At 49.1% G+C, this 57,671-nt stretch carries 56 protein-coding genes and 1 pseudogene (1 of these 57 running past the window's edge); 20 read left to right on the top strand and 37 right to left on the bottom strand.

What is annotated here, in order from left to right:
- On the top strand, window positions 1–30 hold the 3' end of the coding sequence (locus tag ACYVHB_RS26480; RefSeq protein ID WP_461054865.1) for a DUF2490 domain-containing protein. Its footprint begins 771 nt before the window's first position; the window shows 30 of its 801 coding nt (coding positions 772–801); the start codon falls outside the window, past its left edge; the stop codon is at window positions 28–30.
- A gap of 118 nt (window positions 31–148) precedes the next feature.
- Here ACYVHB_RS26480 and ACYVHB_RS26475 read toward each other — a convergent pair whose 3' ends face one another.
- The 3 genes from ACYVHB_RS26475 to ACYVHB_RS26465 all read right to left on the bottom strand — a co-directional run bounded on the left by ACYVHB_RS26475 (window position 149) and on the right by ACYVHB_RS26465 (window position 2,817).
- Complete coding sequence (locus ACYVHB_RS26475) at window positions 149–868, bottom strand: YoaK family protein (RefSeq protein WP_461054863.1); 720 nt, start codon at window positions 866–868, stop codon at window positions 149–151.
- 133 nt (window positions 869–1,001) lie between these two features.
- Complete coding sequence (locus tag ACYVHB_RS26470) at window positions 1,002–2,177, bottom strand: oxalate decarboxylase family bicupin (protein ID WP_461054861.1); 1,176 nt, start codon at window positions 2,175–2,177, stop codon at window positions 1,002–1,004.
- Between the two features lie 409 nt (window positions 2,178–2,586).
- Window positions 2,587–2,817: a hypothetical protein gene (locus ACYVHB_RS26465; RefSeq protein ID WP_461054859.1), complete on the bottom strand. Its 231-nt coding sequence runs from the start codon at window positions 2,815–2,817 to the stop codon at window positions 2,587–2,589.
- A gap of 300 nt (window positions 2,818–3,117) precedes the next feature.
- Here ACYVHB_RS26465 and ACYVHB_RS26460 point away from each other — a divergent pair, with 300 nt between their 5' ends.
- Entirely contained in the window at window positions 3,118–3,414 is a 297-nt protein-coding gene (locus tag ACYVHB_RS26460; RefSeq protein ID WP_461054857.1) for a hypothetical protein, read from the top strand.
- A 135-nt stretch (window positions 3,415–3,549) separates the two neighbouring features.
- Here ACYVHB_RS26460 and ACYVHB_RS26455 read toward each other — a convergent pair whose 3' ends face one another.
- From ACYVHB_RS26455 to ACYVHB_RS26420, 8 genes are all read right to left on the bottom strand, one after another.
- On the bottom strand, window positions 3,550–4,194 hold the full coding sequence (locus ACYVHB_RS26455; protein ID WP_461054856.1) for a class I SAM-dependent methyltransferase: 645 nt from the start codon (window positions 4,192–4,194) through the stop codon (window positions 3,550–3,552).
- Window positions 4,195–4,322: 128 nt separating this feature from the next.
- Window positions 4,323–5,465 (bottom strand): SLAC1 anion channel family protein, encoded by a 1,143-nt coding sequence (locus ACYVHB_RS26450; protein WP_461054855.1) that lies wholly within the window; start codon window positions 5,463–5,465, stop codon window positions 4,323–4,325.
- On the bottom strand, window positions 5,437–5,874 hold the full coding sequence (locus ACYVHB_RS26445) for a nuclear transport factor 2 family protein (protein ID WP_461054853.1): 438 nt from the start codon (window positions 5,872–5,874) through the stop codon (window positions 5,437–5,439). The genes ACYVHB_RS26450 and ACYVHB_RS26445 overlap by 29 nt, the downstream gene beginning before the upstream one ends.
- A 114-nt stretch (window positions 5,875–5,988) precedes the next feature.
- A complete protein-coding gene (locus ACYVHB_RS26440; protein ID WP_461054851.1) occupies window positions 5,989–6,510 on the bottom strand; it encodes a cytochrome P460 family protein in 522 nt (173 codons plus the stop codon).
- Window positions 6,511–6,606: 96 nt separating this feature from the next.
- Entirely contained in the window at window positions 6,607–7,038 is a 432-nt protein-coding gene (locus ACYVHB_RS26435) for a DUF6130 family protein (RefSeq protein ID WP_461054849.1), read from the bottom strand.
- Between the two features lie 72 nt (window positions 7,039–7,110).
- The gene (locus tag ACYVHB_RS26430; protein WP_461054847.1) at window positions 7,111–7,551 is read right to left on the bottom strand and encodes a VOC family protein; all 441 of its coding nucleotides are present in this window, start codon (window positions 7,549–7,551) and stop codon (window positions 7,111–7,113) included.
- 57 nt (window positions 7,552–7,608) lie between these two features.
- Window positions 7,609–8,325, bottom strand: coding sequence for a zinc-binding dehydrogenase (locus tag ACYVHB_RS26425; RefSeq protein ID WP_461054845.1), 717 nt, complete (start codon window positions 8,323–8,325; stop codon window positions 7,609–7,611).
- A gap of 5 nt (window positions 8,326–8,330) precedes the next feature.
- Window positions 8,331–8,561 (bottom strand): hypothetical protein, encoded by a 231-nt coding sequence (locus ACYVHB_RS26420; RefSeq protein WP_461054844.1) that lies wholly within the window; start codon window positions 8,559–8,561, stop codon window positions 8,331–8,333.
- A 679-nt stretch (window positions 8,562–9,240) separates the two neighbouring features.
- On the opposite strand from ACYVHB_RS26420, the gene ACYVHB_RS26415 reads away from it, so the two are divergent.
- On the top strand, window positions 9,241–11,850 hold the full coding sequence (locus tag ACYVHB_RS26415) for a histidine kinase dimerization/phosphoacceptor domain -containing protein (protein ID WP_461054842.1): 2,610 nt from the start codon (window positions 9,241–9,243) through the stop codon (window positions 11,848–11,850).
- 202 nt (window positions 11,851–12,052) lie between these two features.
- Window positions 12,053–14,647: a tetratricopeptide repeat-containing sensor histidine kinase gene (locus ACYVHB_RS26410; RefSeq protein ID WP_461054840.1), complete on the top strand. Its 2,595-nt coding sequence runs from the start codon at window positions 12,053–12,055 to the stop codon at window positions 14,645–14,647.
- Between the two features lie 30 nt (window positions 14,648–14,677).
- On the opposite strand, the gene ACYVHB_RS26405 is transcribed toward ACYVHB_RS26410, so the two are convergent.
- The 13 genes from ACYVHB_RS26405 to ACYVHB_RS26345 all read right to left on the bottom strand — a co-directional run bounded on the left by ACYVHB_RS26405 (window position 14,678) and on the right by ACYVHB_RS26345 (window position 24,871).
- A complete protein-coding gene (locus ACYVHB_RS26405; protein ID WP_461054838.1) occupies window positions 14,678–14,977 on the bottom strand; it encodes a hypothetical protein in 300 nt (99 codons plus the stop codon).
- Between the two features lie 58 nt (window positions 14,978–15,035).
- Complete coding sequence (locus tag ACYVHB_RS26400; RefSeq protein ID WP_461054836.1) at window positions 15,036–15,887, bottom strand: SDR family oxidoreductase; 852 nt, start codon at window positions 15,885–15,887, stop codon at window positions 15,036–15,038.
- Window positions 15,888–15,951: 64 nt separating this feature from the next.
- A complete protein-coding gene (locus ACYVHB_RS26395; protein WP_461054834.1) occupies window positions 15,952–16,509 on the bottom strand; it encodes a YceI family protein in 558 nt (185 codons plus the stop codon).
- Window positions 16,510–16,573: 64 nt separating this feature from the next.
- The gene (locus tag ACYVHB_RS26390; protein WP_461054832.1) at window positions 16,574–17,047 is read right to left on the bottom strand and encodes a cupin domain-containing protein; all 474 of its coding nucleotides are present in this window, start codon (window positions 17,045–17,047) and stop codon (window positions 16,574–16,576) included.
- Window positions 17,048–17,089: 42 nt separating this feature from the next.
- Window positions 17,090–17,734 (bottom strand): superoxide dismutase, encoded by a 645-nt coding sequence (locus tag ACYVHB_RS26385; RefSeq protein ID WP_461054831.1) that lies wholly within the window; start codon window positions 17,732–17,734, stop codon window positions 17,090–17,092.
- Window positions 17,735–17,746: 12 nt separating this feature from the next.
- Window positions 17,747–18,142 carry a DUF302 domain-containing protein gene (locus ACYVHB_RS26380; RefSeq protein ID WP_461054829.1) on the bottom strand — a complete coding sequence of 132 codons (396 nt, stop codon included), beginning with the start codon at window positions 18,140–18,142 and terminating at the stop codon, window positions 17,747–17,749.
- Window positions 18,143–18,228: 86 nt separating this feature from the next.
- Complete coding sequence (locus ACYVHB_RS26375) at window positions 18,229–19,230, bottom strand: type I glyceraldehyde-3-phosphate dehydrogenase (protein ID WP_461054827.1); 1,002 nt, start codon at window positions 19,228–19,230, stop codon at window positions 18,229–18,231.
- Window positions 19,231–19,305: 75 nt separating this feature from the next.
- A complete protein-coding gene (locus ACYVHB_RS26370; protein ID WP_461054825.1) occupies window positions 19,306–20,103 on the bottom strand; it encodes an alpha/beta hydrolase in 798 nt (265 codons plus the stop codon).
- A gap of 570 nt (window positions 20,104–20,673) precedes the next feature.
- Entirely contained in the window at window positions 20,674–21,672 is a 999-nt protein-coding gene (locus ACYVHB_RS26365) for an alpha/beta hydrolase (RefSeq protein WP_461054824.1), read from the bottom strand.
- 78 nt (window positions 21,673–21,750) lie between these two features.
- A complete protein-coding gene (locus tag ACYVHB_RS26360; protein ID WP_461054823.1) occupies window positions 21,751–22,143 on the bottom strand; it encodes a DUF983 domain-containing protein in 393 nt (130 codons plus the stop codon).
- 199 nt (window positions 22,144–22,342) lie between these two features.
- Window positions 22,343–23,701: an FAD-dependent oxidoreductase gene (locus ACYVHB_RS26355; RefSeq protein ID WP_461054822.1), complete on the bottom strand. Its 1,359-nt coding sequence runs from the start codon at window positions 23,699–23,701 to the stop codon at window positions 22,343–22,345.
- A 67-nt stretch (window positions 23,702–23,768) separates the two neighbouring features.
- Window positions 23,769–24,341, bottom strand: coding sequence for a DsbA family protein (locus tag ACYVHB_RS26350; protein WP_461054821.1), 573 nt, complete (start codon window positions 24,339–24,341; stop codon window positions 23,769–23,771).
- 56 nt (window positions 24,342–24,397) lie between these two features.
- Window positions 24,398–24,871 carry a nuclear transport factor 2 family protein gene (locus tag ACYVHB_RS26345; protein WP_461054820.1) on the bottom strand — a complete coding sequence of 158 codons (474 nt, stop codon included), beginning with the start codon at window positions 24,869–24,871 and terminating at the stop codon, window positions 24,398–24,400.
- Between the two features lie 585 nt (window positions 24,872–25,456).
- On the opposite strand from ACYVHB_RS26345, the gene ACYVHB_RS26340 reads away from it, so the two are divergent.
- The 10 genes from ACYVHB_RS26340 to ACYVHB_RS26295 all read left to right on the top strand — a co-directional run bounded on the left by ACYVHB_RS26340 (window position 25,457) and on the right by ACYVHB_RS26295 (window position 35,104).
- The gene (locus ACYVHB_RS26340) at window positions 25,457–26,656 is read left to right on the top strand and encodes a hypothetical protein (protein ID WP_461054819.1); all 1,200 of its coding nucleotides are present in this window, start codon (window positions 25,457–25,459) and stop codon (window positions 26,654–26,656) included.
- Window positions 26,646–28,628 carry a sigma 54-interacting transcriptional regulator gene (locus tag ACYVHB_RS26335; protein ID WP_461054818.1) on the top strand — a complete coding sequence of 661 codons (1,983 nt, stop codon included), beginning with the start codon at window positions 26,646–26,648 and terminating at the stop codon, window positions 28,626–28,628. The genes ACYVHB_RS26340 and ACYVHB_RS26335 overlap by 11 nt, the downstream gene beginning before the upstream one ends.
- A gap of 279 nt (window positions 28,629–28,907) precedes the next feature.
- Window positions 28,908–29,204, top strand: a complete 297-nt coding sequence (locus ACYVHB_RS26330; protein ID WP_461054817.1) for a hypothetical protein — start codon at window positions 28,908–28,910, stop codon at window positions 29,202–29,204.
- A gap of 125 nt (window positions 29,205–29,329) precedes the next feature.
- A complete protein-coding gene (locus ACYVHB_RS26325) occupies window positions 29,330–29,953 on the top strand; it encodes a porin family protein (RefSeq protein ID WP_461054816.1) in 624 nt (207 codons plus the stop codon).
- 122 nt (window positions 29,954–30,075) lie between these two features.
- Window positions 30,076–30,585, top strand: a complete 510-nt coding sequence (locus ACYVHB_RS26320; protein WP_461054814.1) for an RNA polymerase sigma factor — start codon at window positions 30,076–30,078, stop codon at window positions 30,583–30,585.
- A gap of 32 nt (window positions 30,586–30,617) precedes the next feature.
- Window positions 30,618–32,471, top strand: a complete 1,854-nt coding sequence (locus ACYVHB_RS26315) for a monovalent cation:proton antiporter-2 (CPA2) family protein (protein WP_461054812.1) — start codon at window positions 30,618–30,620, stop codon at window positions 32,469–32,471.
- Window positions 32,468–32,941 carry a nuclear transport factor 2 family protein gene (locus ACYVHB_RS26310; protein ID WP_461054811.1) on the top strand — a complete coding sequence of 158 codons (474 nt, stop codon included), beginning with the start codon at window positions 32,468–32,470 and terminating at the stop codon, window positions 32,939–32,941. The genes ACYVHB_RS26315 and ACYVHB_RS26310 overlap by 4 nt, the downstream gene beginning before the upstream one ends.
- 52 nt (window positions 32,942–32,993) lie before the next feature.
- Window positions 32,994–33,578, top strand: a complete 585-nt coding sequence (locus tag ACYVHB_RS26305; protein ID WP_461054810.1) for a DsbA family protein — start codon at window positions 32,994–32,996, stop codon at window positions 33,576–33,578.
- A gap of 170 nt (window positions 33,579–33,748) precedes the next feature.
- On the top strand, window positions 33,749–34,363 hold the full coding sequence (locus ACYVHB_RS26300) for a sulfite oxidase-like oxidoreductase (RefSeq protein WP_461054809.1): 615 nt from the start codon (window positions 33,749–33,751) through the stop codon (window positions 34,361–34,363).
- Window positions 34,364–35,104, top strand: a complete 741-nt coding sequence (locus tag ACYVHB_RS26295) for a ferredoxin reductase (RefSeq protein ID WP_461054808.1) — start codon at window positions 34,364–34,366, stop codon at window positions 35,102–35,104.
- Window positions 35,105–35,314: 210 nt separating this feature from the next.
- On the opposite strand, the pseudogene ACYVHB_RS26290 reads toward ACYVHB_RS26295, so the two are convergent.
- From ACYVHB_RS26290 to ACYVHB_RS26270, 5 genes and pseudogenes are all read right to left on the bottom strand, one after another.
- Window positions 35,315–36,512, bottom strand: a pseudogene (locus ACYVHB_RS26290) (IS3 family transposase).
- 339 nt (window positions 36,513–36,851) lie between these two features.
- Window positions 36,852–37,859 carry a class I fructose-bisphosphate aldolase gene (locus tag ACYVHB_RS26285; protein WP_461054807.1) on the bottom strand — a complete coding sequence of 336 codons (1,008 nt, stop codon included), beginning with the start codon at window positions 37,857–37,859 and terminating at the stop codon, window positions 36,852–36,854.
- A 4-nt stretch (window positions 37,860–37,863) separates the two neighbouring features.
- Window positions 37,864–40,269 carry a phosphoketolase family protein gene (locus ACYVHB_RS26280; RefSeq protein WP_461054806.1) on the bottom strand — a complete coding sequence of 802 codons (2,406 nt, stop codon included), beginning with the start codon at window positions 40,267–40,269 and terminating at the stop codon, window positions 37,864–37,866.
- Window positions 40,270–40,330: 61 nt separating this feature from the next.
- The gene (locus tag ACYVHB_RS26275; protein ID WP_461054805.1) at window positions 40,331–41,533 is read right to left on the bottom strand and encodes an acetate/propionate family kinase; all 1,203 of its coding nucleotides are present in this window, start codon (window positions 41,531–41,533) and stop codon (window positions 40,331–40,333) included.
- Complete coding sequence (locus ACYVHB_RS26270) at window positions 41,530–42,183, bottom strand: HAD family hydrolase (protein WP_461054804.1); 654 nt, start codon at window positions 42,181–42,183, stop codon at window positions 41,530–41,532. The genes ACYVHB_RS26275 and ACYVHB_RS26270 overlap by 4 nt, the downstream gene beginning before the upstream one ends.
- A 751-nt stretch (window positions 42,184–42,934) precedes the next feature.
- On the opposite strand from ACYVHB_RS26270, the gene ACYVHB_RS26265 reads away from it, so the two are divergent.
- From ACYVHB_RS26265 to ACYVHB_RS26250, 4 genes are all read left to right on the top strand, one after another.
- Complete coding sequence (locus ACYVHB_RS26265) at window positions 42,935–43,489, top strand: hypothetical protein (protein WP_461054803.1); 555 nt, start codon at window positions 42,935–42,937, stop codon at window positions 43,487–43,489.
- Window positions 43,486–43,959, top strand: a complete 474-nt coding sequence (locus ACYVHB_RS26260) for a DUF4136 domain-containing protein (RefSeq protein ID WP_461054801.1) — start codon at window positions 43,486–43,488, stop codon at window positions 43,957–43,959. Before ACYVHB_RS26265 ends, ACYVHB_RS26260 begins: the two co-directional genes overlap by 4 nt.
- A gap of 496 nt (window positions 43,960–44,455) precedes the next feature.
- Window positions 44,456–45,064 (top strand): DUF4136 domain-containing protein, encoded by a 609-nt coding sequence (locus tag ACYVHB_RS26255; protein WP_461054800.1) that lies wholly within the window; start codon window positions 44,456–44,458, stop codon window positions 45,062–45,064.
- A 136-nt stretch (window positions 45,065–45,200) separates the two neighbouring features.
- The gene (locus tag ACYVHB_RS26250) at window positions 45,201–45,347 is read left to right on the top strand and encodes a hypothetical protein (protein ID WP_461054799.1); all 147 of its coding nucleotides are present in this window, start codon (window positions 45,201–45,203) and stop codon (window positions 45,345–45,347) included.
- 1,698 nt (window positions 45,348–47,045) lie between these two features.
- On the opposite strand, the gene ACYVHB_RS26245 is transcribed toward ACYVHB_RS26250, so the two are convergent.
- Together ACYVHB_RS26245 and ACYVHB_RS26240 are read right to left on the bottom strand one after the other, a co-directional pair.
- Complete coding sequence (locus ACYVHB_RS26245) at window positions 47,046–47,921, bottom strand: hypothetical protein (RefSeq protein ID WP_461054798.1); 876 nt, start codon at window positions 47,919–47,921, stop codon at window positions 47,046–47,048.
- An 828-nt stretch (window positions 47,922–48,749) separates the two neighbouring features.
- Window positions 48,750–49,541 (bottom strand): hypothetical protein, encoded by a 792-nt coding sequence (locus ACYVHB_RS26240; protein WP_461054797.1) that lies wholly within the window; start codon window positions 49,539–49,541, stop codon window positions 48,750–48,752.
- 1,124 nt (window positions 49,542–50,665) lie between these two features.
- Here ACYVHB_RS26240 and ACYVHB_RS26235 point away from each other — a divergent pair.
- A complete protein-coding gene (locus ACYVHB_RS26235; protein ID WP_461054796.1) occupies window positions 50,666–51,646 on the top strand; it encodes a RepB family plasmid replication initiator protein in 981 nt (326 codons plus the stop codon).
- A gap of 206 nt (window positions 51,647–51,852) precedes the next feature.
- Here the strand turns inward: ACYVHB_RS26235 and ACYVHB_RS26230 are convergent, their stop codons facing one another.
- The 3 genes from ACYVHB_RS26230 to ACYVHB_RS26220 all read right to left on the bottom strand — a co-directional run bounded on the left by ACYVHB_RS26230 (window position 51,853) and on the right by ACYVHB_RS26220 (window position 53,861).
- Window positions 51,853–52,104 (bottom strand): hypothetical protein, encoded by a 252-nt coding sequence (locus ACYVHB_RS26230; RefSeq protein ID WP_461054795.1) that lies wholly within the window; start codon window positions 52,102–52,104, stop codon window positions 51,853–51,855.
- Window positions 52,105–52,114: 10 nt separating this feature from the next.
- Window positions 52,115–52,756, bottom strand: a complete 642-nt coding sequence (locus ACYVHB_RS26225; protein ID WP_461054794.1) for an AAA family ATPase — start codon at window positions 52,754–52,756, stop codon at window positions 52,115–52,117.
- 412 nt (window positions 52,757–53,168) lie between these two features.
- On the bottom strand, window positions 53,169–53,861 hold the full coding sequence (locus tag ACYVHB_RS26220) for a recombinase family protein (RefSeq protein ID WP_461054793.1): 693 nt from the start codon (window positions 53,859–53,861) through the stop codon (window positions 53,169–53,171).
- Between the two features lie 187 nt (window positions 53,862–54,048).
- Between ACYVHB_RS26220 and ACYVHB_RS26215 the strand changes: the two genes are divergently transcribed.
- A complete protein-coding gene (locus tag ACYVHB_RS26215) occupies window positions 54,049–54,291 on the top strand; it encodes a hypothetical protein (protein ID WP_461054792.1) in 243 nt (80 codons plus the stop codon).
- A 1,102-nt stretch (window positions 54,292–55,393) separates the two neighbouring features.
- Here ACYVHB_RS26215 and ACYVHB_RS26210 read toward each other — a convergent pair.
- From ACYVHB_RS26210 to ACYVHB_RS26200, 3 genes are all read right to left on the bottom strand, one after another.
- The gene (locus tag ACYVHB_RS26210) at window positions 55,394–55,669 is read right to left on the bottom strand and encodes a hypothetical protein (RefSeq protein WP_461054791.1); all 276 of its coding nucleotides are present in this window, start codon (window positions 55,667–55,669) and stop codon (window positions 55,394–55,396) included.
- 135 nt (window positions 55,670–55,804) lie between these two features.
- Window positions 55,805–56,968, bottom strand: a complete 1,164-nt coding sequence (locus ACYVHB_RS26205; protein ID WP_461054790.1) for a response regulator — start codon at window positions 56,966–56,968, stop codon at window positions 55,805–55,807.
- A partial coding sequence (locus tag ACYVHB_RS26200) for a sensor histidine kinase (RefSeq protein WP_461054789.1) occupies window positions 56,965–57,671 on the bottom strand: 707 nt, incomplete at its 5' end. The genes ACYVHB_RS26205 and ACYVHB_RS26200, both read right to left, overlap by 4 nt.

The following is a 57,671-nucleotide window of genomic DNA, read 5'->3' as shown; positions in this document are numbered from 1 at the left end:
AGCATTGATTTTACCAAAAGGAACAAATAACACGGTCAGACTTTACCAGACATGTAAGCCGCCTGCCACGCAAAAAATCTTTGGTGTGGCAGGCGGTTTACTAACGGTTGTGTATATACGTAACAAATATTTAGGTTTGTTGTCTCTACTAGGTCGATACCGTTCCGGCGCTGGCAGATCGTTGGGCAACAACGGCCATCCACAAAACCAGGCTAACGGGTAAGATCGTAGCCGCTGCCCCTATCTGGGCAAATAACAAGGCGCCAGCGCCGGTACCGACTATAAAGCCGAGCAGCGCCACGCCGTACCGATTTACCTGATGTGCCAGGACCTGTTGCTGGGCCTGCGGTTGAGGACGCCGGACAAAGGGAGGAACGGCTACCAAGTAATCAATCAGGTCAATGGAAAACTGGGTTAGGTTGATCGTCATAGTCGTCGTTGACACATAGGCTGGAAATCTTAAACGTAAGGCTGAGCTTTGAACGGCCATGGCCAGTACGCCGGCAGAAGCGATGAAAAACATGTCCACTGCTCCCAGTGGGTGATGCTGGGTGCCCAGAAAATAGCTCAAACCGGTGAACAAAAGCAGTAACCCGGCCTCAACCATTAGCAATGCAGGAAAAACAGCTTTAGAAGCCTTTTGGAGCAACAGGCACAGCAGCGTGGCAAGGCTGCTACCCAGCAGGTAGATGGGTAGCATGAGCAGTCGATTAATGGTATTGGCATCATCGGCCTGGACTAAAGAAGCGCCCACCAGCACCAGATTACCGGTAATCTGCGCGATGAAAAGACCGGACAGGGTAATAAAGCCAACCGTATCGACGAAGCCGGTAACAAAAGCAAGCACAAAAGTCGTTTGGCGTTCCATGAGCGTATGGAGAATCAGGCTCCCGTCATTACGGGTTCGTAAACGATAAACAGCACAAAACAGCTTAACGGGCACTAATCTCGGTAAGTAGATCAAGCCCGTTTAGCCACAGAGGGGCTACCTCAGCCTACGATCAGCCCTTCACAATCACCGGCTTTTCTTTGCTCAGCTTGTCAGTGAAGGTATGATCGACGTTCAAGTGCGCCTGAACCAATTCCGGGGGCGTCAGCGCCAGCCACTGATTCAGGGAGATATCGGCGAAACGATCACTACGGAATACTTCCAGAAAACGTAAGGGCGTATCACCGGTGTTTTCCACGTAGTGACCCATGGCAAACGGTACGTAGCCCACATCACCCGCCTGATAGTCGAACGTACGGGCTTTATCGCCGGAGGTAAAAACGGTCATCCGACCTTGTCCTTCCAGGTAGTATTGCCACTCGTCGTTGTTGGGATGCCAGTGCATCTCGCGAAGACCGCCCGGCTCAACTTCTACCAAAGCCGCTGCAATGGTTTTTGAAACGGGAAAGATCGTTGAATCAACAATCTTCACCCGACCGCCTGTCACTTCCGTATATTTCTGCTGCGATAGATGGTAACTGAACCAGAGCGGGACTCGGCCGTTGGGACTGGTTATCTGATCAGCTAAAAGGCTTTCGGGAGGGGCCGGAGCCAGGAAGATATATTTTTCTTTAAGCGGTAAATTTTCCAGCGTTTCCACTGGAACACCGAAGTTTTTAGCCACTACGGATCGGGGTGTGCGGGTTAGCCATTCCGTCAGCAGGAACGTATTGTTCTCCGAGAATCCACCATCGTCAAAGACTAATAAGAACTCACACCCTTCAGGATAGGCCTGAATGGAATGGGGAATACCCGCCGGAAAATACCACAAGTCCCCTTCTTTGACATCATCTACGAAGTTACGGCTATCGGCGTCGACTGCAGTAACCCGGGCTCTACCACTGATCATAAAGGCCCATTCTGCCTGTTTGTGCCAGTGAAGCTCCCGTACGCCCGTGAGCTGCCCTGGATTAAGGCGCATATTCACGCCAGCAAGGGTTGTGGAAACAGGTAGTTCACGCTCGGTTACTTCCCTCGTCCAGCCTCCTTCTTCGAGCCGGTTATGGGCGTCGGAGAACGAGAAACGCAGGTTGTTCACGGTTCCTTTATCCGTGACAGGAGGGGCCAGAAGGTCAGGATTTTCCCGATCACGGCTGAGGTTACGAGGCCCAAAATCGGTACCTCCCCGATTCGTGTCCTGAGGCTGTGGTATTGCATCTACTGATGCACTTCCGTTGTCTGTTTTCATAATAGACCAGGTATAATTAAAAATAGGCAAGCAATGAAAAAAACATCGATGCAAACGGATGGGGCCATCCGTTTGAAGGTTCGACTAAGCGAGTCGGTAGCCCTTTGTCGAATGAGCATGCAATAGATAAACGACAGGGCCGAAGGTCACACCAAAAAGAAAAAACAGTCATCTTGTTGGGCGGCCGTCAGGCGTGCAGAAACAGGGCCGATTGTATGAAAAGAAAGCATACAATTTTCATACAGATAACCTGAGATCAATAGAACTAAACATAATGCTCCAACCCCTCATATTTTTTATATAAGTTCTAGGGTTAACAGGATGGCTATAATAAATGACGAGGGAAAAGCCGGGTCAGAATGATCCCAAGTTGAGGTTAGTTCCAGCATTACGTATAATTGAATACGGGCTACACCAGAACGGTTGCCGGAATTTCATGGTTGATGCCGAGAATGTCGCGGGCGTTCTCCACTTTGTCGACAGTTACATGGGCCACCAGCATGAACTTACCTGCTTTGAGTTTCGTCTTATGCTGCACAACACTATTTTTTGGAATCCCTAAGCTATACAGAGTGGCCCCCAGCGCAGTAAGCCCACCCACCACTACGGCTCCTTCGAGAGCCGCCACCAGCGAGGCCATCAATGGCCCGGCAATGACCACCGGCCCCTCCTAAATTTGCTTTTTTTGGAGTTTTGTCCATTACCTTGGACCCTCCGTAAAGTAATATCCGAAAATATAGGACTTGAAGAACCAATGAAAGCATCCTACCCAGATAGCTACTAGGTTGTCTTTATCGTATATGATTATAACGAATAATTCCTCTTTGGAGTTCTTGGCACCATCCGTCACGAAAGCGATTTGATAGTAACACGACCTTGCATTTATTTGATAAACTATCGACCGATCTCCTTTGCTTGCATAGTTAAAAGGAAAGCCTTAGTGCAGCAAATCAAAGCTGGGGCCACAACCGCTGATGCTGTCCAATTTATGACTGGAGTGGGTAAACTGTTGGTGACACATGATAAAATTGAAAGACTTGAAACGCTGCCTGTGATTACACCCGCGCAGAATACTCATATGAGTCAAGTGCTGGATTACATTGAGAAAAATACTGTTCACCTCGGTGAGGAGGCCCAACAGCAAGGGAAGGCTGTGGTCGAAGACGCCTGCATAGCCCTGAATGATTCGGAAAAAGGCGTCCGAAAACGATACCCAAAAGGCCGAGCAGAACGTTAGGTAAGAATTCGGCAAGGTGAAGACATCCATCAAGAGAATGAACTAAGATGTGCCTGGTGAACATACATCAGATGAAAAACGAAGATGTTTAAACTTTTCAAACTGGTCATAAGACAACTTTTTCTGTCATTCCGATTATAGCGGGACGGCCTGATCAGCTTTTTTTCGCCCGACAAATCGAATAACAGACCCCTCTCCATTGTGATAGACACCTTCCTTCAAGTTAATTATTTCTTCAGTCAACTCTAAAACATCGTAGTTTTTGAAATCTGATGTCAATTCATCCATTGAAAATAAACTCCCAATATCAGTCGGACCGCCAACTTTTTCGTTTTTACGTCTGTACGCAAGGTGGTTTTTGCTGAAGGATTCAAAAATGATTAGCCCCCCTTTACGTAAGTACTGGTTTAACAACTGATGATATGCAGATTTCAGCCTGGCGGGAAAGTGAGCATAAATTAATGCAATGGCGTCAAATTGCTCATTTTCATACCCTAATGCCGGGAGTTCGCCAACCTGATAGTCGATTCTGACATTATTTTCCAGGGCTAATTGTAACGCTTTACTCCGCCCCTGTGTACTGATATCGAATGCTGAAACTTTCCAACCAAGTTTAGCCGCAAATACCGCATTTCGTCCCTCTCCTTCGGCGGGGAAAAGTATTGTTCCAACGTCCATTTTCTGTAACTGTTCTTTCAGGAATTCATTCGGTTCGACTCCATAGGCATACTCTTGGTTGCTATACCTATTTTCCCACCTTTCAAGCCAAGGATCTTTCATGTTGTTCCGAATTAGACTTTGATTTACACCTAGACTGATGACATGTACAGTTCAGTCATTACTACGTTAACAGTCAAAAACGCGAACTGCATAAGGACAGCGAAAAGCTCAGATCAAACGCAAATACGTTACGACAGGTGCTTGGATATTAGCCCATAAAGAGTTCGAATTGCCATAAACCCGATTAAAAGTGTCAGACCAATCAGCAGAACAACCGCAATGCTACGGGTCAGTATTGTCGGTTTATAGATGGCGTATTCTAGAGCCGTTTTACATAACGCGGCAATGGGGAATCCCATACTCCACCAACTGAGCGTAAACGGTAGCCTGAAGTAGGTAACCCTAAGAACAATAACGGCAAACAGAAACAGAGCGAAATAGAAAAGTACCATGCTGAATAAGTCAATTCGGTTGGTTAACGTATGGTACCCCTGAAAGGCGAGGGAAAACGGTAAAGTTAGCATAAACAGAGAGGGCATCAATGACTGGTCAAGTCGGTTCTCAAATACGAGTCGTGAAAAAATGAGTGTCAAGAAAATGAGGGCCAGGACCATTCCTATTGAAAACCCCAACAACTTTAATTCTTCGGCGGCCCCAAACGTCATTGAGCCACCCGTTACAGCAATATTGAACGTACCTGCGCCCGAAATGAGCCAGGCTGGTGTTGCATTCAGGCGACTTTGTTGAATGGTAATTAGGTGATACGTTGTCAGGAACGAAATAGCGATCATGAGAATAGCACCTACCAGCCAAATCAACTCCGCCAGCTGGAGCGAATAGTGAATTACTGAATTGGCAAGTAACAGGATGCTAATGGAGATTGTACCGAAGAAGCTACTAACGACCGGATGCTTAAATTCGGCCATCACCTGTTTGGGGTAACGAAATGCCTTCAGACCATACCCGATGGATAACAGGATGAAAGCACTCCAGGCGGTTAGTCCCAGGAAATCTGCGATGCCGACATCAGTTCCAAACAGGCGGGCCGAAAGTCTCCAGTCAACCGTTAGCCCTGCCAAGCTTACTACCGAAGCAAACAGATTTACGGGCAAGCGAGATAAGAATCTGTCGGTTGACTTCTTACCGGCCGCATTTTCGGGTGTTGATTGCAATCCTATTGGATTAAGCGTTTTCATAATTTCAGTCCATTTAAGACGCGGTCGACGCGGTTCACCGTCCGGGATTTTATTCAGTAAATGAACCATCCGTCTTTTCTGCTCGTCTTTGGTCTGGGAGAAGCGTTTATTCGCCTGGCAGGCCAGGAGCCCCATCAGGAAACATACTTTTGGCAACCTGTACCATATCGAGAGCCTCACGAATCAATTTAATCTTGCCGTTTTCGGCCACAAGTCTTCCCATATAGGCTTGTTTATAAGGTAAGCCGGTTGCCATGACCGTAGCATCGACATCATATTCGCCAAACACCTGGTCGGGCGTGTCGATATGTATCCTGATATTCTGAAATACAAAACCAGCAAAGGTTTGGGGAAGGCTTTGAAGAAATTGGTACAAAATAGCTTTCCCGTGCCATTGCCAGGGCATACCTAAACTACCCAGATAAGGTAGCTCGATGGTGGCATCATCAGCGAATAAGTCAATAATCTTATCAGCATCGTTGATGTTTTTCAGGTAACTGAGTAGTAATTCTTTCGCAGTTCTCATCTCAATTTTCTGTTCCAATTCTTAAGTGATTCATTCCATTGTGCGGGTAATTGTACAGGCTTTGCGGCAGATCGGAACATTGCCCTAAGAAAGCAATGAACGCGGGCAAGGACTGCGTTACTGCTTCCCGTATTAACGTGCATACTGGGTAAAAACAAAATCGCGTCCCTGAACAGATTGGTGACAGGGGAAGCAGGTGGCGTGCACCGCTACGTTGACGGATTCGCCGTCGTTGAACTGTGCGAATCCCCACCCCCCGGTCAATGCGTATTTTTTTGAGTCCTTGATTATAAACTGATTATTCTTAGGGTGGCCGGCCACGAAGGATTGGCGACGGCCGAATACGTTGTTGTTTTCATCCGAGGAGACGTAATCCCAGGATAGCCGGGCTATGATGGCACCGTCCGGGAAAGGACGTGTTCCTTTCCTGTAAGCTTCCATAGCTATGTCATTGCCCAATATGGCACGCAAATCGTTTAGCGTACCTTCTTCGTGGGCCACCGAGATCAACCTCCAGTCGCGGTACCCATCAGGGATCTGAATGTTATAAATGGAATCGGTTTCTCCGGCACTGTGTCGGGGTGAAGGTGATACATTCGTATACTTGCCAGCCAGTAATAAAACGGCTGCCAGCAGTGTTGCGGCTATTTTCATACAGTTTTTCCTTTAAACAGGTGAAAAATAAATCTCCTGGTTTTCCGGCCATGCGGACGTTTACAGTCCCCGCCGGGGAAGACGCTCATTGCCACCCTATTTGTAGGGCGGAATGACAAAGTCGATGGTTTTGGCATCGATTACTTTATGGACAGGATCAGCCAGCTCAATCAGGATACGGTGCGGTCCCGCAGGCAGTCCTTTAATGGTTAGTGGTTCATTGCTGGCATCAAGCCAGTGCCATGCCGCATCATCAACCGTCACGTGCAGATGTCCGATACGGGGTGAAACATCCAGTGCCGCCGGGCCATATACCGGCACAATGTGCAGATTTTCGGTGCGGTACTGGACAACCACCCGACCCAAAGCTAAAGGTTCGGTCAGAGGATCATCTACAAACAGTCTGGCTGGCGGTTCTGAAGTTAGCGGTACTACGGGTGCCTGCCCGCGAACGTCCCGGACTGATAGTTGAGCCTCATTGGACGAAGTTGATCGAGCCTGAGCTGAATCGGTAGACGAAATGGCCATACGTGAAGCAATTAGTACCCAAAGGGCGGGTTGACCTGGACTTACGTTCTGTAAACCTGATAAACACCGGGCTTACACTTCTCTTTGGAAGATATTGATGAAGTTCCCGTCCATGTCCCGTATCATAGTCGAAGGCATACCATCTCCCGTCAGGTTCATTTCTTTCCAGACGAAGGTCACACCTTTCGCTTCCAATTCAATTGTGGCGTCATGAAGATCATTGACTTGCAACACCAACGACTTGTTGCCAATCGGCAGTAGGTGCGCCGGAGCATCGGCAAACAACTCTTTGATGCGAAAGCCATCCCGGACCCTCAGAATTTCCAGGCGGATGTTCGATTTTTGTAGAAAAGCAATTTCAGCGTCACCGAGTGCCGTAAAGATCTCCCGGCGCAGAACCTGAAAACCGAGTATATCCCCGTACCATTGAATGGCTTTTTCTACATCGGAGACCGTAAAAGCCAAGTTGTGCAGGCCAAGGCTCTGCAAGCCATTTTCTGAATCAGCAGCCATATTATCTTTATGTTAATCGTTACCAGCGCCCAGATGATTACTGGCGTTGACTTTTGATCAATTCATGACAATCACGATTCGTTTACCGGCTTTCCCTTCCTTGTTCCACACCTGGTGAATAGTTTCCAGGGGTTCGTTTTGGGTGTCTATCAATAGTTTTCCGTCGGCGGCCAGTTGAAACATTTCCGGCAAAACTTCCGTATCGAACTTTTTCAGTTCTTGCTGGGATAAACTTCCTATACCGGAGCCCAGTAAGTCGATGGCAGCGCTACGCAGCATGATCGAGGCTAAAGGGATGCTGCTTCCGGCGGCATCGCCTACGGTTACAATGCGTACTTTACGTGATCCACCCCCTACTAATGCTTTCAATACCAATTCCATTGGATATCCCCACAAATAATCCAGAACAAGGTCAATAGGGGTTTCGGCATGGCTCTCCCTCACATGTTTGATGAAGTGATCACCGGCTTGTTCCAGAGAGATAACAGTGGTTGCTCCAAACGACTTGAGCCTGTCCAAAACCGCTGGATTTCTACCGGTAACAATGATGTTAGCCGCTCCGTAGTGCCGGGCAACCTGAACCGCAACTTGTCCGGTTACGCCTGTTGCTCCGTTAATTAAAATCGTCATTCCCGGCTCCATCTTGCCCCGAAAATGCAAGGCCATTGCCGATCCAATGACGGCATTGAGTAAGGCCGCCGCCGTACTATAATCCAGTTTGTCGGGCAATACGGTGTATCTGGTCTTAGCGATTAACCCCTTCTGCGCCATCATCCCGGTCAGGCCTTATCATACACTCTGGTTCCGTTTTCCAACGTGCCCACGCCATCAATCCCCACAATAGCTGGAAGATTCGAATGGTTTGCCGGGTGTTTTCCCCCGGCTCTCAACCGATCTATGTTTTTAAGCGAAGCCGCTTCCATGAGCTGCTCTTCATCCTGAGGAACGGGGTCCTCAACATCCTCATAGTCGGGGGATGTTCCTAATTGATTCAATACGGCGGCTTTCATACTTGTTCCGGGCTGGTAAGGTCATTATCCATACTGCCAACTGGCAATTGCTGAAGCTGGGCTTTCCGCTGATCTTATTAAAAAGACTGGTAACAGTCTCTTTGTATATCACGGATTATTGGAGACTGATTGTAAACGTGATGTCAACTAATTCACGCGGCAACACCTCTCCTTCTGGTTGCACATCGAGTGAAGCCCAACCGTTCATCCAACCGGTTTTCTAAAAACGTGCCAAAGCAATAAAAGGAATTGCTGAGTGTAAAAACTGTGTCAATGCAGTCATAAAGCCTGCTATTTGTCCAATCTGGTTAGCGCGTTAGCCTATCGGCACTCCATTGAATTGGATTCTCCAACGTTTTTCTCCATCGTATTGGATATGCTATACAGGTTGCGGTATTGTTAGCTGGTTGAATCTCTAAGAAAGTTGATCCACGAATGAATACAGGGTAGGGATAAGACGCCTGTGATGAGCAATTCTTATTGAATTAAGCTTGCACGGATAAATAATTTAGTGCTTGGCATTGAAAATGGTTGCTTAGCTGGGTCATACATGACGAAGGCAGCTATTCGTTTGTGAATGAATTACTTACCTTTATACTAATGGATTCACTTACGGAAAAGGTCTTAAGTAATCCATTTACTTTTCCCTTTATAAAATGTCTACCCAGCCCCGCCTATTATGCGATACGCTTTCTCGATCTTGTTGGGGTTGCTGGTCGGAACCTTCCCGGCTTTGCTACTAAAAGGCCAAACCCTCACCGTGGTTCAGGCCGACAGTTTGCGGCTCCTCCTGCGAGCCAGCACAGCTGATACTAATCGGGTTGAGACACTGCTTGCGCTGAGCAGTCATTACCAGGGCCGGACGCTCAACTACCGCCATAACCTAGACACGGGTTTGGTACTGGCGAATCAGGCACAGGCCCTAAGCCAGCAGCTTCGTTATTACAAGGGCCAACAAGAAGCCCTCTTTCAACAAGGTAAAATCTACATCAAGCAGGAAAAGCTGAATAAAGTAAAGAAAATGCTCTCAAGCCTGAGTGGCGTAACTCATATCCGCTTGCTGTTGGAGTTGGGCAAGAACAAGCTCAGGCCTACCTACTCTCAGGAGGCCAATCTGGACAGTGCCCTGTTATATTTTAGTCAGGCCCTACGACTGAGCCAACGCATGGGAAGCCAGCGATGGCAGGAAGAAAGCCAAACGCTGACGGGGGTTGCCTATGTGTTTAAAGGCGATTGTGAGAGCAGTAAGGCTTGGTTCAGGCGAGTGATCGGGGCACGCCAGCGGGCAGGGGATCAGGCGGGCGAGTTGCGGGTCTGGCTGCGGTGGGCAGCGACTATATATACTCAACGGAAATGCTATGACGGGGTTGACTCACTGAGCCGGGCCTTCGCGTTGGCCCGTCATCTTGGCGACAAGCCTCGTGAAGCCCTTCTGTGGTTAATGGTTGGAACTAGACGTTCGATTGAAGGCAACCAAAGGCAGGCGGAGCAGGAAGGGTTGAAGGCCCTGGCCATTCAGAAAAGCATTGGCTATCCAGCCCTCAACCGGGCTTTCCACGAGCTGGTGGTTGAAAACGATTATCTGCAGCATGTATTTCTTTTCAACTTTTTAAACGCCAATGGTGTGTTAGCCCATATAGTAGAAACAACGCCTAATGCGACTAAAGAGGTATTCTACAAATTGGAAGTGATCAGGGACTTGGAGCGTAGTCGCCTGCGTGAAGACCTGGACTGGCCCTATTTCTGGCTGGGAAACAGCTACTATGAGCTAGGGCAGTATGCCAAGGGAGTAGCCTACTATCAACAGTCTTTAGCCGTGAGTCATTGGAAGGGAGAAGTGGCTGTTTACGCAGGAATGATCCGACGGATGGCCGAGTCGCTAACAAGAGAGGGCAAGACACACGAGGCCCTACAGTTGTTAATGAACTTTACCCGCCAACACCCTCCTCTAGATTACGCAGGTAAAATGAATATTGCAGCCGCCTTTGGGCAGTGTTATTCAGCCCTCAGGCAGTACAAACTGGCCGAAAAGTATTACCTGGAATCCGTTGCCTGGAATGATAAAACTGAAGGGACATTTATTGCCTGGTTGCAACTTAGTAAGTTTTACGTGGCTTCGGCTCAATACGCCAAAGCGGCTCCGTATCTCAGGCGACTAGTAGCCCATGCCGGAGTAGTACCGGCTGCTGAAAAATTGCAACTGATGCAGTTGCAGTTCAAAGTGGACTCCTCCCAGGCTAACTACCCCGCAGCCCTTAACCTCTACCAGCGCTACACGGCCCTGAAAGACTCGCTGCTCAACGAGACCACCAACAAACAGATGGCCGAACTCGATGTCCGCTACCAGACCCGCCAGAAAGAGCAGGCACTCAAACTCCGCCAGAAGGACATCACCCTGCTTCGTGCAGAAGGCAAAAACCAGCAAACGCAGCGTGATGCCCTCATTGGTGGCACCTTGTTACTAATCTCACTATTAGGGCTCAGTTTCAACCGCTACCGGCTTAAACAGCGCAGCAATTTGCTGCTGGAAATGCAAAAACAAGAACTACAAGCGCAACAGAAAGAGATTCACTACAAGAATAAACACCTCTCCCAATTGCTGGGGGAAAAGAATTCTCTTCTGGCCCAAAAGAATGACCTACTCCTGAAGCAGGAGAGGCTCCTGGAAGAAAAGGAAAGGCTCTTACGAGAGATTCACCACCGGGTCAAAAACAACCTCCAGATCGTGATGAGTTTGCTCAACTCCCAAGCCGCTGCGCTCCAGGACCCCACGGTCCTGTCGGCCATCAAGCAGAGCCTTCACCGGGTGCAGGCCATGGCCCTCATCCACCAGAAACTCTATCAGAGTGAAGGCATCGCTCGTATCGCCATGCCGGAGTACGTCGCTGAACTGGTGGCTTATCTGCGCGACTCGTATGACTTACCTCAACCCATCCGCTTTGCGCTGGAGGTGGAGCCTATCGACCTGGATGTCACCCAGGCGGTGCCCCTGGGGCTGATCATCAACGAGGCCATCACCAACGCCCTTAAGTACGCCTTTCCGGCTGGGCAAAGGGGAACGGTGCAGGTGGGCTTTTGTGAACTAAGTAGCGGGGAGTATGAACTAGTTATTACCGATGATGGGGTGGGCTTACCAGCTGACTACGACCCGGCCCAGAGCCGGTCGCTGGGTATGACGCTGATGTATGGCTTCAATGAACAACTGGGGGGCCAGCTCCAGATTCGCGGGCAAGCGGGGCTGAATATTCGGCTCCTCTTCCATGACGAAGTGTCTATGGTCAAATCCTGAGTAACTAAGTACATGTATCAGTTTATTTTGTGGCTTCGCAAGTTGTTAGTTAGCCTGGACTTCGTTGATACAGGCCACGTAACCCGTTGTTTTATAATTGTTTATTTTTTTACAATAGATAGCTGACATAGTTGTAACAGGAAGTCAGCCAGATGCTGCTCACCGTTTTGTTTCCTAAAACGAATATCTTATTCTGCCTACTATGCGATACGCTATTACGTTCTTAGTAGGGCTGTTGGCTGGCTGCTTTCTGGCTTTACCCTTACAGGCCCAGGCCCTCACCGTGGCGCAGGCCGACAGTTTGCGGCTCCTCCTGCGAGCCAGCAAAGCCGATACCAGCCGAATAGGGACACTGCTACGATTGAGTGATTATTACCAGTGCCGGACGCTCAACTACCGCCACAACCTGGACACCGCTCTTGTCTTAGCCAATCAAGCAGCGGGCCTAAGCCAACAACTACGCTATGAAAGGGGGCAACAAGAAGCCCTCTTTCAACAAGGTAAAATCTACATCAAGCAGGAAAAGCTGAATAAAGTAAAGAAAATACTCTCCAGCCTGAGTGGCGTAACTCATATCCGCTTGCTATTGGAGTTGGGCAAAAACAAGCTCAGGCCGACTTATTATCAGGAGGCTAATCTTGACAGTGCCCTGTGGTATTTTGGCAAAGCCGAGGGGCTCAGCCAGCGCCTGAAGAGCCAGTCCTGGCAACAGGAAAGCCAGATGCTAACCGGCGTTGCTTATTTGTTTAAAGGGGATTGCAAGAGCAGCGGGGCCTGGTTCAGGCGGGTGATCGATGCTCGCCAGCGGGCAGGTGATAAAGCGGGCGAACTGCGGGCCAGGCTACAATGGGCAACAGCTCAATATAGTCAATTTAAATACTGTGAAAACTCCGATACGCTGAGTCGGGCTTTCGCGTTGGCCCGCCAACTGAGCGACCGACCCCGTGAAGCCCTACTTCTATTGTTGGTTGGCTATAAAAACTTGTTAGAAGTCAATCCAAAACAGGTGGAGCGACTAGCGCTAAATGCCCTATCCATTCAAAAAGCCATTGGATACTCAGCCCTCAATCGAGCTCAACACGCCCTTTTGGAAGATAGCTATTATGTATCGCAGGTCCTAGTATCCAATTTATCTAATGCTTATTATTTATTAGGTGATGTAAGTGCCCAGACTAATCAGGCATACAAAGAATTATTTTATAATTTAGAAGCAGTCAAAGACATCGAGCGCAGTAGCCTGCGGAATGAATTAGACTGGCCGTATTTCTGCATCGGAAACATTTACTTCGAGTTAGGAGAATATGCCAAATGTTCAGCCTATTATCGGCAGTCCCTGGCCGTGAGTCAGCAGAAGGGCCGAGTGGTTGTCCACGTAGCGCTGATACGACGCTTGGCAGAGTCGCTGTTGAAAACAGGCCAAGCCAGAAAAGCGCTGAGCCTATTGGAAGACTTCATAAGCCAGCGCCTACCGCTCAGCTATGAGAATAAGGTGAGTATGGCCGTCGGCTTTGGGCAGTGTTATGCAGCCCTTGGTAAGTACGAACTGGCTGAGCAGTATTTTCTGGAGGCCGTTGCTTGGAGTAGGAAAGAGGGAGAAACCATGGAGCCCTACATCTGCCGGTACATCAGTGAGTTCTACGTAACCACCGCTCAATACGCTAAAGCCGCTCCTTACCTGAAAGGAATGGATGCGTATGTAGGACAGTTGCGATCTATAGAAACAATGCAACTGTACCTGCTGCGGTTTAGAGTGGATTCAGCCCAGGCTAATTACTCCTCAGCTCTCCGTTATTACCAGCGCTTCACGGCCCTGAAAGACTCGCTGCTCAACGAGACCACCAACAAACAGATGGCCGAACTCGATGTCCGTTACCAGATCCGCCAGAAAGAGCAGACACTCAAACTCCGCCAGAAGGACATCACCCTGCTCAGCCAGCAGAACAAAACCCAGCAAACTCAGCGCAACGCCCTCATTGGCGGTACCGCCTTACTATCCGCCCTGTTGGGGCTGAGCTACAACCGCTACCGGCTCAAACAACGCAGCAACCAGCTTCTTCAAGCCCAGAAGGTAGAGATTAATCAGAAAAATGAGTGGCTCTCCACACTTCTTACCGAAAAGGATTTTCTGCTGAGTCAGCAAACTCAGTTACTGGGTGACAAAGATCAGCTACTTAACGAAAAGGAGTTGCTGCTGAAGGAGATCCATCACCGGGTCAAAAACAATCTGCAAGTAGTCATGAGCCTGTTGAACTCCCAGACCGCTTCTCTGCACGACCCGACCGCTCTGTCAGCCATCCAGCAGAGCCAGCACCGGGTGCAGGCCATGGCCCTCATCCACCAGAAGCTCTATCAGACCGAAGGCGTGGCCCGCATCCCCATGGCCGATTACATTGCTGAACTGGTGGACTACCTCCATGAGTCATTTGATTTGCCTCAGCTCATTTTTTTTAACTTACAGGTGGAACCCATCGAGTTAGACGTCACCCAGGCAGTGCCTCTGGGGCTAATCATTAACGAAGCCATCACTAACGCCCTTAAGTACGCTTTTCCTGATGGTCGTCCGGGCCGGGTGCAGGTAGAGCTGCGGCAAGTGGAAGGGGCTGGCTATGAGTTGCGGATTGTCGATGATGGCGTGGGCCTGCCCGCCGACTTCGACCCGGCACAGAGCCGTTCGTTGGGACTTACCTTGATGCGGGGCTTCAGCGAACAACTGGGCGGGCAGCTACAGATTAGCGGTCAGTCGGGGTTGACTATCCGACTGCTATTTCGTGATGACGTTTATTCCGCCAACGCCTGATCCGTTTTGTTCGGGTGACTCAAGGGTTTATCACCTTCTTCTTAATTTGGCAAGAAGTTCGGAGGAAAAGGTATCGTCGGACGCGCCATAACCCGTGACCAGAATGCCTTTCACACCCGATTTAGATTGTATAGCGTACACGCTGGCTTCGTCGGCCGGGTCCGTTTCGCCCTCGTACCGATAGACATCCACAATGTCGAACTCATCGTAGCGAAACCGATCCGTAGGGAAAACCATGCTGTTTTCTTCCAACCGAAAATCTACGGTGTAGCCTTCCCGCCGTAATGCCTCAACAGCGGTTGACACGGTATCATAATGAAGCTGTCCCATAGCTTAGTGTTTTGGTTGATTTTATTTAGCAATCTGGATAGACATCACCCGTTTTGAATCAAAGGATATACTTGGCACGCCATTTAGCTTTGAAGTCTGCCCGTGCATTAATGAAAGCTACATCCGTTCCTTCGGCTATCGCATCCAGGGGAAACCGAAGCGGCCGGGTTCCGTCCGGCATGGAAATTAATTCGAGAATACCATCCGCTATGGTTTGAGGGTTCATATTGTGCGCCTGCATTTTACCGAATAACCCTGCACTTAACGTATTGAACATTTCGGTTGCAATGGGTTCGTATGCTTGGATAATTTCGGTTCTGTCGGCATTGTTTCCCGGTTTTACGGCCATTTCCGTTGGGTATACACCAGACTGAATAGTTACATTTTCAATATTGAACTGAGCCAGTTCGTCCTGAATCGCTTCCGTGATGGTTTCTACACTGAATTTCGAAGCAAAATACGGCCCCATAAATGGGAGGGCATGGGCACTTGCTCCGGAGGTGAGATTAATGACCAATCCGCTTCTTGCTTTACGCATAGCCGGCAATGCGGCCTGATAGGTGCGGATAACACCGTAAAAATTTACCTCAAACAGTTGTCGTATTTGGTCAAGACTATAAGCTTCCACCAAACCAAAGCCGGTAATTCCCGCATTATTTACCAAAACATCGATGCGGCCGTGTTTGGCTAATGCCTGTTCGAACGCATTGGAAACCGAAGCGTCATCGGCCACATCGATCTCCACCACATCCACATTAGCCAGAGCCACCAGTTCCCGGGCCACCGCTTCATTTTTCCCCTTGGTTCCCCGCATACCGGCCAGTACAGTATGCCCATTTTTAGCAAGCGTAATGGTGGTAAGTTTACCAAATCCTGAGCTTGTTCCTGTAATAAAGATTACTTTGTTCATTGATATATACGTTTTAATCGTGATTCACAACTGCTTTAACGAGGCTTTTGTAAAACCAGAAACTTCAGTTAAGTGAATTCTGCCTGATAACTTGAATGTTCAACACCAGTTTTACCTCGTCACTCACCACAATGCCCCCGGCTTCGGTCACTCCATCCCAGTTTAAGCCAAACTCCTTGCGCCTGATCGTTCCGGTGACTTCAAAACCGGCTTTGGTCTGGCCGTAGAAATCCTGCATTTGGCCACCATATTCAGCCTTTAACAAGACAGGCTTCGTTAAGCCATGTAGGGTAAGATGCCCGTTTAGTACGTAGGAGTCAGCCCCCGTTTTGATCATACTCGTTGATTTAAAAAGTAAGGTTGGAAACTGGGTGGCATCGAAAAACTCCGCCGATTTCAGGTGTTCATCCCGCTGCGCATTGCCGGTACTGATACTATCTATATCGGCCGAAAAGGTGATTTTCGCATCTTCAAAATCATCACCATCCATTTGCAGTTTGCCCTCGTACCGGCTGAACAGGCCGGTTACGGTTGAAACCATCAGATGCTTTACCTTAAACTGCACTTCGGAATGGGTAGGGTCAATGACCCAGGTCGTAGCTACTGCCTGTTGTGCTTCCATGGAAATAATTTGTTTACCTGATAAATTGAATTGATTCTGTGCCCTCGCGACTGCGGACTTTTCATTATTGTATCGGCTTTGTTTTCAACTCCGGCCGGGTACCGGGTGGCCCCAGCAGAACGTCGCCGATTTCTTCGGATAGTTTCAAAAACAAGCTCATTTCATTCGATTCGTCGGGCGGCAAGCTTCCAAAATTTCCTGGAGTACCGGCGCTACGAATCAGCTTCGCAAATCCACTAGGCGAAGCGACGGTGAGGGCTCGGTTCTCTCCATCACCCGACGCCAAAACTACGTGCGGGGTGTTTATCGGAATGAACGTATGACCGCCAGGTATTAAGGTAACTGCCCCGCTATCCGTGTAAACCGTAAATTCTCCTTCCAGGACATAGATTGCTTCCGAGTATTTGGTATGACGGTGCAAAGGCGTTTCTACCCCGGCAGCCAACCGACCATCGATCAGGTCATACCGGGAATTTGTTTGTTGCTCGTCCGTTAATATGGTGAGGTGCGTGCCGAATAACCAATACAATTGTGCCATAAAGTATTGCTTGTTTATTATTTGTAACAGATATATTCACGCTCACAACGAATGTTGGTACAGGTTTTCAACTTCGCGCCAGTTGATGTGTGGCCACCATTGCGCAGTATAATCGGCCACTCTGTTCTCGTACGTTCCGTGGTAAGCCTGCTTCCAGATATTCAGTCCCAGGATCGGTAATCCACGCTGATCGGCTGGTTCACAGTCCATCAGTGGATTTCGATGGCCAATCGTGGTAACCAATAGTAAGCGGCCGTCGCGGGATACTAGCCATATCCAGCCATTGTGCGTGATCTGATGGGCCAGGCAAATAACCTGATTTACCAATGGCTCCAAGCCACCAAACGTTGCCTGGATCGCTTCGGCAAGGATACCGGCTGGCCTGTCGCCAGCCCACGGACTCATCGTTTTCCAGAACAACGACAGATTATAATGCCCAGCCACGTAGGTTTGCAGCCCTACACCCATCGAAGACGACCGTATAAGCAACTCAGGCAACGAACATTCTGCCGGAAGCATGGCGTTGCGGAGGGCTCCGTTCAGGCCCAGCACGTAAGCAGTGTGGTACCCGTTGTAGAGTAGATCGACACTGTCCGAACTTATGAAGGGTTCCAACGCATCCAGCGCATAGGGCAAAGGCGGCAGTTCAAACGGGGCCGGTATAAATGGGGCGACAAGCTGTCTCATACTAATAAGATCTTACTCCAGATTCAACGCTTCGGCCACCAACCCATCAAGGCGTAACGCCGAAACAACCTCAACCGACACTTTGTAACGCTCTCCTATATATGTTACGTTGTTATAAGCGACCCATACTTTATTCTGCTCGTCTTCCCAGGCGATTATTTTTAACGGCAGATCGAGCGCTACGAGTGGATTCTCCAGAATCACCGGTCCACCTCCTTTCGGGTTGCCAAACAGGATGAACAGTAGGGGCCGACTGTGAAGTCCAACCTTTTGTAATTCGGCCTGCTGGTCAATGCGTGCGTACAACGTAATAGCACGTTGACGAATCAGCGATTCCAACCGATCAATCGTCTCGCGGGCCGGGAACGGACTTTGGCGAATAACAACCCCTTTAGGATTTGTACGCACTGGTTTTTCTGAGGGTAGCATACTGTATGAGCTGCAGGTAAATAACCGGTTGATGAACTCCCGTTTTCCCAGGGTCATTAGACTTCTTAAATCCGTTCGGCCATGAAGGCTGCCACGTCGGCCAACCGGTTCGAGAAGCCCCATTCATTATCGTACCAGGACGCGACCGATAGAATGTTACCTTCTTTCACGGTCAGAGGTAAATCAATAAGGGAGGAATGGGAATCATACACGATTCGGGACGAGGCCCATTCCTCTTCCAGCACATCCATGACACCCTTCAACGGCCCTTCTACGGCCGCCTGACGAAATACATCATTCACCTGCTGCACCGTACATTCCTTGTCCGTAACCAGATTCAACTCGGCAATACTACCCGTGCGGGTCGGTACGCGATAAGCCTTTCCCGTAACCTGAAGATCAGGCCAGATAAACTTCAACGCCTTGGCCGCTCCCGAAGAAGACGGAATTATATTCTCACCGGCCGCCCACGAGTCCCGCCGATCTTTCATGGGCTGGTCGGTAAGCGATTGGGAGTTGGTATACGAATGCACCGTTGAAAAGAGACCATACTTAATCCCGAAGTTTTCCAGCAACACCTTGATGGGAGCGGCCAGGGCGTTGGTTGTGCAGCTCCCCGTACTGACAATACGATGACTGGCAGGAGTAAAGTCTTCCAGGTTTATTCCCTTCAGCAGTACCGCATCACAATCGGCCAGCGTTTTACTGGGCGCGCTGATCAACACGTACTTAGCCCCGCGGTTGATATGGGCCTGTGCGCCAGGACGGGTGGTGGCCCGCCCTGTACAGTCAACCACCAAATCGACGCCAAGAGCGTCCCAATCGGGAAGTTCCTTTGTGGCATTAACGTACCGAATCTCCCGTCCACCAATGATGATCTGCGCGTCACCGCCCGAAACCGGTTCGGGCCAACGGCCGTAGTTGGTATCCACGGCAAACAGGGCCGCTAGCGTTGGGGCATCTTTTATATCCGAAATAGAGACTGGCACAAACAAATTCCTTTGGAGACCGATTCGCAGAAAATGTCTTCCAATCCGGCCAAACCCATGCAGGCCCATGCGTGTCATGATTTGAGTTGATTGAGTAGTCAGATGATCTCTACTCGAGAAGGCCTTCACGAGTAGGGTATTGAGATCTTCCGTTTAGCGTACGCTGACTTGCGTGGACAGTTTGTGGGCCGCTTCCGTGATAAACATAGCCACCTCTTTCGGATGAGACAGAATCGATACGTGACCGCTGTTGAGTTCCAGCGTTGTTGCCTTGATTCGTTTGGCCTGGTCCCGTTGCAGGACCGGATTCACCATACGATCCTGTTTGTCGATGATAACCCAGGATGGTTTGGTTTTCCAGGCGGCATTAGACACTTTGTCGCTTAACGCTTTCTTGGCCCATGGCCCCTGGGTGGCGTACACGTTCAGTCGTTCGACCGGTGATAAATCGGGTACGAAATCTTCATTCATTCCTTTCTCACTCAGATACAAAAAGCCGGAAGCATCCTCCTGAGTCTCAGCACCGCCGGGTGAATCTGGATAGCCCTTTACCACATCGACCACTGCCTGGCCGTCGTTGGGAATCAGGGCCGATATGTAGAGAAGCCCTTCTACTTTGGGATTATTACCGGCCTCTGTAATGACCATACCCGCCCACGAATGCCCGACCAGCAGTACGGGCCCTTTCATCCGGGCAATGGCCCGTTTGGTAGCCGCGACATCGTCCCTCAGAGAAGTGAGTGGCAGGTGTACCGCCGTGACGTTGAGGCCTTTGGCATGGAGCTGCGGAATCACTTTACTCCAACTGAAGCCATCAGCATACGCGCCATGGACTAAAACGACATTTTTAAGGCCGGCCGACTTAGCCTGACCCTGGGCCGGATTCCCTGAGAAGAAAGCCAGCAACAAAACCATTAGTGCGCTCGGCGCAAGTTGATTAAGACGAAACATGGTTTGACGAAATTTGGGTGAAAATGTTAGGATGGCGACCAGGACTTTAAATCGTTCAGGTTGGTACGCTTGATAGAAATATTCTGTCAGGTAACTACAGTCTCATGTTGACCTTGCTAATGAAGTGCCAAACGGCGCATCGATCACCGAAAACGCCAATAACCGCTTTGCTAGGGTGAAAAAGCTTTCTACGAATTCTTTACAAGATTTTCCGGTAGCTATTCACTCCAAGAGGATAGAGTCTTTACGTAATAGCTCCACCGTGGTAGAGTTATTACAAAGCCAAAATATGGTCAAGTGAACGACGCGCAACTGCACACCCACCAGAGCCTGCCCCAACGACTACGCAATCATGCGTGGTGTCGATTTTTTCTGGTTTCACAGTGAACTGGATTCCGTCATTTGGCTTATAACTTTATCAATTAACCATCTGTCATTCCCATTCCTGCAATACCAAACAATTATCAGCTATCTATTCTGACAGTCTGCATCCTCCCCCTAAATAATTAAGTAAAACCTGGTAGGCTCGGAAACAGATTTCGCCTAAACCTACCAGGTTTTGCAGCCGGTCTATCCCAGGTATTTTTTCAACTCAGCGGCTGCCTGATCAAACAGGGAACGGACGGGGGGTAATTCTGCCAACCCGTTCAGCAAACCAAAATCATGGATGACGCCGTTATAGCGGACCGTTGTCACTGTCACGCCCGCTTCGTCCAGCTTACGACCAAACGCTTCGCCCTCATCGCGTAGTACATCATTTTCCGCTACCTGGATTAACGTCGGTGGAAGCCCTCTAAGCTGGTCGACAGTCGCCCGCAACGGTGACGCATAGATCTGCTTCCGGTCATCCGGATCAGGAATGTACATGTCATACATCCACTTCATCAGTGGAGTCGTTAGGAAGCGATCTTCTCCAAATCGGTGGTAAGAGTCGGTTTCAAAGTCAGCATCGACGATGGGCCACATCATGATCAGCAATTTGATGTGTGGACCGCCTTTGGCCTTGGCCTGCAGGCCCGTAACCATTGTCATGTTACCGCCCACGCTGTTGCCAACAACCGCCATGTTTTTGCCATCGACCTCGATTTCATCGCCGTGATCCGCCACCCATTTCGTAGCCGCGTAAATCTCGTTAATAGCCTGTGGAAATTCGGCACCAGGGGTGCGGGTGTAATTGATAAATACCCCACAATAACCGGTCAAAACAACCAAATCCCGAACCATCCGCTGGTGGGTTGGGAAGTCACCCAATATCCAGCCGCCCCCGTGGATGAAAATAAATACGGGTAATGTACCTTTAACTCCAGCCGGGCGTACAATATCCAAAACAACATTGTACCCATCGGCGGTGATCGTTTTCTGAGAAAGCTCAATGCCCGATAAATCAACCTTCACGGCTGCCTGTGCATTAACCAGCACTAGCTTTGCCTCCGTGGGAGGAAGCTCTTCCATCGGTGGTCCGTCGCCCGAATTCAGTTCTTTCAGAAATGTTCTGACGCCAACGGAGAGATGGGGGTCTTCAGCGAAGGGTACAGGTTTAACCTGTTCCAGGGTTGCTGTGTTACTCATATGGATAATTGTTAAAGGGTGAAAAATTCAAGTAAGTAATTCATTAATAAACAACACACTACGTCCAAATCGGCCAGTTTACTCTTGTTTAGCTACAGAGCGATCTTTGTGCAAGTCAGGCTTTATGAAGATGGTCAGCCAGGTACGACGCGCTATCCGGAAAAAGTAAGGTGTTAACAAAAACAGCGTTGGAACCAGACCGATCAGGTAATAATTGACATCGACGTTTAGCCAGATAACGACAGCAAAGAAGGTGGCTAACGTCCAGATGGTGAAGAAGGCATAACTGACAAACATAGATGCCCAATAGAAACCCGGCTCAGGCATGTAGGTCAGCCCGCAGGTGTCGCAGTGCTCATGCATGTCGTCGAAATGGCGACTAAAGGCGCTGTTTGTTACGAAGAAATCACCTTCGTGACAACGGGGGCACCTGTTGAAAAAAACGCTGTAGAAACGACTGTTGTATAACATGGCAGTTCGTGCGTTATAAAAAGATCCGTTTTCTAAGTACACACACTCTAAAACATTCTAACCTTACAAAGCTGATTTCGGCATTTCGTACAGAAGGAGGCAAATCAGCCTGACTGTGGCATAAGTTGACTTACGTTTGTACGGCATACACTCGTTGGAAGTCTGGTAGATTTGGTGCCCATGCAAACTAAATGAACAGTTAGAGTTTAGCTAACAGGTCATTTAAGGCTTCACTAATAGTGGGATGGGTATAAATGTTGTCGCGAAGAATGGTATAGTCGAGGTTCGCGTGGATAGCGATCTGTACCAGGTTGATCAACTCACTGGAGTAAGCACACAGCAGGCTACATCCTAAAATCCGATTCGTTTCAGCGTCTACAACCGCTTTCAGAAGGCCTTCGGTTTGGTTAAGGATTTGAGACCGTGCATTGGCCGCTGCCGGTAACGTAGCCACGTTAATTCGATACCCTTTTGCTAAAGCTTCATGCTCACGCAAACCAACATGCGAAAAGGGTGGCGAAATGAATAGTGATGAAGCAAAATTTTTCCGATCAGACAGGGTGTATTCTTTTGGCCCCAAAAACTGACTTCTAATAATTCGGAAATCATCCAGCGATACATACGTGAATTGTGGTCCGCCATTCACGTCACCAATCGCCCAGATATGAGGAACGTTGGTTTGTAGTCGTTCATTAACCTGGATAAATCCCTTACTATCTTGTTCTACACCGGCCGCCGACAAGTTTAAACCCTCTGTATAGGGCTGTCGGCCAGTCGCTACCAGAATGGCAGAAGCGTTTACCGCTTCGGTCTCCTCCTTCTGATTCCGAAATACGACGGTATCGTGCTGAGGGTCTTCGGTTTTAATGGTTGAAACACTAGTTTCCTGTTCAATCCGAATGCCTTTAGCAGACAGAATTGACCCAATGGCATCCGCCATATCGCGATCCTCCCCCGGCAGAAAAACCGGTGATTTATCCAGTAGTGTAACGTCGGATCCAAACTGGGCGTACATGCTGGCGAACTCCAGCGCAACATACCCACCCCCAATAATCACCAACTGTTTAGGCAACTCGGTTTGCTCGATGAGGGTCGTGCTGGTGAAGACCCTTGGGTTGCGATGAATACCGGGAATTGGTGGTATACTGGCCTTGGCACCCGTATTAATTATAATTCTATCGGCTTCGATCAGCACTTCTTTACCCGTTTCACTGAGACGAACCGATACTAGATAAGAAGATAAAAAGGCAGCTTTACCGGTTATGACTGTAGCGTTTGGCGATTCGTCGACCGTGTTGTAATTAAGTTGACGAAGGGTAGCCGTTAGCCTGTTTTTCTCCTCAATAGCCTGCTTATAAGGCAATTTGGTCTCCGCACTATGAATCAGAAATTTTGTGGGGATACAGGCGATGTTAACGCAGGCTCCTCCGTACATTAACGCTGACTCTTCGACCAGGGCCACCTGCCAGGCTTTATCCGCTAAGTAAGTGGCCAGTGTTTTTCCGCCTTTTCCAAAGCCGATAATCAAGGCATCATACTTCCTTCTGATAGGCTTCATAACTGGGGAGAAAAGTAAAATTCATAACTAACGGTACTATATACACGTCAACCCTTGCTGCTGCTTATCAGAGCAAAACACTCTTCCGTTCATCTATCGACAGCTGACCTGAACCAAGTTGATGATTTATCAGTCTGCGGTGACGATTCAGGTGAAAGTGGATATATGGTACCAATCGTGACTGGGTAAGTTTGCCGTAGAATCGACACCCGTCTACGAAAAGAGTGGGCGTGTTAACCACTCCTAACTGATGACCGGCCTGCCAGTCCTGCTTAATGACAGCCTGTAAGTCATCATCTGCCAGATCATCCATGAATTGTTGCTGGTCGAACCCTAATTGAAGTGCCTGCGCTATCAGTGTACCGCAATTGATGGCGGGCAGGGTAAGCATGGCATCATACATCGGCAGAAACCGCCCCTGACGTTTAGCCGCTTCAAGGGCAAATGCCGCCAATAGCGAATCGTTATTGGCGGGATCAGGATAATGGCGGTAGTGGTACCTAACGTCACCCGTAAGCATTTTTACAACGGCATCAATCGGCTTACGGGCATGTCGGCTATGAAGAGACCCAAAATCGCCAAATTCGGTTATCGCTACGTAAGCAGCGTTAAGTGGGTACTTGTTCTGGATAGAGTTCATGGAAAACAGCGAACAACGGTGATCTATATGACAATCGTGCAATAGCAGGATGGCTGTTAATTAAGTGATAACGTGCAGGGCTTTAAACCAACGTCAGCTATTGGCTGCGATAAAATCGTGCTCCTTTTAACCTCGCCCATAAAAAACCGAATGGAGGTGATCTGACCATCGTCGATTCGATAAAAATGAGTGAAGGTAGCCGTATACCAGTTTCCATTCGTCTCTCGCTGAAACTGATACTCCCCGACAACGATGCCCCCAATCTGTGACCCGATCACACTATCAATTACTTCAATCCAGGCTGGGTACGTGTCGCTTAATTGGTCCGTATACCATTCATAAAACTCCCTGCCCTGATAGGTCCCTGTATGGGGATGAGCGTCAGCCAGTTTCCAGGTGCATTCAGGATGTAAATGCTCGTCGGCGGGGTGCCTGATCCAATCGTTCAGCAATCGAACGTGAAGATTCTCTATCAGCGTAGCGATATGAACCCCGATCAGCATACGACAAAACTTGTCTAATAAGTGCATGGCGGCTTAGTTTGGGTGAAAGACTAACTGCGCAAGGCAAAGCTGAAAATCTTGGAGCCCCCGTCCGGATTAAAAGCTGAGGATAATAATCAACGTCTTGACCCGGAAGGTCCGAAAAGTGTGCCAAACCACCCGGATATAGCTGGCACATCGCTAAAATCAAGCTATTTGATCGAAAAAGGCGCTTATTTATCGCTTTTCCCCTCTATGGTCCGCCAACCACCGTGTCCCAGAAGTCCACTGGATTGGAGTCTCCAACAAAAGGCTCCATGACTTTGGAGTGATAGAGGTATCCTGTCGCTTTTTAAGACAGTCAGGCTAGCAACTAAACGTACCAAGCACAAGGTGAAAGAAATTCCTTCTAATAAAGTACGCTCAGCACTCACCAGTTTTTATTAACTTAATATGCTGTATTTAAAGTACTTAACTTAGCATTGTAAGGAAATATTTTGTTTTCGGTATTGGTTGATTTCTTTTAAGAAATTTAAAGTCACATCCCTTTCCGCTGGTCCATGACATTGGTTATTAAGTTGCTATTGTGTCCCTACTATGAGGGACTTTCTAACAATCCGTTTCTTGGGAAGTATGCTTGGGTTAATCTTGTTATCGTTTAAAGCCAGGACACAGCCAAACCCGTTAACCGCAGTCGATAGTCTGAGGCAGGAACTTCGGACTTCCTGGATCGACATCAACCAGGTGCCGGTCCTTCTTAAATTGAGCGCTTACTACCTTAACAAAACCCTAAATCCTGAGCATGATCTGGATAGTGCTCTGGTGTTCGCCAAGCAGGCCGGGGAGCTAAGCCATCGGCTTATATTGGCGAAGGGCCAGGTTGATGCCATTTTCCTGCAAGGAGAAATTTATGGTAAACAACAGAAAATCGGCACCGCCCTGCGCTTAGTAAAAAGCCTGAGTGATACCAGTCGCGTCAAGCTGTTACTGGAACTGGGAAAGAATAAGCTCCGCCCAACGTTTACTCAGAGGGCGAATCGGGCTGGCGCAATCGCATTTTTTCGCCAGCCCGAAACGCTCAGCGAAGGCATTGGCAATCAAAAATGGCAGGAAGAAAGCCAGTGCCTGATCGGGATTGGCTTTCTGCTTGGCAAGGATTGGGCGCGAGCCAAAGCCTACTTCATGCAGGTGATCGAAGCTCGCCAACAGGCAGGCGACAAAGCCGGTGAAATAAAGGCCTTGCTGAGAATGGCAACCACAACCTTCTGTGATGACTGCCGGAAAAACAGGAACGCTCTACTCAGAGTACTGGCCCTTTCCCGTCAAATCGGTGATCAGTCCCAGGAAATGCTCATTCTGATAGAAATGGGTTATGAACATTTTCAATTAGATAGAGGGAGCACCGGGCAGGCCAAGCAAAAAGCGCTACAGGTACTGGGCATTCAAAAAGCCATCGGTTTCAGGCCCCTGACCCGGGCTTGTCGGACACTGGCCGAGGAGAGTGTTTACAAGCTGCCCGGCGAATACGGCTATTTATCCAACGCCTACTTCTTCATGTCTGACTTAAGTCAGGCTAAAGGCGATTTAAATCAAGAATTATTTTACGTCCTTGAGGTCGTCAAAAGTATAGAGAGCAGTGAGCTACCCGAGGAACTGGAATTGGCCTATTTTAAGCTGGAAAACGCTTATTATGAGTTAGGAATGTTTGATAGAAGTAGTGAGCAATTGGGCGGGGTATTAGCGATTAGCAGTGGCCTTGGACCAACGATCACGTTAGCTTTTGGCAATGAGCAACTAAATCTAACTTCTACCAGCACCGATTATGCCTATTGATACAACTAATCCCCAGCGACTTACGCAAACCATCCTGATTGTAGAAGACGAGTTTGCCGTAGCCAACGATCTGCGTCTTATTCTGGAAAGAGCAGGCTACTTAGTCAGTGGTATTGCGCTATCGGTGGCCAAAGCGTTGGAAATCAATCGCCTGCAACGGCCAGATTTGGTATTGCTCGATATTCACTTGAAGGGGGCCGAAACGGGGATTGATCTGGCCCATCAGCTTAGTGAAGACAATATTCCATTTGTGTATTTATCAGCCAACACCAACGCCAGTATTCTGGAAGAAGCAAAAGCGACCAAACCCTATGGTTTTCTGGTTAAGCCCTTCCGGGAAAAAGACGTGCTGGTAGCTCTGGAGATTGCCCATTACCGCCACGCCCACAGCCTTGAAGTCCAGGTACGGCAGGAACAGGCGTTGCAGATCGCTATCACGGACGCCCTTTCGGAGGAGGGAGACTGGGAAGAGCGACTGTTGAAGGTAGCCCAGCTTTTCCAACCCTACATACCCTTCGACTACTTTATCATAGGACTGGAGAAAGAAATGGCTCTGAACACGTTTCGTTCCTGTAGTTTCTTTCGGGTGGGTCAGGAAGAATATCAAACGATTCGACCGGATACTTTTTTGCAAATGACCGGCCTGACATTGGATAAGTATCACCAGATCCGTGCGCAATCGGGCTTTGACCGGTTAGCCATTTACAACGGGGATGACTTCGAGGCAATCTGCCGCCAGAATCCATTAAGACAGCTCATTGCCAAAACCTTCCGGCTACAGTCCAACCTGACCATGCTCATCAGGACAGCCCATAATGGTGATTTTTATCTCTCCTTCTTCAGCCGTCAGCCGGATACGTACCAACCTCACCATTTAACGTTACTTCAGCGCCTGCAATCCTCCCTGACTTTAACGGTGGACCGGTTGATGGCTTTTGACAAGATCGAACAACTCAGCGAGCAACTGCGCCGGGAGAATACCTACCTGCAGGAAGAAGTAAAGACGGGGGCTAATTTTGAAGAAATTATTGGCACAAGCCCGGCTTTACGGAGCGTATTTAAGAGCATAGAACAAGTTGCTCCCACCGACTACACGGTGTTAATTCAGGGGGAGACCGGTACCGGCAAAGAACTGATTGCCCGTGCTGTTCATAACCGCTCGACACGCCGGACGAAAGCCCTGATCAAGCTCAACTGTGCGGCATTACCCACTAATCTGATCGAATCCGAATTGTTTGGCCATGAAAAAGGCGCTTTTACGGGCGCGACTGACAAGCGGATCGGTAAGTTTGAACTGGCCAATGGTGGTACGATCTTTCTGGATGAAATCGGCGAGTTACCCCTGGAACTGCAACCTAAACTCCTTCGAGTTCTGCAGGAAAAAGAGATTGAACGCGTTGGTGGCAAGGGACCCATTGCCTGTGATGTACGGGTGATTGCCGCCACCAACCGTAATCTGCAGCAGGAGGCCGCTGCCGGGCATTTTCGCCAGGACCTTTACTATCGTTTAAACGTATTTCCCATTAATCTGCCTCCGTTACGGGAACGGAAGGAGGATTTGACCCTGCTGAGTACCTACTTTCTACAAAAGATTGCTAAAAAGCTGGGTAAGAAGCTAACCGGTCTTTCGGAAGCTACATGGGAGCAGATGAATGAATATCACTGGCCGGGTAATATTCGTGAGTTAGAGCACTTGCTGGAGCGGGCTGCTATTATGAGCACTACCCCTGAGGTCTCCCTAATCGAACCTCTGGCCGCCAACTTAAAACCGGCTCTATCGCCCACATCGCCCAACCAGTCCGTTATTCTTGTTAAGCCATTTGATCAGGCCGAGCGGGATAATATTCTGGTAGCTTTGAAACTGGCCAACTACCGAATCCGTGGCAAAGGCGGAGCCGCTGAACTATTAAATATCAAGCCTACTACCCTGGAAGCCAAGATGGTGAGGATGGATATCAAACGGAATGAATAGAGCTGCCCGATAGACGTGTCTGCCCGTTTTCAGGCACTCTCATTAGCAGCCTCGCCTGGTTGGTCTCCAAATTAGTTGACTAATCCTGTCCAATATTTCGTCTGATTTTGGAGGATTTAAGAATCCGGCCCTCGTAGGTCAATAATTAATTTTTTCGTATACTACTGATACACAGCGAATTCGTATAATAGCCGTTTCTTCTTCGGTGTTGGTATGCCAATTGGTAATATAGTCGGTACCCAGGTATGGGGGGTGTTTTTTTAAAATCCCACTTGCGTTATGGAACAGACTCTACTATCAACCGATGCGGTTAGGCATGCCTTGGACGGACAGCGTTTTTCCGGGAGCGTAGTTAAGATGGCTCGTGAATTCGTGTCTACTCTTTACAAGAAAAATGGGTCAGGTAACCATTACTATCACACGTACATACGGGCGCATGAAATCGTCGGAGCCTGTAAGAAAATAGCCCGGAGCACTGGCTTGACCGATGCAGAGCGGGAAATCCTGTTACTGGCGGCCTGGTTTATCGACAGTGGTCATATCACAACGGATCAGGAGCCTAAGACTACTACCTGATCGCCGGCGCGTCCATTACTGAATGAATGATCCGGCTTAACTGATCTTTCCCAGACAGTGGTGTTTGCAGACGGCTATCGTTCGTCCATAACATCCTTGCTTTAAACAATAAACAACAAATAACCATGAACAAATTTGTATGCACTGTTCTGCTGCTCACCGGATTAGTGAGCAGCACGTGGGCGCAGGTCGCATTGGTTCCCAAAGCCGGTCTAAACCTGGCCCGTATCGCCTTCGACCAGGCGGACAACAAAGATACCCGCTCACGAGGGGTATTTGTGGGTGGCGTCGGTCTCCTGATCGGCTCGCCGTTCAGTGTCTTTTCGCTGCAACCTGAAGTGCTGTTTACGCAGAAAGGCTATCAACGCGCCAAGAACGATCGAATGACGGTGAACTACATCGAGATTCCGGTGATGGGCCGTTTGAGCGTAGGCAGTAAGCAAACCCGAGTCTACGTTGGAGCTGGTCCCTCTTACGGCTATGCTGTAGGTGGTAAGAACCGGGGAACCGACGGAAAAGACGTCAAGCTGAAATTTGGCGACGGAAAGAATGAAGTGCAACGCTCGGACTGGGGCCTGCAATTTGGGTTAGGGCTTACCCAACGGCTGGGTTACGGTGCCCTACAGGTCGAAGGCCGCTATGGGCTGGGATTATCGAACATCAACCCGTCAGAGTCGCACAACCGCGTCATCTCCTTTACCGTCGGCTACGCTATCCCAATCAGCCGTCGGTTACGATCTGATTTATAGGCGTCGATGCGCCAGCTGCGGCCCCCTGTCTGTGGAAAGGCTTTATACCGTTGTTGCCATCTACCGCCCTGACCCCATTCGCGAATCGGTTATCCTCATTGCAATGCCAAGCAAATAACGCCATGATAACGAACGACATACACGCCGATTTTACCTGTCAGATCAACCAGATTATGGGTAAGCTGCACCAGTACGCCCTACAGATTACCAAAGACGCTGAAGACGCCAACGACCTGGTGCAGGAAACCCTGTTAAAAGCCTATAGATACTGGCATAAATTCAAGCCTGGCACTAACCTGAAGGCCTGGCTATTTACCATCATGCACAACACCTTCATGACGCAGTGTGGCCGGGTAAAGCGCGAACGCCGGATACTGGTTCAAACGTCTTTTCGGGAGTTAGGAAACTTAACAGGCGGTGCCTTACACAATGGAGCCATTAGCCAGTCCGTGCTGGACGACATCCGGGCGGCTACGGCTCAATTGACGGATGTATACCGCGAACCCTTGCAACTACACCTGGATGGTTTTAAGTACTACGAAATTGCCCGCCAGCTCTCCATTCCATTGGGTACTGTGAAAAACCGGATTTTTATCGCCCGTAAAGAGTTGCAGCGCCGATTACAACCCTAATCTAACTGGTTCACTTATTCTGACTTTTTACCATGCAGGAATCATTTTTCTTTCAGGCGATGGTCTTTCTGGCCGCAGCCGTCATCATGGTTCCGATCGCCAAGAAGGCTGGCCTGGGCTCTGCGTTGGGCTATCTGCTCGCTGGCATACTCGTTGGCCCCGCCTGTTTAGCCATTGTTGCCCACGACGGGGCTGCTATCATGCAGGTAGCGGAATTTGGCGTGGTGATGTTGCTGTTTGTTGTCGGGCTTGAATTAGAGCCTTCCCGTTTGTGGCGGCTACGCAAAGCCATCGTGGGTATGGGTGGGCTACAAATCGCCGTTACGTCGGGAGTCTTAGCCGGGCTAGCCCTTCCGCTGGGGGTTGGAGAAAAGCCCGCCCTAGTCGTGGGATTGACGCTATCGCTATCGTCGACAGCCCTCTCGCTGCAATGGCTCAACGAAAAAGGGTTGATCTCGACCCCCGCCGGACAGAGCTCTTTTGCTGTGCTGCTATTTCAGGACATAGCCGTCATTCCGATGCTGGCCTTGTTCCCACTGCTGGCCAATAGGCCAACCAACAGTGCTGATCATACGGCTGTGATGCAGTCGCTACCGGACTGGGTTCAGCCCTTAGCTGCTTTAGGGGCTGTAGGGGTAATCATCCTCGTTGGACGCTATTTGATACCGCCCCTGTTTCGCATCATTGCCAGGACCAGAATCCGGGAATTATTTACGGCCACAGCACTACTGATTGTCGTCAGCATTACGGTATTGATGACAACGGTTGGTTTAAGTCCCGAGTTAGGAGCGTTTCTGGCAGGCGTAATTCTGGCTAATAGCGAATATCGTCACGAACTGGAGAGTGATATAGATCCTTTCAAAGGCTTGCTACTGGGTTTGTTTTTTATGGTTGTCGGGGCTTCTATCGATTTCCCATTGGTCCTGGCCAATCCCATACTCGTCTTTGGCTTAACGTTGGGCATAATGGTCTGCAAATTCCTGGTGCTGTTTGGGTTAGGTAAAATTTTCCGATTACCCATCGCCCAGAATTTTACGTTCAGTTTAGGTTTGTGCCAAGTCGGTGAGTTCTCGATTGTGTTGTTAATTTTTTCTACCAAAGCGGGTATTCTGACACAGGAACTAACCGGCATTTTAACTGCCGTAGTGGCTTTTAGCATGGCCATTATGCCTTTGGCTATGCTTTTTAACGAGAAAATTCTGCTTCCCAGGGAAGTATTCATAGAAGCGGACGATAAAGAAAGTGATGTAGAAGCCCAGGACAACCCAGTCATCATTGCCGGTTACGGCCATTTTGGCCACACGGTTGGGCGCTTTCTTCAGGCAAATAACATAGGGACGACGGTGCTGGATAGCAACAGCGACAATGTAAACTGGCTGCGTCGATTAGGCCTGAACGTTTATTATGGCGATGCCTGCCGACACGAAATACTGGAAATTGCCGGGGCTGCTAAAGCTAAAATCATTGTCATTGCGATCGACGACGCAAAAAAACGCCTTGAATTGATCGAAACAATTAAACGCTATTTTCCTGATCTGCACATTCTGGTTCGTTCCACTAACCGCTACGATGCGTACGACTTGATGAATGCAGGTATGCTGCACATTTATCGGGAAACGCTGGATACTTGTTTGCGACTCGGGATTGACGCCATGACTCTTCTAGGACGCGAGACTACGGAAGCCGCGCAGGCAGCCAGCACATTTTTTGTTCATGATGAGCGGACCTTAAAACGGTTATCGGTCATTCGTAACCAAGACGAATACGTCAACGTAGTCCGCGAAAGTACGGCAGAGCTACAGCGGCTGATGCAGGCTGACCTCATCGCGCCCGAACTACCTGGTAACGGCCGAAGTACAGTACTCACTTACCAACCATTGCTATGACCCTGTTAGCTCACTTTCTCCGCAGGCTGTTCAGCCCGCCCGTCGTTTCGTCCGTCGAAAACCGGCATGCTCATCTAATAAACGCCTGGATATTACAGGCGGATCAATCGCTCATTCACCCCAACTGTGTCTGGAAACTGGCCAATGGACACCCTTGCGAGGGTATCCACCAGGGTTCGGATTTTTACGATCACTATATTCCGGAAATCGACCGCACGTATTCGGCCTGGCACGAAGTTGTCAACGAAGTAATTGGCACTCCGATTGGCGGTATTGTGGTTGGCGAATACCAATTTCGGCGACAGCCCAATGGGCTTTGGTATACCGCGCCATTTACCCATTTTTACCGGATTCATGAAGGGCAGATTGTCGGTGTGCGCTATTACATAGGCGACGTCCATATGCACTTGAGCGGTTCTCAGCAACTCACTGAATTATCGACATTAATGGCTTTTCACTCACTCAACTGACGTTTCTGTTTAACCAATTACTGTCTTCTCATCTTAGTTACTACGCTCCTCTATGAATTTACTGCCTAACGATATTCCTGTCAACCCGGGATCGACGGTGGATGCTGTTGACTTGGTCGAATACGTTGACTTTACCTGCCCGCGATGTCGTCAATCCAGGGAGGTTGTCAACACGGTTTTAAACACCTTTAAGGGCCAAATCACCTACACCTTTCACTACTTTCCGAAGTACCGCAGTGAACTTTCCCTCTTAGCCGCGTTAGCCACTGAAGCCGCTCGTCGGCAAGGGCAATTCTGGCCCATGTATCATGCGTTGTTTAAACAGTCGCCCGTCAACCAGGCAGCCTTGTCCACGCTGGCAACTTGCCTTGGCCTGAACCACAATCGATTTGTGAATGATCTGGCCGATGAGCAGATACGCCATTGCATTGAGGCCGACCAGCAGGAAGGATATCGACTTGGGGTAACCAAAACACCGGCTCTGTTTGTGGCTGGACAGCAGTTTCATGGAAAACTAACGCAGTCTCGTTTATTTCCAATCATTCGTTCCCATCTTGCTCAATACGCCCGACATGTTCTAAGTACCGTTGATTTACATAGCGGGACTATTTATTGGGGTAAAGGGGAGTGGGTATAAGTCGTTGTTATGAAGTAAACATAACTCCTTTACTATTTACCTGAACGACTCATGAAAACAAGCATTGGTATTTCACCCGAAAGATGCTTCGGACTCATTTTAACCAGCAAAATGATTATTTAGCTCGCAGATGTGATCAAACCGTTCACTCATTCTAAACTTAACGCGGTATGGCATCCTTTTTCAATCGTGGCTTTGGGCGCAAACACTCTGACCTCAACGCCGATCGAATTCCACCCGGCCAGTACGAAACCAATGATTGGCCCGTGCTGACGGCTGGTCCCACACCCCGACTTCCCTTAGCTACCTGGACATTCTCCCTCGATGGGCTGGTCGAATCGCCCGTTCAGTGGTCCTGGGAACAGTTTAACGCTTTACCTCAGCAGTCATTTACCAACGACATTCACTGCGTAACGAAGTGGTCGAAACTTGATACCCACTGGCGGGGTGTCAGTGTGGAAATGTTGCTGGAGCACGTTACGCTGAAACCCGAAGTTCGGTACGTAATGGCGTATTCCTACGGGGATTATTCAACCAATATTCCTATGGAAGACCTCCGGCAGGGCAAGGCTTTTATTGGACTACAGTTTGAGGAAAAACCGCTGGCCCCTGAGCATGGCGGTCCAGCCCGATTGGTCGTGCCACACCTGTACTTTTGGAAAAGTGCCAAGTGGATCAAAGGGCTACGATTTATGGATCATGACCAGCCCGGTTTCTGGGAGCAGGGTGGCTACAGCATGTATGGAAATCCCTGGACGGAACAACGTTACCGAAGCGACGATTAGATGGCATCTTTCCAATGGCAGTTAGGCACGGTTACGGCTATCATCCAGGAAACGCCCCGGGTCAAAACATTTAGACTCCACCTCCCACATTGGATACCTCATCTGCCGGGGCAGCATTATGACTTACGCCTGACGGCTGAAGACGGCTACCAGGCCGAGCGCAGTTATTCAATTGCTTCGGCCCCAGAACAAACGGGAATCATTGACTTGGCTGTTGAACGAATAGACGATGGCGAAATATCGAGTTATTTACACGAAGGGGTGGATTTGGGTGATTTACTGGAAGTTCGTGGCCCTATTGGGGGGTACTTTGTCTGGCGAGATGAAATGATGCGCCGACCGTCGTTATTAGTCGGAGGTGGGTCAGGTGTGGTGCCTTTGATGGCTATCCTACGGCATCGGTTCCTGATCGGAGCAACGAATCCTACCCGATTGCTGTATAGTGTGCGAACGGCCGAAGAAATCATCTACCGCACCGAATTAGAACATCTGGCCAGCCAGGACGCAAGTTTCACACTGGCCATGACCTTAACCCGACAAGTACCCGCTGATTGGCAGGGATACCACCGCCGAATTGACCGACCTATACTACAGGATGCAGTTGATTCCTTAAAAGAGCTGCCCGTTTGTTTTATCTGTGGTCCTACGCAATTGGTAGAATTTGTAGCTAATGAGCTCGCCGCTATGGAGCTTCCTCCATTAGACATTTATACAGAACGATTTGGCCCAAACGGTAGCTAAAAGCTAAGGCGTCGCTAACCTATAGATTCTTATAAACAGACGTATAGACGTAGACGTACTGGCAAAATGTAGTGTTTTCATCCGTACAGTAGTGCTCAGCGGTATTCAGACAAGAAATAAATCGAACCCCCCTTGTCCTTACCCCCTTTAATGAGCCGGTTTTGACTGGAGTTTAAGCCGCCTTTGACCTCCCCCCAAATACTGGACCGCTCAAAGATTGAGGATCGGACGTTCATTTGTCTTCCTTTCTTTCCCCTTTCCAACCTCATCTGGCCGGTCCGCCGGTGCGGTTAGCCCATCCAGCGAACTGTGAGGCCGAAAACTGTTATATTCTTGTCCGCACCGGCGGCCCGGGCCAATGTTCAATCTTTTCACGGGCATCGTCCAGTGATAGGAACCAATGAGCGTTCAAACACTCATCCCGGAAACTCCCGTTAAATGATTCAATGAACGGCGGTCCGCCGATGCGGTTGTCAGTCGGTTTACCTGGCCGGGAGAAGTCCAGTGTCACCCCGTTATCGTAAGCCCACAGATCGAGTGCCTTCGAAATAAACTCACTGCCGTTATCTACCGCTCAGGCGGCCCTGTTGAATGCGTTCCGGCACAGCCAAATCTACCACTTTTAGATGATTCATTACTGCTACCACATCTTCCCCTTTTAACGATTGGCCAACGTGGATGGCAACGCACTGACGGCTAAAATTATCGACTACAGTTAAGGCTCGGATTTTTCGTCCGTCAAACAACTGATCAGCCACGAAGTCCATGCTCCAGCACTGGTAGATAGTAGAGAGTTCAGGCCGATCCAGTCGATGAGCCGCCGTTCGGTTGCGTCGTGGCCGCTTACTGCGCAAATTCAGTCCTTCCAGGCGATACAGACGGTGTACTCGCTTGTGGTTATCCCGCCAGCCCTCCCTCCGAAGTAAGGTAAAAATGCGTTGACAGCCGTAACGGACTCTGGTTTGGGCAATCTCCCGAATCCGTTTTCGTAGCACTGAGTCATCCCGGCGTCGAGCTTTGTAATGCTAGGTGGAGCGACCCAACAACACTACCGCACAAGCCCTGCGATTTGACACTTGATAATCACTCATCAGGCTCTGGGCCAGCCCTCGGCGTTGAGCTGGCCTCAGAGCTTTTTTTTGATCACATCCTGAAGCATCTGTTTATCCAGGCTTAGATCGGCGACCAATTGCTTTAATTGCTGGTTCTCCTCTTCAAGTTGGCGGAGCCGCCGAAGCTCGGGAACGCCCAGACCGCCATACTTCTTTTTCCAGTTGTAGAAGCGGTCCGCCGCTGCGGGGGCTTCGCTGATGCCCATCTTGCGGCAAACCTCAGCAACGACGGTTCCGGTGTCGGCTTGACGAAGGGCAAAAACGATCTGCGCTTCGGTGAATTTTGTCTTTTTCATAAGCGATTATTGGTTGTTGAATTACCGAAAAATCGCCCAGATTCTCTACTTTAGACTGGTCCAGTTTAGCGGGGGGAGGTCAAATACTGTATGGGTAAGTAAATGATCAATTCACTTATTTCTGGACAGAAAAGTCAGTTTTATTTTAACTGAATCATCATGAACACCATTAATTCAGCCTCTGCTTTTGAGAATGGCCGATCTTTCATCATCGAAACCTGTGTCGGCTCCATGTGGGACGAGGTATTGGCCCAGCGTCACTTCAGGTGAATTTTGGTAGTTTTCTATCTTAAGTGAGAATGCACAGGTCTTGGTTCTGAGCATCATGCTACGAAACGGTTATTGAATTATACACCCCTGCCGGGCGGCACGATTACGACTTGCCCAATAAACCAAGGCCTGTTGGGCAGCGTCTATGTTCGCGTCTTGATTGTTCCAGATACTCAGCACGGGTTGCTGAATGGCCCTACTGAACGAAAAAGTCAACGCCCAGGGTAATCGCCCCTTAAATCGACTGTTCATCGCATTCAGATGGCTGGTCGCCAGTTCGGACGATTGGCCGCCCGACAGAAATGCGATGCCCGCCACCGCAGCGGGCACCGTTCTCAATAAACACGTCACGGTCGCATCGGCAACCTGATTTATAGTAGGCAGTTCGGGATAATCTTTCCCCGCCACTACCATGTTAGGCTTCAGCAACATGCCCTCCAGTCTAACGCCCTGTGTATATAACTGGGCAAAAAGCATTCTTAGCACCCCTTCGGTCACCGCAAAACAACGCTCCTGTGTATGGTTGCCATCCATCAGGACTTCCGGCTCTACAATGGGTACCAGTCCAGCCTCCTGACACAATGCGGCATAGCGGGCCAGCGCATGAACGTTAGCTTCTGTACAGGCTCTCGTTGGCAGGCCTTCGCCAATGAAAAATACAGCCCGCCACTTGGCAAAACGGGCACCCAACCGAGCATATCCGGCCAGTCGTTCGCGGAGTCCGTCCAATCCTTCGGTGATTTTTTCTGCCGGAAAACCCGCCAGATCCTTAGCCCCCAGATCGACTTTAATTCCTGTAATGATGCCTTCCCGGCCCAGAACATCGACAAATGAAGTACCGGCCAGTGTACGCTGCCGAATAGTTTCGTCGTACAAAATGGCTCCGCTAATACTTTCACCCAAACGGACTGTTGTGACCAGTAACTCCCGGTAGGCCCGTCGGGTCTCTGAGGTCTGGGGAATACCTAGTTCCGCGAATCGCCGGTTAGCGGTCGATGGGCTTTCGTCCATCGCCAGCAGGCCCTTGTTGTCAGCGACGAGGGCTCTGGCTGTTTCGATTAATACGGGTATATTCATCCGATCAGACTTTCCATTTCCAGTCACGAATCTCAGGCATGTCTTCTCCATATTGGTCGATGTATTGCTTATGCTCGATAAGCTTATCTGTCAACAACTGTTTCAAATACGCTCCCTTGTTGCCCATTTGGGGCAGGCGGTCCAGTACATCTATAACCAGATGAAAGCGATCCAGCTTATTAAGTACCGTCATATCGAAGGCTGTAGTAATAGTGCCCTCTTCCTGATAGCCATGTACGTGCAGGTTAGGGTTGTTGACCCGGTTGTAGGTAAGCCGATGAATCAGCCAGGGGTAACCGTGAAACGCAAAAATAACGGGCTTGTTCCGGGTGAAAAGAGCGTCGTAATCCGCGTCAGTCAGGCCATGAGGATGTTGGGTATGATGTTCCAGTTTCAGCAGATCAACGACGTTAATCACCCGGATTTTAAGGTCGGGTAAATGCTCCCGCAGAATTGACACGGCCGCTAATGTTTCGAGCGTCGGTACATCGCCACAGCACGCCATAACCGCATCCGGTTCGACTCCATTGTCGTTACTTGCCCAGGTCCAGATACCAATACCTTCCGTACAATGCTTGACGGCAGCCTCCATGTTCAGCCACTGAGGAGCCGGGTGCTTGCCTGCCACCATCACATTGACATAATGCCGGGAGCGCAGGCAATGGTCCATTACCGATAACAGGCAGTTTGCATCGGGGGGTAAATAGATACGCACAATACTGGCTTTCTTGTTGATCACATGATCCATAAAACCGGGGTCCTGATGCGTAAACCCATTGTGATCCTGCCGCCACACGGTGGACGTCAGCAGGTAATTTAATGAAGCAAGTGGTCGACGCCACGGTAGTTCGAGGGTCATCTTCAGCCACTTGGCATGTTGGTTAAACATCGAATCGACAATATGAACAAATGCTTCATAGCTGTTAAACAAACCATGTCGGCCCGTCAGCAGGTATCCCTCCAGCCATCCCTCACACTGATGTTCGCTGAGTATTTCCATAACGCTACCCGTCGGTGCCAGAAACTGGTCATTAATAGCGGTTTCGGCATTCCATTGTCGATTCGTGGTTTCAAAAACGGCTTCCAGACGATTCGAAAGGGTTTCATCAGGGCCAAAAACTCTGAAATTTCTGGGTTCCTGATTCAACTGAATAACATCCCGCAAGAATTGCCCCACCACATAGGTGACACTGGACTCGCTGGCCCCCGGCGACGGTACATTGACCTCATACTCGCTAAAGTCAGGCATGTGTAAATCCTTCAGCACCAGTCCCCCGTTGGTCCGAGGATTCGAACCCATCCGACGGTCGCCCTTCGGAGCCAACTCCGCCAGTTCCGGTATCAGTTGCCCCTGCTCATCAAATAATTCGTCGGGTTTGTAGCTTTTCAGCCAGCTTTCCAGTTGCACCAGATGCTCTGGGGGCGTACTGGCCGACACCGAAAGCGGCACCTGATGCGACCGGAAGGTGCCTTCGTTGGGCAGTCCATCAATAACCGCTGGCCCTGTCCAGCCCTTGGGTGATTTTAACACAATTACCGGCCACCGAGGCCGAGTCGACAGATTTTGACTGCGGGCATTCCATTGAATCTCATTGATTTGTGTGATAGCCTGGTCCAACGTGGTAGCCATGGCCTGATGCATTCGTTCCGGTTCGTCACCTTCCACATAATACGGTGTCCAGCCATAGCCCCTAAGCAACTGGTCTAATTCCTCAGGGGTGATGCGGGCTAACACGGTCGGATTCGAAATTTTATAGCCGTTCAGGTGTAAGATGGGCAACACCACCCCATCGGAGATTGGATTGAGAAACTTATTGGCGTGCCAAGCCGTCGCCAGGGGGCCGGTTTCGGCTTCGCCATCACCAATGACGCAGGCCGCTATCAAGCCCGGATTATCGAAGACCGCCCCGAATGCATGGCTCAGTGAATAGCCCAACTCACCCCCTTCGTGAATCGAACCCGGCGTTTGGGGCGACGCATGGCTCGAAATGCCTCCCGGAAACGAGAATTGTTTAAACAACTTTTTCAGTCCGGCTTCATCAGGGCTAATAGCCGGGTAAACTTCGCTATACGTTCCCTCCAGGTAGGTGTTGGCTATCACCGCCGGACCACCGTGACCAGGTCCGGCAATGTACATCATAGTAAGGTTATACTTTTTGATGACCCGGTTAAGGTGCACATAAATGAAATTCTGCCCCGGCGTGGTGCCCCAATGCCCCAGTAGCATATGCTTGACGTGAGCCAGTGCCAGGGGTTCTCGCAGCAATGGATTGTCCTGTAGATAGATTTGCCCAACTGACAAGTAGTTGGCGGCCCGCCAATAGGCATCCATCCGCCAACATTGTTCTGCGGATAAGGACATCCCCGCCTGGCTCTCCGTTTCTGCTGGTTGACTATTAACTGGTTCCATAGTTTAGTTAGGTGTGTTGAGGAATTATCGTTAGGCAGCGCGAAAAAATGGCAAAGCTTAGTTAGTATTTTAAGAGTTGGCTCACCAGCTGGGCAATCATCACTTCTTCGTTGGTCGGGATAACACGGACAGTGACCTGGCTTTCAGCAGTTGAAATCACTGGCGAATTTGCTGCGTTGCGTTGTTGGTCCAGCTCAATACCTAAAAAGTTTAACCTATCGCATATTCGAGTTCGTACTTCTGCGACATTTTCGCCAATTCCCCCCGAAAATACCAGCGTATCCAGTCCACCGAGAACCGCGGCAAAGGCTCCGATCCATTTGCGGGTTTGATAGCAAAACAGCTCTACGGCCTCAGCCGCCCGGACATCAACGGATTGCTGTTTTAGCAGATCGCTCATATCCGAACTAGTTTCCGATACACCGAGCAAACCGGATTCATGATTGATGAGGTGGTTGAATTGTTGGGGCGTCAACGGCTCCAATTGCATCAGATACCAGGCCACCCCCGGATCAAGGTCGCCGGGGCGGGTGCCCATCGGCAAGCCGCTGGTGGGCGTAAAGCCCATACTCGTATCTACACTTTTGCCATCCCGAACGGCCGACAAACTTGCTCCACTACCCAGATGCGCCAGGATGATACGACCTTGCAGGCGTTCTTGTCGGGAGTGCTTCCCGCCAGCAATCCGGCCGAGTTCCTGAAGCAAATACGCATACGATAAACCATGAAACCCGTAGTGCCGTATTCCTTTCGCATCGAACCGTCGGGGAATAGGCAGGAGTTGAGCAACGCGGGGCATCGCACGGTGAAACGCAGTATCGAAGCAGGCAATCTGAAGCAAGCGTGGATGGCGCTTTTGAAACGTTTCGATCAGCTCGATTTCGCCGGGTAGGTGATCGGGATCATAAGCACTAATACGGCGTAGTTCATTGGTGAGCTCCTGCGTAATGTATTCCGGCTCCTGACGCTCCATACCATGTACGATTCGGTGCCCGACCGCCCTTATCCGGTCAAAAACGGGTTGTTTTTCCAACCAGTCGATCAGGAAATTCACGACTGATGAACGGCTTAAGGCATTGACCGGAACACTGGACGATTGATGCGTATCAGGGTCTGTAAATGTTATCGTTGTTCCTGGCAAACCGATGCGGTCAATGTACCCGTATAGGCCACGGTTGGGCAAGTGACTCCCGTTAAAAATAGCGAACTTAATGCTCGACGAACCGCTGTTAATAGTTAATATCTGCTCAGTTGGTGCGATCATGAGTTGCGGTCTCCTACGACTAATGATAACCCAAGCGATGCCATTTCAGCTTGGGTAGACTGGTAATCTACATGACAAATGCCCCTAATGCCCAGCCTCTCCGCCACACTGACAAACATAGGTCGGTCATCAATGTAGAGTACCTGGCTAACTGGAACCTGCGCAATATCGAGGGCGATCTGAAAGATATCGGCGTCCGGTTTTCGGAAGTGAACGAAGCATGACGAGATGAAGAAATCCACAAATTCGTTCAGTCTGAACGTTTGAATCCGGTGGGCGTTGAGTTCGCGACCTTCGTTACTCACCACGGCAATTTTTAACCGATACGTCACTTTCAACTGCCTGACAAGTGCAATCATGTCGGGATATGGTCTTGACTGTGCGAACATGAATCCCCGAAAGGTATCCATCGTGAACGAGCGGGGTTCGTAAAACACGACCTGGCTGAGGTACTCGTTCATTGTAAGCTTGCCCACTTCATAGGTATCAAAGGTCAGGTGATGCCGTTCTTCTAACTCGATCAAATCCAGACCAAACGTCTCGGCGGCCAGCTTACGCGATTGCTGATCCCAGCCGTTAGTCAGCATTACCCCACCTATGTCCAGAAATAAGGTTGAAATGAACTGGTCTCTTTCTGCCTGGTTTTGCATATTCACTTCGGTTAAAAAGCACGGAGTTGTTGGGCCCCTAAGCAAATCAACGAGAGAACGTTATAAGAATCTTTGCCAAAGCACATGGTTGAACATTGGAAGTCGTACATACGAATTAACTATTAGTACTACGAACGGATAGCAACTGGTGGACCAGTGTTGTCTCGCATACGGGAAAGACAATAAACTCAGCCAAACGGATAAAATAATGGCCCTGGAAATTAATCAGTCTAAGTCAATTTAACTATCTGATTATTAATTGTTTATTACACATAAATCAATTGCTAAAGTCCATAGTTATCTGGCAGAAACACTTATTATTTCGGACAATTTTTTTTTCTAATTCACAGCCTTGTTTCTATTTATTGGCGAGAACTCCATTCACTTGGAGGAAATAGGTTGGAGTCTCCATTTACATAGATGTCGCCTAAAGTCCACTCAGTTACACGAGTTATCCCGAAGTGGATTGTCGCCTTACAGACTAAAATTGAGTCATACTGCCGAATCGTACCGACCGGCGACCCATGGTTTAAAACTGCTGGCGATCAACGACGAAGGACGCGAGATCAATGCGTATTGTATTCGCCAATTAGACCTCGACACGCTTTTCGATGCTTTTGTATCATCGTGCTACGTACACCTGACAGTTCCGGTGGTATGTCACATTGGGCAAAAAAATTTGCGCGGCTTGTGACTTTCTGGGTAAGCATTATCTAAATGCCGGATTTTAACAAGACAAACGTATAAACTCATGGAAAAACTAATCATTTCTTTAGCACTCATGCTTTTGTCACCTGGGACCATTTGGGCGCAGGCCCCTGCTATTGATGAAACGGTCTCGATCACGCGAGTCAAGAAAGGAGAAGAGCCTCAGGCGGTAATGGATGCCCTCAGGAAGGACTTCCCAAACACCATCGTCAGCGAAGTGGCCTTCCTGCCGGGGGCCTTATATGGTAAGGAATGGGCTATTCAGGATAACGACGATACCGATGGCGACAAGAGCGATTTGCAGTATTACCAGGTCAGTGCTGCCGGTCCTAACCTGAAGTACACGGCGGTCTATGATAAGAGCGGAAAGCTGCTTAGCTACAAAGAAACCGTCAGACAGGCAGACCTGCCCGGTCCCGTTGCAAAAACGATTAACAGTCAGTTTACCGACTGGCGGGTTGTTGGTGATCGTGAGCGAATTACCTTCTCTAAAAATAAGACTGTGGTGTACCGCGTCAAATTGGCAAAAGGTAAAGAACACGAAAGGATCTATCTGGATGGCAACGGCAGGATACTGCGCGGTGGCAGACGCCATTGATTAGAAAGCCTGCCACCGGCTGTGACTTTCGCTGGCCTTCGTATCTAAGCCGTCAGCCATTTCGCACATATTTAGCTCACTACTACGCTCAATCTCATGAAAACACGCCTGCTTTCCTGTTCGTTTGTTTTGCCGCGCAGGCGGCGAAGTGTCAGATCAACGTAGACTACGACCACGCCGTTGATTTCAACAAGTACCGGACGTTCGGCTTTGCTCCGGGTAAAGTCATGCGCAAGCTGGACGTCAAGGACAGTTACAGTACACTGATCAACAACAACGTAAAGGAAGCCGTAACGCAGATTCTGAGCAAAAAGGGACTGTCTTCCGCCGAAGTCAAAGCTGATCTTACCATTACATTCATGGCGGGCGCCAAAGAGAAAAAGGAAATCGAAAATTACATCGTTAGCCCTCGCTTTGGATATGGCTACTGTCTTAGCCTGACATCAACAGAAAAGCTAGGTGGCGTATGATCAACCCGCTACCTTGTTTGGTCAGCTTGGAAATGAAGGAGTTACCCAAGTAAGTGTCTCGCTGGAGACAAAATTAAAAAGGCTGATTGAATCAGCCGATGAATCTTAACGCAAGCCTCAACGATTGGTGAAGCCCATCCAATCATTCAGCCAACGGCTAAGCCCCCGTTTATTGAGGTTGGGGGATTCCATATAGTTACCGAATGTTTGGTAAAGCCTCCGCGGGGCCTTTACGCTTTTGGCCGCAATTTACCGGAACAAGGGACAACGGGGATCCAGCCCATACAAACGGCCTGGCCCAGACCCATCAGGTGTTTCTCTTCCACCATACTGGTGTGGGCAGAAGCGGTGGTAGAACGAGCGATTAATGCCTGAGTAGGTGAGGGGGCACGGTACGCCATCACGGGCCCGTGCGGAGATGGCATAGCCCTTCTAACCGTTCGTATTACTGGAAATTACTTCGCGTATCAACCCAATTTAATCAACTCTACAAGCCATGAAGAACCGGATGATTACCGCCGGAATTTTGCTGTTAGCCACTGGCTGTGCGCCAAGGGTAACGGTGGATCAATCCAAAAATGCGGACCTCAGCCACTACCGCACGTTTGCGTTCATGAACAACGATTCGAGCGTAGTTGCTGGGGAAAACCCGCTTTATTACAATCAGATCGCCACTCAGAACGTCGAACGTACGATACAGTCTGAATTCGCTAAAAAAGGAATAACCGAAGCTACCCGGAATCCTGATCTACTGATCGGCTACCACTTTTTTGTGCAGAACAAGACACAGACGGTTCCCGTCGGCTATGGCGGAGGTTACAGTGGTTATGGCGGCTATCGCGGGTTCGGGCGGGGCTGGGGCTGGGGACGGTGGGGCTACGGCGGCTGGGGACCCAACTGGTATGGTTATGGCGGGCAACGGTACATCAGGCAAAATTACGAAGCGGGCACGGTTGTGGTAGACATGGTCGATGCCAAAACGCACAAGCTGATCTGGCGCGGCTCGGTGCAGAATGCCGTCCATAACCCGGCCAACGTTACCACGCAGCTACCCCGCGAGGTAGGTCAGATTATAGGAAAATTTCCTGACCGCAAACCATCGTAAGCAACGGTTCGAGGGTTGCCAACGAGCCGGGCCGTTCAGCCTAACCCGTCTTGGTCGGTAATTTATACACGCTCACAAAGCAGTCAAACAAGTTTAGCTCAATACGATGGACAATGCCAGCGAACAACCAGAAACGATGACCAACCCGGTCGCTTCTTGGGCAATGTCCCTTTCCCAGCCACCGTCGGGCGAACGCGGAGGCACTGATCCCGGCCCGCGTGACCCCGTCCGCGAGCGGCAAAAGCTGCACTTGCTGCAAAGAGCCATCGGACTGTTGTACTAACGTATAGTAGTGATTATCGACTGACAGTAATGGTCTGCTTTATGTAGCTATCAACTAGCTTAAAAACCCCTAGTACGGCTTTTGATATAGGTTGTGTAGCGTTTTCATTACGTGACATATATGTTTATTCTATACAAGCCTCCCTCTTACCTCACCCCCGGCTGATTATGTCCAATGAATGGGTAGCTATTGCTGTTTATTGAACTTGTAATGCTCTATTAATTAATGATTTGGGTAAATATTTTCTGTCAATAAAATCGTTCAGGAAACCCTCCCTTTATTTATGATTGCGTGACCTCATCAGTAAAAAAAGGCGTCTTTCAGTCTAATGAGCGGATGTATACGGCCACCGAATAGCCTTATCGCTCAACTTAAGTCAAGACATAAGCTGACTCTTGATCAGCAGCAACGTCGTGACGCCAATGGCTTCAGTAGAAAACGTCTAACGATACGCTTAGTCAATCATACACGTAGTTTACGCTTCATACAGAAAATTCAAGCTCATTGCCCATGGCTATGAGCTTGACAACACGCATTAACCAAGTAGTTAACGCTCCTGCCCCGCTCGATCCGCCAGTGCGGCTTGTTTAGACCAAATACCCCTCATGAACTGGTTCGTAACGTAGTTCCTAATAGGGTCCGTTCTGGGACCCATTGCTAGCGCCCCTGGGGGATTAATCGCCTCTCTGAGCGAATCGATCAATTGGGGTGTGGGCAGCGGAGGGGATAAACGGGCTACTCGATGCACCCCTCGCAGGAGTGCATGTGGGGCGGTACTTGGGCTGACACAGGCTCAATGAGAGGCCTGCTAAAGAAGGGATCTTCAGAGTGGATGTAGTTTTTATCGAAGTTATTGAGGTTGCTAAGTAGTCGCCTTTAAAGCAGGAGATGCCTGTATTTTTGCTTTCATGGGTAGTTGATGAGTTCCGGTTATTTAGGTCCAGCCGACAATTCCCCTTATCAGTTGGTCTTTCTGGTGGGGTCTGGGCGTAACACTTGTCTGGTAGATCCCCTCAACCGCTGGTGTACCGGTTGTCATATGGGGTTAGGCTTACACCGGTACTACAGGAGTTAGGCACCCTGTAATCACCCCGATTACAGGGTGTAATTGGGGTGATTACAGGGTGATTACACTCTGTAATCAGAGTCAGCTCATTATCAGCTCCAATCAGGCCGAATGATTACAGGGTGATTACACCCTGTAATCAGAGTCAGCTCATTATTGGCTCCAATCAGGTCGAATGATTACAGAGTGATTACACTCTGTAATCAGGATCAGCCCATTATTGGCTCTGATCAGGCCGAATGATTACAGGGTGATTACACCCTGTAATCAGGGTCAGCTCATTATCAGCTCCAATCAGGTCGAATGATTACAGGGTGATTACACCCTGTAATCAGAGTCAGCCCATTATTGGCTCCAATCTGGCCGAATGATTACAGAGTGTAATCACCCTGGTTGAGGTGGTGAGCCTGGGTAACCCCTTTGCTCGACTTGGGTAGCAGGGGTGCTGGCACCCAAACCCCTGGGCTAGCTGACCAGTCGGTCTTTCTCAAGAAACCTCTGAGTAGGTTGCCTAATAGCACCGTTTTCGGCAGCCTGGATGGACCCGCTGGTTAGGTCCTCAAAGGACCACTTTCTCGAACCCATCGCTTCAGCAGTAAGCCACCGCTACAGGGGGGAGAGGGACGGGTAGCTCAACGGCGGATGTAGTTGTCGGGCAGTTGCTGGTTGCGGATCACCTTCCAGCGGTAGCCTTCGATCTCACCGGGGGGTATGACCCCGGCGATGATAAAGGGTTTGAGATAGTCGTCGAGCTCCATGCGGTCTTGGAAGCGTTTGGTCTCCGATAAGGCTCGGGTCCCCGCCTCTGCATAGTGGGTAGCCAAGGGCAGGCTCCCTGGCTGGGGGGTAATCGTCGGTGGGGTGTTGGTGGGGGACAGGGCTACCGGGGGTGAGTAAGCGGCAGGATTGCCAGTAGGGGGCGTGAAGAGACCCTGCACGTAAGCATCCGGTTTGGGTTTATAGAGGCCCTCCAGGTAGGCCATCAGCCAGGGCAGCTGGCTGGCGTAGTGGCTGGGCTCGGCCCGGCTGTGGTGGAGGGTAAAGATCCAGATTGAGTCGCGATCATCATCGGAGCGGTTGTTGTAAAACTCGATGCAGGCCCCCGGTTGCAGGTAGGCTTTGGGGCTGCTCAGCAGGCGTCGGACAATATCTTGGAGCAGCACCACTTTATCGGTCTTCTCGCCCCCGCCCCGGGGTCGGCTGTAGCCGATGAGGGTGGTCTTTCCCGGATCGGCGAAGCGGATAACGTGGGTGTAGGTGGCGCCTTGGCGGACGAACTTACCAAAGTTGTCGCGGTAGGCGGACTGGGTGGGTGGGCTTTGACCGGCGTGTTGGGCATGAGCGGCCGTGGGTTGGATTAACTGACCAATCGAGGGGGGTATGTTGGGCGTTGACATGGGAGTTGATTGAGAGAAACAACGGAGCGGGCGGTAAACGAACGTATCTTTTTTTAGGCCACCTGTACCGTGTACACGGTATACAATGTACGAAGGTGAACACTCGAACATCGCTTAACTTTTGATTCTAAATGCGATAACAGTACAGCCTGGGCGGCTGGAAAAGCCCACCGGTGCGGGTGGGCCATAGGTGGGTAGTGGCCCCCGGTGTTGGTCGCTGGGGGTCTCTTAGCGGGTCAATCACCCGTGATCAGGGGGTGGTCATCCCTTGGGCCGTGGTGGGTCTGTTCAGGGGGGCACTTGCTGGTGGTAGGGGTATAAAGCCATGATTGCGCTTAAGGAAGGGATCGGTTCAGAAGTCGGGGTGGCAAAGCCGACGGGTGGGGTCCGTCAAATCCTGCCCAAACGTGGCTACTTAATTCAAGAAGACGTAGGCGGTCCTATCGAGTGGCCCAGATCGGGCTGCATTTACCGGTGGAGTAGCCAATTAAGCCCATAAAGCGTCCCTGTAGCGTGCCATTGAGCGAGTCAGGCCGGCTGGCGTGACGTCAGAAGCGGCCCCGTGGTCGAGGCTAAAGCGGACTTACTGGGGGATACTGACGACCGGGGTAAAGCCTGGGCCAACCGGTCCCCGGAACGCTCGGCCCAGGCAATAAGTTGTCTACTTCTGCTCTTTACCCAGCCAAGCGCGCTTAGGACCGTGTGTGGTGATGATCCGTGATCGGCGAGGTGGCTATGCATCACCGGATCGAGACGAGCAGGGGTACCCCCTACCCTACTCCTGTTGGATGGCACCAACCGCCCAGTAAGCCGTTTACGGCTCGTCAACGTCTTTTTCAGTACTAGCCGTCCCGTTACGAGTAGATGGCTGGCGGTCAGGTAAGCCGCCTCACCCGGCCGGCCGCGTCAACCCACGCGGGTTGACGCGGCCGGAGTCGTTTAGTCAACCAACCGAAAAGCCTCCGTTTCGGCCCGCATCCGAGCGTAGAGCGTGTGGCGTCCAAGGGGCGATTGAATGGGAAACCCGTTGAGATAGGCTTCTACCTCCCGGTTTTGGTAGGGATGCTCACGCAGGATCTCCAGGGGATCAACGAATACGATATTCGATCGCACCTGAGTGATGTTGCCCAAGCGATCGCGTTGGGTGTTGAGCAAGTGCTCCTGCTCGTTGGCGTAATTGCCCGAAGGGAGTCGGTATTTGTAATTGATGGTGACGTAAAAATGCTGACGGCTGTAATTGGAGAGTGCCATCTCATAGTATTGGGGATTAGCTAAGATTTGGTTCCAAACAGCGATCTGTTGCTGGTACAGAGCCAGCTGGGGGCTGGTGGTGGTAGTAAGCTGAGCTCGTACCTGTTGAGCTTTGACGGTCAGCTCATCAAGGTAGGTCTGGATTTGGGCCATCTTTTCGGCCATCGGCAGGTCCTTATCTTTGAGCAGCCAGTAGCGATGCTTGCGGTAAAAGGTAATCCGGACGGCGGGGCGGTGGAGATTAACGAGTTTAATGGTGCGACAATCAAAGTGCTGAATTGGCTCAAAGAGGGGTTGGTGGGCAGCGTCCACAAAATGGATGACGCCGGTGGCGGCCCAATCGCCCTCGATGTCCCAAGCGTCGCGGTTGGGTTTGAGTTTGGGCACTTCGTCCATGCGTTGGGTTAACTCATCGAGTAGCCGGGTGTAGGTTTGGGAGTCATAGTGTTTACGCTTGGCGTGTGAGGGTTGCTCGTCCATACTAATTGGGTAGAATAATATTGTGCAAATATATTTCCCTTTAAGGGAAACTTTCAACTGTGCTGAACAATCATTTTTTGAATATTCAAGTTTTGCTACATGCTTTCTTGTGGATAACCCTTTTCCTCTCATTGCGTTGATTCAGATCAACTTGCTTTCAAATTTTGCTTTGACTTGATCGCGCGCGCAAGACTTGCAAACATTAAAGCTTTCTTAACACCAGCCTGAATTTCAAACAATTACGACTAAATATATAACTTTCAAGGCAACCAGAATACCGACATAGGCAACCAGAATACCGATCATAGGCAACCAGAATACCGATCATAGGCAACCAGAATACCGATCATAGGCAACCAGAATACCACTTAGGCAACCAGAATACCGATTTATAGGCAACCAGAATACCACTTAAAGCAACTCTTATACCACTTCACTTTGACCCCATGTGGATAAGTTATAATTCATAAACTTAGCTTTTAGTAGTGGTCCAGATTAAATTCTGTTCAAACAGGTAACTCCAAATAATATTTCATTTTTTTTCTTTCATAGATTATATAACAGAACATATATAAATACTATTAATAATAAACCAAATAAATTATCGAAATTTATAAACTCGTTCTCAGGAAAGTTTTTTTTCTTAAAATCATCGTTTTCAGGTTGGAGAGCATCTATACACAATTTTAGATTAAAAAAAAATACCAGAAAGTGATGGAAAATACCGGAAAGTGATAAAAACTATCACTTCGCACTCCAAACATCTACATGAAAGGCAACCGTTATACCGAATTTGCGTTTCCCAATTAATACCCAATAACTACGTTTTTTCCAACGATAGTTGCCATTAAACATCTGATAATTAGCTATTTAATGGCAACTATCCATTTTTTTTGGTTGCCTCAATTGAAAAGTTTATCTTTGAATGAGTTTCACAATTTTCAAGACTATATGCAATGCTTAATAGTCAGGTGAGTGCCCAGATAAAGCTATTTGAGATCGAATCAACCCGGTTACTTAGACTGGGGTCGATAGTTCAGGAGCCATTAGACTTGTTACTGGCTAAGAACAAGCATAAGCTATCAGTTATAGATCGTCGGGTGTATTGGTATATACTGGCAAAGATGGGTGAACTGCAAACTGCAAATCGAGATGAACCATTATCTATTCCCGCAGAAAATTTAGTATTCTTCATTCCTGTGAAAGATCTTTATTTAAGTAGGCCAGACGTAGATATGGGCGTTTCAGATTCAATAGAAAGGAAAAAGGTAAAGCAACGGGGTATTTTAACTAACAGAATAACATATTCAAACTTTGAAGCTATTGCTGCACAATTGATCGAAAAGTCAATCATCACAGTCGATCATATGGACATTGTTGATCCCACTAAACGAAAAGTGGGAGCATTAGCTATTTTTCCAAGGGTATTTTATGAGAACGGTTATTTAGAAGTTCACGTTGATCGACTAATTGTACCAGCAATGTGTACTCTTGGTAAAGGATATGCTAAATTTAGACGAGAGTCGGCTATGTCACTGGGCCGAGACTACTCGCAGATTCTTTACGTGCGGCTTTGCCGTTTCTTAGATAAACACCAGTGGCGCGTTAAAATCGAAGATCTTAAGCAGATTTTAGAAGCCACCACATACGAGCGATATTCTAATTTTAAGCAAAAGGTGCTCACACCATCTCTCGAAGAAATTAATCAACGTACTGACATTCATGTTGAATGTAAGGAAATTCGCGTTGGTCGATCCGTAGAGGTATTGCACTTTACAATGTCTTTGCGAAAGGATAAGGAAAATCATCAATCTCAGAAACTGTTACGTCAGGAAGTTCATGCTGATTTGCAAGAGGGTATACTGACTTTAAGTCTGGAGCTCCGTCAGGCTACTGTGGAGGCTATACTGCGAAAAAACTACACATTTACGGCCGTGCAGCAAAAGGCAATTCTTTTAGATACTATCAAACTTGATAAATTTATAGAACTTGATTATAAAATCAACAACGGTTTATTAAAAATAAAGACTACTTCAACTCGCTACATCGCATCTATTTTATTTCCCATGAAGTTAGATCAGTCGCTCAAATTAACCTTTGATTGAGGCACAAATATAAATGTGCTTTTGAAAGTTACAGAACAGCAACAGGTGATATTTGATATAAAAAATTTGTAAACTGACGATTTCAACCGAAGATACTGTTAGCAAATCTCACATTGTCAGACACTTAAATGAAAATCTATAAGTATTTGCACAAATAAACATTTGGGTATTTGTGCAAATAAGTATTTGCACAAATACCCAAATGTTTATTTGTGCAAATCATTTCTTACCAATTCTAAAATATAGTCACGGGCTGTTCTTTCACCTACTATTTTTATTTTCATTTTTTTGAATAAATCCAGTGGCATATCTAAAGTAACACGTTTGGTTTCCTCTTTGGTTGAGTGTATTTCCTTTACTGCCTTTTCAGTCTGCTCAACGTCTATGTCTGATCTTTTAACGTTGACTTTCGGGCTTAATCCTAAAGTGTTCTTTAAACCTAACTTATCTTTTGGCATATCATAAGTGTTAAAGTTTTTTGATTATTTTGGTTAGCTCATTAAACAGTGCTACTGTTTCAACTTTGGCTTTTTCATCTTTATACTCAACAACTCCAAGCCCTTTGATCACAGCCTCTCGATATGCTATGCGGCTTTTGAGGGTGCTTTTTAAAACGGGAATTTGTGTATCCTCCAAAACTTCCTTGACCTCCTTCGCTAAATTGGTATTTTGTTGGTATTGATTTAACAAAAAAAAGGCTGGAATCGCCTTTTCTTTTTCTTCAACGGTATCTTGGTATCGTTGAAGAAATTGCTTAGTAGCCCACATATCAAGGCCACTTGCTAAAATGGGAATTAGCAGCAAATCAGCAAGTAAAATGATTTTACTAGTTACCTTATTGAGTGACGGCGTACCATCAATTATGACAATCTCGTAATCTTTGCTGATAACTTTCACATTCTTGGAAAGCTCTATTCCATCTGGTTGTCCAAAAACTGGAATAGGGGGGGCTTCATCTGGACGTAAGCCTGACCAATGAATAGCACTTTGATTAGTATCTACATCAAAAATGCAAACTTTATAACCAGCGTGTGCGAAACACACAGCGAGATTTTGGGAAACGGTTGATTTACCAACCCCACCTTTGAGACTTGTTATTGAGAGAATCATTTGAGAAATGTGTTTTTCATGGTAACAAAAATATAGCTTTTACAAACAAATACACATTTAATTATTTGTTTATTTGCACAAATGCACAAATGTTTAAATAATGAAATATGTATTTGAACGAATGATAATTCCAAAGTAGTATTGTAGTTATGACTAAACAAAAAAGAGTAGTGGCTGAAATGTGTTAATTAATAGCGAAGATCGTAGATTTTGAGAAATTAACATTCTCTATATCAGCAGGTTGAGCTAAACATTCATAGAGCAGCATTTTCAGCCATTACTTCTTTTTTGACCATTAGTGCTTAGTACACCAGCCTGACAGGTGTCCACTGGTTACGATAACGGGGTTCACAAAGAAGATGTATAACGGGCCTTACGCATTGTCGCTAGCGTATCTGGAAAAGTGGTACAATTAACTCGTTTTGGAGGAAAGTTCGATATCTCTACCCCGATTAGCCAGGCGCATGACTTGCGTCGCTTGAAAGGCACTGCCCCGGGCGGTCTTGAAGCCTGCTAGGTTAAGCTGTTGAGCAATGGCCACGTAACTCAGCTTAGCCCCTGTCAAGGCCTTGATCAGGGCCATCGCTTTGCGATTGTTTTCATTGGTAGCCGCCCGATTGCGATTGGACTCGGCAGCTTTAGCCGAAATAATTGGGTCCTGAAACACGCGTCCACTTCGGCGCCACTGGCCAATTCGCAGGAGTTTCTCATCGAGTGCTTTCTTGGTGCGTTCGCTGATCATCTTTCGTTCCTGCTGGGCCAGAGCGGCAAAGATATGAATGGTAAATTCATTGGCATCGGGCATGTCGGCGCAGACGAAGCTGACTTTGGAATCCAACAGGGAGGAGACAAAGGTCATGTTGCGGCTGAGTCGGTCGAGCTTGGCAATCACCAGCCGGGCTCTGTGCTGCTTGGCATACTCAATGGCTTTTAGCAACTCGGGGCGCCGATCCTGTTTACCCGATTCGACATCCATGAATTCGCCAATGATCAGGGCTTGGTTTTGCACGTAGCTAAGCACACTGCTTCGCTGGGCATCGAGTCCTAATCCAGACTGTCCTTGCTTCTTGGTACTGACCCGGTAGTAGGCGACGTAGGTTTGCATGGCGCAAGATAGTGTTCCACGGGAATTTTACACATCATTAACGTCCGTTAATGATGTGTAAAGACCCAGAAATCTCTCAACTCTTGGTAACTTCCCTACTAACTCCGCCGAAAAAGTAAGCCAGTCAACAAACCGAAGTAGATAGACCACTCGTTTTAAGAAAACAACCAACGGCCTCTCGTTTGCTATGCATTCAATTTCACGACGCTTCTCCCAGCAATTAATTGAGCGGCTTAACCAAATGCCCATCCGAAGTAATCGCTACAAGATAGCCTTATACACGCCCCTTAGCCCGGATCACCAATCAACAGAACACAACCTGACGGAGGTAAACACAGTGAATACGGTGTTTGCCTTCCATATCATGTTTGAACGCAATAATGCTGAATCAGCATGGCGATTAGTGACTCCGCTTAAATTTACGGAGTAGTTAACATGGCGATTCATCCGCCCTACGTAGGGGAATACTGCTTAGCCATTCATCCCTATAAAGTGGTCAGTCAAAGCAGGGTTTCCTGAACGATTTTCAGCGTTAGCAGATAGTAACACAACCCATTCATTGATAGCAAAATAACGAGTTCATTAAATAGCAATAGCTATCCATTTATTGGTCGAAAACGGCCGTGACCCGTCCTGGCATCGCTCGATTGTCCAGGCACCATTGAATAGGAGGGGAGCCTGTAAGGATATAAACAGGTAAAGAAAACGCGACTTAATCCATACCAGAAGCCTGACGAGGGATAATCTATCTATTTCTTGGCTGAAGGAAACTGAGCAGTACTGTACGCCAAAAATCACTACTTTTAGCAGAACATCTGTCAAACTCAACTCGTCACATATGCTTTACGAAAACCCCGACCAGGCAACAATCAAGCTGGGTACTTTACTTTGGATAGCGAATTAAGTAGCGATTGACTCTCTCCTGGGCTTGACAAATCCTTAAATTCTCTTTTCCTGTTCATTCTGACGGTCTAATCGCACAAGTTTTTGGAGATGCCCTCTTAACAGAGCGACTTCGTTGGTTAGACCCGCATTGCCTGCACATACCTGATCGTATTCCCTTGGCTGCTGGTCTTCTAAGTTACGCCAGATTGTTGTTTGGGTCGCTAATAGGGTTGCCCATTCATTCTCATGGGCATCGTTCAGGTTGGACGTAGTTGGTTGACAACGTAGTATCTCTATACACCTTATCGAATGGAGTTCTTCAACCGATGGCATTTGGGCTAAGCGTTATGGAGTAACTCAACCGTTAACTAAACGATAGGGGGCGGGGAAGAAACTCCGTATGAACTGGATACTATAAAATTAAGCTACGGTTGCTTTTGACTATAGGGCAAAGCAAACGAGAGTTTTAGGCTTGACATTCCGTGTTTTTCGACCTCATTATTTCGGACGCTCTGCTGGTGCAGCTCCGTTTGAGGCCGCGCCACGTTGGTCCCGCTCGGCCGGAATGTCCCGGCACGGTCCCGCACGGGCCGGTGCGGCGGATGCACGGTAGCCCCGATTGGTGGTCCCAACCGAAATAGCGGTGTTTAGGATCGGCCAAAAACAGATGTCAACGTACCCCGGGGCAGCCCTTCGGCATAAGCCAAACTCAACAGCAAGGTCAGTAGCTGATTCTCGCCGATTAGCTGTCGGTGGGGATGTTGCCAGGCTTTAATAAAGGTACTGACCAAAATGGTTTTAGACGCCGACGTCGGTAGATCAGCTGATAGAATAAACCCCCACAGTTTAGGCGCATACTGATCATAAAATGACGTAAAGCCCTGAAGATCGTTGATGGTAGGTTTGGTGGAGTCAGCGATCATTGGTCCGTTGAGAAGTTACCGTAAAGGTCACCCAACCCGCTCGTTTCAACAATGACCGTTTCTACAACAGAGAATGACAAACGTCAGTTGCTGGCCTGATCTTTATCAGGTTCGAACCTGCTCAACATCAGCCTGTCAGCGCTTTAGGCGGGTAAGTTTGTCGATATCGAGCAGCGTAATCTGGCTGGCATTGATCTCAATCAGCCCTTCGGCCCGTAAATCGCCCAGAATTCGAATGACCGTTTCGGTGGAGGCCCCCACTAAGTGCGACCAGTTCTCGCGCGACAGGGTCATCGCCAGTGAGGTGTTAAGTGCCGGATCGTCGGAGGTGCGGCGATCCGAGGTACGGCCTTCCGACCTCGAAGCGTCAGCTTCCCCCGGTACGGTAACGGCCGAGTATTTAGAATCCGGCAGTAACGGATAGAATTTTCGCTGATACATCAGCAGCGCTTCGGCAACCCGTTTGCGTACCGACTGATAAGCCAGCTTCAGCAGCCGTTCTTGAAGCTCGGCGACGTCGCCGGCCAGCATCCGGATGAATTGGTTGGCCACCCCCTGATGGTTATAGATCAGGGCCATAAAGTCAGCTTTAGGAATGGTGCATACCAGCGCATCGTCCAGTAGTTCGGCGGTTTCACCGTAGCGCTCTTCTTCCAGCAATGCCAGGTACCCCACAAAGTCGCCGGGTCCAATCAGGCCCGTGATGTACTCGTTGCCAGCAGCGTCTATTTTGGAAAGTTTGCCTTTGCCCCTGTTGATAAAATACAAGCCTGTCGGCCAGCTTCCCGCCGTAAATAGCCGGTGTTTTCGGTTATACTGCGTCGTTGGGTAAAAATCGCACAGCAACTGGCGGGCGTCGGTCTCATCCAGCATGGCCAGCGTCAGTTTGTCTAAGCTGGTGGTGGTCGCGGTTGGGTCGGTCGGTCGGTCCGCGCCTTTTTTGAGCCGTAACTCCACCACATTGAGCAGGGTAAGGTCGTCGAAGGGCTTGGTAATGTAGTCGTCCGCGCCTAAGTTCATCCCAGCCCGAAAATCAGTCGCTTCCGCTTTGGCCGTCAGGAAAATGAACGGAACATCCGCTAAGGCGGGGTCTTTTCGAAGGATATGTAAGACGCCGAAGCCGTCGAGTTCGGGCATCGTGATGTCGCACAGAATCAGGTCCGGGCGGGCTTGCCGGGCCCGTTCGATGCCCTCTTTGCCGTTGGCCGCCTGCACGACTTTGTAAGGGGCCAACTCGAGAATTTCAGCAATGTTCTCCCGCATCGCCGGGGTGTCTTCGATGACCAGAATGGTTTTCATGCTGACGGTGGGGATACCGGGAGCTGAACGGTGAAGACCGTGCCCGAATCGAGCTGACTGGTAAAGGTAACCATTCCGCCCAGCAGATCCACGTAGCGCTTGACCACATACAGGCCCAGGCCCGTGCCCGAAACGTGATTGACGTTGCGGGCACGGAAAAAATTGATAAACAGCTTGTCTTTGTCCGCGTCCGGGATGCCGATCCCCTCATCCCGGACGGTCAGCCAGAGTTGATCGCCGTCAACACGCGTCGTCAGTTCGATTTGTTTGCCATCGGCCGAGTATTTACTGGCGTTGACCAGCAGATTGATCAGAATGTTTTTAAGCATTTGTCCGTCGAGCGAAATAGCCGGTTCCCCCGATCGGTGGGTATAGACAACGCGCTGACGGGGCTTGATTATGGCCTGCATGTCATCGATGACTTCCTGGCAGAAGGTGATGATATGCACCGGATGCGGGCGACCGTGCAGGGTGGACTCTTCCATCTGACTGAGCGAGAGAAAGTCATTCAGCAGCCCCGTCAGGCCCTGCACCGCCGATTTGATCCGCTGCACGTGCCGCTCCCGCTTTTCGCCGTCGTCGGGACCGTCGTACCGCCCGATCAGAGACGCCGACGAGAGGATCGTGCCCATCGGGGTGCGAAACTCGTGGGAGGCCAGCGTGACGAAATTGGACTTTAGTTCGTTGAGTTCGCGCTCCCGAA

The sequence above is a fragment of the Spirosoma arcticum genome, from assembly GCF_054779955.1.
This window is presented reverse-complemented; position numbering and strand designations above follow the sequence as displayed.

Coding starts and splice junctions, on each gene's coding strand:
- ACYVHB_RS26475 (WP_461054863.1), bottom strand. CDS start 868: ATGGAACGCCAAACGACTTTTGTGCTTGCTTTTGTTACCGGCTTCGTC.
- ACYVHB_RS26470 (WP_461054861.1), bottom strand. CDS start 2,177: ATGAAAACAGACAACGGAAGTGCATCAGTAGATGCAATACCACAGCCT.
- ACYVHB_RS26465 (WP_461054859.1), bottom strand. CDS start 2,817: ATGGCCTCGCTGGTGGCGGCTCTCGAAGGAGCCGTAGTGGTGGGTGGG.
- ACYVHB_RS26455 (WP_461054856.1), bottom strand. CDS start 4,194: ATGAAAGATCCTTGGCTTGAAAGGTGGGAAAATAGGTATAGCAACCAA.
- ACYVHB_RS26450 (WP_461054855.1), bottom strand. CDS start 5,465: ATGGGGCTCCTGGCCTGCCAGGCGAATAAACGCTTCTCCCAGACCAAA.
- ACYVHB_RS26440 (WP_461054851.1), bottom strand. CDS start 6,510: ATGAAAATAGCCGCAACACTGCTGGCAGCCGTTTTATTACTGGCTGGC.
- ACYVHB_RS26435 (WP_461054849.1), bottom strand. CDS start 7,038: ATGGCCATTTCGTCTACCGATTCAGCTCAGGCTCGATCAACTTCGTCC.
- ACYVHB_RS26430 (WP_461054847.1), bottom strand. CDS start 7,551: ATGGCTGCTGATTCAGAAAATGGCTTGCAGAGCCTTGGCCTGCACAAC.
- ACYVHB_RS26425 (WP_461054845.1), bottom strand. CDS start 8,325: ATGATGGCGCAGAAGGGGTTAATCGCTAAGACCAGATACACCGTATTG.
- ACYVHB_RS26420 (WP_461054844.1), bottom strand. CDS start 8,561: ATGAAAGCCGCCGTATTGAATCAATTAGGAACATCCCCCGACTATGAG.
- ACYVHB_RS26415 (WP_461054842.1), top strand. CDS start 9,241: ATGCGATACGCTTTCTCGATCTTGTTGGGGTTGCTGGTCGGAACCTTC.
- ACYVHB_RS26410 (WP_461054840.1), top strand. CDS start 12,053: ATGCGATACGCTATTACGTTCTTAGTAGGGCTGTTGGCTGGCTGCTTT.
- ACYVHB_RS26405 (WP_461054838.1), bottom strand. CDS start 14,977: ATGGGACAGCTTCATTATGATACCGTGTCAACCGCTGTTGAGGCATTA.
- ACYVHB_RS26400 (WP_461054836.1), bottom strand. CDS start 15,887: ATGAACAAAGTAATCTTTATTACAGGAACAAGCTCAGGATTTGGTAAA.
- ACYVHB_RS26395 (WP_461054834.1), bottom strand. CDS start 16,509: ATGGAAGCACAACAGGCAGTAGCTACGACCTGGGTCATTGACCCTACC.
- ACYVHB_RS26390 (WP_461054832.1), bottom strand. CDS start 17,047: ATGGCACAATTGTATTGGTTATTCGGCACGCACCTCACCATATTAACG.
- ACYVHB_RS26385 (WP_461054831.1), bottom strand. CDS start 17,734: ATGAGACAGCTTGTCGCCCCATTTATACCGGCCCCGTTTGAACTGCCG.
- ACYVHB_RS26375 (WP_461054827.1), bottom strand. CDS start 19,230: ATGACACGCATGGGCCTGCATGGGTTTGGCCGGATTGGAAGACATTTT.
- ACYVHB_RS26370 (WP_461054825.1), bottom strand. CDS start 20,103: ATGTTTCGTCTTAATCAACTTGCGCCGAGCGCACTAATGGTTTTGTTG.
- ACYVHB_RS26365 (WP_461054824.1), bottom strand. CDS start 21,672: ATGAGTAACACAGCAACCCTGGAACAGGTTAAACCTGTACCCTTCGCT.
- ACYVHB_RS26360 (WP_461054823.1), bottom strand. CDS start 22,143: ATGTTATACAACAGTCGTTTCTACAGCGTTTTTTTCAACAGGTGCCCC.
- ACYVHB_RS26355 (WP_461054822.1), bottom strand. CDS start 23,701: ATGAAGCCTATCAGAAGGAAGTATGATGCCTTGATTATCGGCTTTGGA.
- ACYVHB_RS26350 (WP_461054821.1), bottom strand. CDS start 24,341: ATGAACTCTATCCAGAACAAGTACCCACTTAACGCTGCTTACGTAGCG.
- ACYVHB_RS26345 (WP_461054820.1), bottom strand. CDS start 24,871: ATGCACTTATTAGACAAGTTTTGTCGTATGCTGATCGGGGTTCATATC.
- ACYVHB_RS26340 (WP_461054819.1), top strand. CDS start 25,457: ATGCTTGGGTTAATCTTGTTATCGTTTAAAGCCAGGACACAGCCAAAC.
- ACYVHB_RS26335 (WP_461054818.1), top strand. CDS start 26,646: ATGCCTATTGATACAACTAATCCCCAGCGACTTACGCAAACCATCCTG.
- ACYVHB_RS26330 (WP_461054817.1), top strand. CDS start 28,908: ATGGAACAGACTCTACTATCAACCGATGCGGTTAGGCATGCCTTGGAC.
- ACYVHB_RS26325 (WP_461054816.1), top strand. CDS start 29,330: ATGAACAAATTTGTATGCACTGTTCTGCTGCTCACCGGATTAGTGAGC.
- ACYVHB_RS26320 (WP_461054814.1), top strand. CDS start 30,076: ATGATAACGAACGACATACACGCCGATTTTACCTGTCAGATCAACCAG.
- ACYVHB_RS26315 (WP_461054812.1), top strand. CDS start 30,618: ATGCAGGAATCATTTTTCTTTCAGGCGATGGTCTTTCTGGCCGCAGCC.
- ACYVHB_RS26310 (WP_461054811.1), top strand. CDS start 32,468: ATGACCCTGTTAGCTCACTTTCTCCGCAGGCTGTTCAGCCCGCCCGTC.
- ACYVHB_RS26305 (WP_461054810.1), top strand. CDS start 32,994: ATGAATTTACTGCCTAACGATATTCCTGTCAACCCGGGATCGACGGTG.
- ACYVHB_RS26300 (WP_461054809.1), top strand. CDS start 33,749: ATGGCATCCTTTTTCAATCGTGGCTTTGGGCGCAAACACTCTGACCTC.
- ACYVHB_RS26295 (WP_461054808.1), top strand. CDS start 34,364: ATGGCATCTTTCCAATGGCAGTTAGGCACGGTTACGGCTATCATCCAG.
- ACYVHB_RS26285 (WP_461054807.1), bottom strand. CDS start 37,859: ATGAATATACCCGTATTAATCGAAACAGCCAGAGCCCTCGTCGCTGAC.
- ACYVHB_RS26280 (WP_461054806.1), bottom strand. CDS start 40,269: ATGGAACCAGTTAATAGTCAACCAGCAGAAACGGAGAGCCAGGCGGGG.
- ACYVHB_RS26275 (WP_461054805.1), bottom strand. CDS start 41,533: ATGATCGCACCAACTGAGCAGATATTAACTATTAACAGCGGTTCGTCG.
- ACYVHB_RS26270 (WP_461054804.1), bottom strand. CDS start 42,183: ATGCAAAACCAGGCAGAAAGAGACCAGTTCATTTCAACCTTATTTCTG.
- ACYVHB_RS26265 (WP_461054803.1), top strand. CDS start 42,935: ATGGAAAAACTAATCATTTCTTTAGCACTCATGCTTTTGTCACCTGGG.
- ACYVHB_RS26255 (WP_461054800.1), top strand. CDS start 44,456: ATGAAGAACCGGATGATTACCGCCGGAATTTTGCTGTTAGCCACTGGC.
- ACYVHB_RS26250 (WP_461054799.1), top strand. CDS start 45,201: ATGACCAACCCGGTCGCTTCTTGGGCAATGTCCCTTTCCCAGCCACCG.
- ACYVHB_RS26245 (WP_461054798.1), bottom strand. CDS start 47,921: ATGTTCGAGTGTTCACCTTCGTACATTGTATACCGTGTACACGGTACA.
- ACYVHB_RS26240 (WP_461054797.1), bottom strand. CDS start 49,541: ATGGACGAGCAACCCTCACACGCCAAGCGTAAACACTATGACTCCCAA.
- ACYVHB_RS26235 (WP_461054796.1), top strand. CDS start 50,666: ATGGGTGAACTGCAAACTGCAAATCGAGATGAACCATTATCTATTCCC.
- ACYVHB_RS26230 (WP_461054795.1), bottom strand. CDS start 52,104: ATGCCAAAAGATAAGTTAGGTTTAAAGAACACTTTAGGATTAAGCCCG.
- ACYVHB_RS26225 (WP_461054794.1), bottom strand. CDS start 52,756: ATGATTCTCTCAATAACAAGTCTCAAAGGTGGGGTTGGTAAATCAACC.
- ACYVHB_RS26220 (WP_461054793.1), bottom strand. CDS start 53,861: ATGCAAACCTACGTCGCCTACTACCGGGTCAGTACCAAGAAGCAAGGA.
- ACYVHB_RS26215 (WP_461054792.1), top strand. CDS start 54,049: ATGCATTCAATTTCACGACGCTTCTCCCAGCAATTAATTGAGCGGCTT.
- ACYVHB_RS26210 (WP_461054791.1), bottom strand. CDS start 55,669: ATGATCGCTGACTCCACCAAACCTACCATCAACGATCTTCAGGGCTTT.
- ACYVHB_RS26205 (WP_461054790.1), bottom strand. CDS start 56,968: ATGAAAACCATTCTGGTCATCGAAGACACCCCGGCGATGCGGGAGAAC.